The 57,671-nt window shown below is 32.9% G+C and carries 52 protein-coding genes and 1 riboswitch (1 of these 53 only partly in view); of the genes, 20 read left to right on the top strand and 32 right to left on the bottom strand.

Annotation, left to right across the window (positions count from 1 at the left end; translation table 11 throughout):
• The first annotated feature begins 64 nt into the window (after positions 1–64).
• Positions 65–1,513, top strand: coding sequence for a PAS domain-containing sensor histidine kinase (locus IW18_RS06890; protein ID WP_240475536.1), 1,449 nt, complete (start codon positions 65–67; stop codon positions 1,511–1,513).
• Positions 1,514–1,590: 77 nt separating this feature from the next.
• On the opposite strand, the gene rny is transcribed toward IW18_RS06890, so the two are convergent.
• The 3 genes from rny to IW18_RS06905 all read right to left on the bottom strand — a co-directional run bounded on the left by rny (position 1,591) and on the right by IW18_RS06905 (position 3,952).
• Positions 1,591–3,153, bottom strand: a complete 1,563-nt coding sequence (rny, locus tag IW18_RS06895) for a ribonuclease Y (RefSeq protein ID WP_041516859.1) — start codon at positions 3,151–3,153, stop codon at positions 1,591–1,593.
• Positions 3,154–3,361: 208 nt separating this feature from the next.
• A complete protein-coding gene (locus tag IW18_RS06900) occupies positions 3,362–3,655 on the bottom strand; it encodes a cell division protein ZapA (protein ID WP_041516860.1) in 294 nt (97 codons plus the stop codon).
• Positions 3,656–3,661: 6 nt separating this feature from the next.
• On the bottom strand, positions 3,662–3,952 hold the full coding sequence (locus tag IW18_RS06905; RefSeq protein ID WP_041516861.1) for a hypothetical protein: 291 nt from the start codon (positions 3,950–3,952) through the stop codon (positions 3,662–3,664).
• Between the two features lie 179 nt (positions 3,953–4,131).
• Between IW18_RS06905 and IW18_RS06910 the strand changes: the two genes are divergently transcribed.
• The 4 genes from IW18_RS06910 (at position 4,132) to IW18_RS06925 (ending at position 9,698) form a co-directional block, all read left to right on the top strand.
• Positions 4,132–5,826 carry a M23 family metallopeptidase gene (locus tag IW18_RS06910; protein WP_041516934.1) on the top strand — a complete coding sequence of 565 codons (1,695 nt, stop codon included), beginning with the start codon at positions 4,132–4,134 and terminating at the stop codon, positions 5,824–5,826.
• Between the two features lie 11 nt (positions 5,827–5,837).
• On the top strand, positions 5,838–8,297 hold the full coding sequence (locus IW18_RS06915; protein WP_041516862.1) for a TonB-dependent receptor: 2,460 nt from the start codon (positions 5,838–5,840) through the stop codon (positions 8,295–8,297).
• Positions 8,294–8,866: a hypothetical protein gene (locus IW18_RS06920; protein ID WP_041516863.1), complete on the top strand. Its 573-nt coding sequence runs from the start codon at positions 8,294–8,296 to the stop codon at positions 8,864–8,866. Before IW18_RS06915 ends, IW18_RS06920 begins: the two co-directional genes overlap by 4 nt.
• A 109-nt stretch (positions 8,867–8,975) precedes the next feature.
• A complete protein-coding gene (locus tag IW18_RS06925; protein WP_041516864.1) occupies positions 8,976–9,698 on the top strand; it encodes a CREC-EF hand family protein in 723 nt (240 codons plus the stop codon).
• A 162-nt stretch (positions 9,699–9,860) separates the two neighbouring features.
• Here the strand turns inward: IW18_RS06925 and IW18_RS06930 are convergent, their stop codons facing one another.
• From IW18_RS06930 to IW18_RS06955, 6 genes are all read right to left on the bottom strand, one after another.
• A complete protein-coding gene (locus IW18_RS06930; RefSeq protein WP_041516865.1) occupies positions 9,861–10,562 on the bottom strand; it encodes a DUF2971 domain-containing protein in 702 nt (233 codons plus the stop codon).
• A gap of 122 nt (positions 10,563–10,684) precedes the next feature.
• Positions 10,685–12,514, bottom strand: coding sequence for an ABC transporter ATP-binding protein (locus IW18_RS06935; protein ID WP_041516866.1), 1,830 nt, complete (start codon positions 12,512–12,514; stop codon positions 10,685–10,687).
• Entirely contained in the window at positions 12,511–13,548 is a 1,038-nt protein-coding gene (locus IW18_RS06940) for a PDDEXK nuclease domain-containing protein (protein ID WP_041516867.1), read from the bottom strand. The genes IW18_RS06935 and IW18_RS06940 overlap by 4 nt, the downstream gene beginning before the upstream one ends.
• A gap of 4 nt (positions 13,549–13,552) precedes the next feature.
• Positions 13,553–15,280 (bottom strand): phospho-sugar mutase, encoded by a 1,728-nt coding sequence (locus IW18_RS06945; RefSeq protein ID WP_041516868.1) that lies wholly within the window; start codon positions 15,278–15,280, stop codon positions 13,553–13,555.
• 165 nt (positions 15,281–15,445) lie between these two features.
• A complete protein-coding gene (locus tag IW18_RS06950; RefSeq protein WP_041516869.1) occupies positions 15,446–16,402 on the bottom strand; it encodes a glycosyltransferase family 2 protein in 957 nt (318 codons plus the stop codon).
• An 8-nt stretch (positions 16,403–16,410) separates the two neighbouring features.
• On the bottom strand, positions 16,411–16,944 hold the full coding sequence (locus IW18_RS06955; RefSeq protein WP_041516870.1) for a DUF4199 domain-containing protein: 534 nt from the start codon (positions 16,942–16,944) through the stop codon (positions 16,411–16,413).
• 248 nt (positions 16,945–17,192) lie between these two features.
• Between IW18_RS06955 and IW18_RS06960 the strand changes: the two genes are divergently transcribed.
• A complete protein-coding gene (locus IW18_RS06960) occupies positions 17,193–17,447 on the top strand; it encodes a type B 50S ribosomal protein L31 (protein ID WP_041516871.1) in 255 nt (84 codons plus the stop codon).
• Positions 17,448–17,721: 274 nt separating this feature from the next.
• Positions 17,722–18,897 carry a GlmU family protein gene (locus IW18_RS06965; RefSeq protein ID WP_041516872.1) on the top strand — a complete coding sequence of 392 codons (1,176 nt, stop codon included), beginning with the start codon at positions 17,722–17,724 and terminating at the stop codon, positions 18,895–18,897.
• Positions 18,898–19,096: 199 nt separating this feature from the next.
• On the opposite strand, the gene IW18_RS06970 is transcribed toward IW18_RS06965, so the two are convergent.
• Positions 19,097–19,540 carry a PepSY-like domain-containing protein gene (locus tag IW18_RS06970; RefSeq protein WP_041516873.1) on the bottom strand — a complete coding sequence of 148 codons (444 nt, stop codon included), beginning with the start codon at positions 19,538–19,540 and terminating at the stop codon, positions 19,097–19,099.
• Positions 19,541–19,740: 200 nt separating this feature from the next.
• Here IW18_RS06970 and IW18_RS06975 point away from each other — a divergent pair, with 200 nt between their 5' ends.
• On the top strand, positions 19,741–21,375 hold the full coding sequence (locus IW18_RS06975; RefSeq protein ID WP_041516874.1) for an ABC-F family ATP-binding cassette domain-containing protein: 1,635 nt from the start codon (positions 19,741–19,743) through the stop codon (positions 21,373–21,375).
• A gap of 60 nt (positions 21,376–21,435) precedes the next feature.
• On the opposite strand, the gene IW18_RS06980 is transcribed toward IW18_RS06975, so the two are convergent.
• From IW18_RS06980 to IW18_RS06990, 3 genes are read right to left on the bottom strand one after another with little or no spacing between them, the layout of a single operon-like run.
• Positions 21,436–22,593, bottom strand: a complete 1,158-nt coding sequence (locus IW18_RS06980; protein WP_041516875.1) for an ABC transporter permease — start codon at positions 22,591–22,593, stop codon at positions 21,436–21,438.
• 2 nt (positions 22,594–22,595) lie between these two features.
• Positions 22,596–23,549, bottom strand: coding sequence for an HlyD family secretion protein (locus IW18_RS06985; RefSeq protein WP_041516876.1), 954 nt, complete (start codon positions 23,547–23,549; stop codon positions 22,596–22,598).
• 12 nt (positions 23,550–23,561) lie between these two features.
• Complete coding sequence (locus IW18_RS06990; RefSeq protein ID WP_041516877.1) at positions 23,562–24,944, bottom strand: TolC family protein; 1,383 nt, start codon at positions 24,942–24,944, stop codon at positions 23,562–23,564.
• A gap of 267 nt (positions 24,945–25,211) precedes the next feature.
• On the opposite strand from IW18_RS06990, the gene IW18_RS06995 reads away from it, so the two are divergent.
• The 3 genes from IW18_RS06995 to IW18_RS07005 are packed head-to-tail and all read left to right on the top strand — an operon-like array spanning position 25,212 to position 29,115.
• On the top strand, positions 25,212–26,453 hold the full coding sequence (locus IW18_RS06995) for a hypothetical protein (protein ID WP_084607928.1): 1,242 nt from the start codon (positions 25,212–25,214) through the stop codon (positions 26,451–26,453).
• A 56-nt stretch (positions 26,454–26,509) separates the two neighbouring features.
• On the top strand, positions 26,510–27,670 hold the full coding sequence (locus IW18_RS07000) for a porin (RefSeq protein WP_041516878.1): 1,161 nt from the start codon (positions 26,510–26,512) through the stop codon (positions 27,668–27,670).
• A 14-nt stretch (positions 27,671–27,684) separates the two neighbouring features.
• Positions 27,685–29,115 (top strand): anion permease, encoded by a 1,431-nt coding sequence (locus tag IW18_RS07005; RefSeq protein WP_041516879.1) that lies wholly within the window; start codon positions 27,685–27,687, stop codon positions 29,113–29,115.
• Here the strand turns inward: IW18_RS07005 and IW18_RS07010 are convergent.
• A complete protein-coding gene (locus IW18_RS07010; protein ID WP_240475537.1) occupies positions 29,112–29,426 on the bottom strand; it encodes a GNAT family N-acetyltransferase in 315 nt (104 codons plus the stop codon). The genes IW18_RS07005 and IW18_RS07010 overlap by 4 nt on opposite strands.
• A 296-nt stretch (positions 29,427–29,722) precedes the next feature.
• On the opposite strand from IW18_RS07010, the gene IW18_RS07015 reads away from it, so the two are divergent.
• Positions 29,723–30,382, top strand: coding sequence for a YqiA/YcfP family alpha/beta fold hydrolase (locus tag IW18_RS07015; protein WP_041516880.1), 660 nt, complete (start codon positions 29,723–29,725; stop codon positions 30,380–30,382).
• A gap of 231 nt (positions 30,383–30,613) precedes the next feature.
• Here IW18_RS07015 and IW18_RS07020 read toward each other — a convergent pair whose 3' ends face one another.
• Positions 30,614–31,129, bottom strand: coding sequence for a hypothetical protein (locus tag IW18_RS07020; RefSeq protein WP_041516881.1), 516 nt, complete (start codon positions 31,127–31,129; stop codon positions 30,614–30,616).
• A gap of 166 nt (positions 31,130–31,295) precedes the next feature.
• Here IW18_RS07020 and rpmH point away from each other — a divergent pair, with 166 nt between their 5' ends.
• Positions 31,296–31,457 (top strand): 50S ribosomal protein L34, encoded by a 162-nt coding sequence (gene rpmH, locus IW18_RS07025; RefSeq protein ID WP_008464848.1) that lies wholly within the window; start codon positions 31,296–31,298, stop codon positions 31,455–31,457.
• Positions 31,458–31,602: 145 nt separating this feature from the next.
• The gene (gene carB, locus IW18_RS07030) at positions 31,603–34,458 is read left to right on the top strand and encodes a carbamoyl-phosphate synthase large subunit (RefSeq protein ID WP_041516882.1); all 2,856 of its coding nucleotides are present in this window, start codon (positions 31,603–31,605) and stop codon (positions 34,456–34,458) included.
• A gap of 53 nt (positions 34,459–34,511) precedes the next feature.
• Here carB and yiaA read toward each other — a convergent pair whose 3' ends face one another.
• From yiaA to IW18_RS07055, 5 genes are all read right to left on the bottom strand, one after another.
• Positions 34,512–34,922 (bottom strand): inner membrane protein YiaA, encoded by a 411-nt coding sequence (gene yiaA, locus IW18_RS07035; protein ID WP_041516883.1) that lies wholly within the window; start codon positions 34,920–34,922, stop codon positions 34,512–34,514.
• A gap of 272 nt (positions 34,923–35,194) precedes the next feature.
• Positions 35,195–35,731 carry a DUF4252 domain-containing protein gene (locus tag IW18_RS07040; RefSeq protein WP_041516884.1) on the bottom strand — a complete coding sequence of 179 codons (537 nt, stop codon included), beginning with the start codon at positions 35,729–35,731 and terminating at the stop codon, positions 35,195–35,197.
• Position 35,732: 1 nt separating this feature from the next.
• Complete coding sequence (locus IW18_RS07045; RefSeq protein ID WP_041516885.1) at positions 35,733–36,260, bottom strand: DUF4252 domain-containing protein; 528 nt, start codon at positions 36,258–36,260, stop codon at positions 35,733–35,735.
• A 16-nt stretch (positions 36,261–36,276) separates the two neighbouring features.
• Positions 36,277–36,735 carry a hypothetical protein gene (locus IW18_RS07050; RefSeq protein WP_041516886.1) on the bottom strand — a complete coding sequence of 153 codons (459 nt, stop codon included), beginning with the start codon at positions 36,733–36,735 and terminating at the stop codon, positions 36,277–36,279.
• On the bottom strand, positions 36,722–37,231 hold the full coding sequence (locus IW18_RS07055) for an RNA polymerase sigma factor (RefSeq protein WP_041516887.1): 510 nt from the start codon (positions 37,229–37,231) through the stop codon (positions 36,722–36,724). Before IW18_RS07055 ends, IW18_RS07050 begins: the two co-directional genes overlap by 14 nt.
• A 160-nt stretch (positions 37,232–37,391) precedes the next feature.
• Here IW18_RS07055 and IW18_RS07060 point away from each other — a divergent pair, with 160 nt between their 5' ends.
• A complete protein-coding gene (locus IW18_RS07060) occupies positions 37,392–38,870 on the top strand; it encodes a S41 family peptidase (protein ID WP_041516888.1) in 1,479 nt (492 codons plus the stop codon).
• Between the two features lie 58 nt (positions 38,871–38,928).
• Here IW18_RS07060 and IW18_RS07065 read toward each other — a convergent pair whose 3' ends face one another.
• The 8 genes from IW18_RS07065 to IW18_RS07100 form a co-directional block, all read right to left on the bottom strand.
• Entirely contained in the window at positions 38,929–39,960 is a 1,032-nt protein-coding gene (locus IW18_RS07065; RefSeq protein WP_041516889.1) for a YncE family protein, read from the bottom strand.
• Positions 39,961–39,963: 3 nt separating this feature from the next.
• The gene (locus IW18_RS07070) at positions 39,964–41,799 is read right to left on the bottom strand and encodes a TonB-dependent receptor plug domain-containing protein (RefSeq protein WP_041516890.1); all 1,836 of its coding nucleotides are present in this window, start codon (positions 41,797–41,799) and stop codon (positions 39,964–39,966) included.
• Between the two features lie 27 nt (positions 41,800–41,826).
• Positions 41,827–42,038, bottom strand: a riboswitch (cobalamin riboswitch).
• 67 nt (positions 42,039–42,105) lie between these two features.
• Complete coding sequence (gene cobC, locus IW18_RS07075; protein ID WP_041516891.1) at positions 42,106–42,642, bottom strand: alpha-ribazole phosphatase; 537 nt, start codon at positions 42,640–42,642, stop codon at positions 42,106–42,108.
• Positions 42,627–43,424, bottom strand: a complete 798-nt coding sequence (locus IW18_RS07080; protein ID WP_041516892.1) for an adenosylcobinamide-GDP ribazoletransferase — start codon at positions 43,422–43,424, stop codon at positions 42,627–42,629. The genes cobC and IW18_RS07080 overlap by 16 nt, the downstream gene beginning before the upstream one ends.
• Before the next feature lie 214 nt (positions 43,425–43,638).
• A complete protein-coding gene (gene cobT, locus IW18_RS07085; RefSeq protein WP_041516893.1) occupies positions 43,639–45,318 on the bottom strand; it encodes a nicotinate-nucleotide--dimethylbenzimidazole phosphoribosyltransferase in 1,680 nt (559 codons plus the stop codon).
• Positions 45,319–45,466: 148 nt separating this feature from the next.
• The gene (gene cobU, locus IW18_RS07090; protein WP_041516894.1) at positions 45,467–45,976 is read right to left on the bottom strand and encodes a bifunctional adenosylcobinamide kinase/adenosylcobinamide-phosphate guanylyltransferase; all 510 of its coding nucleotides are present in this window, start codon (positions 45,974–45,976) and stop codon (positions 45,467–45,469) included.
• A 14-nt stretch (positions 45,977–45,990) separates the two neighbouring features.
• A complete protein-coding gene (locus IW18_RS07095) occupies positions 45,991–46,374 on the bottom strand; it encodes a four helix bundle protein (protein WP_041516895.1) in 384 nt (127 codons plus the stop codon).
• Between the two features lie 30 nt (positions 46,375–46,404).
• Positions 46,405–46,767, bottom strand: a complete 363-nt coding sequence (locus tag IW18_RS07100) for a DUF5522 domain-containing protein (protein ID WP_041516896.1) — start codon at positions 46,765–46,767, stop codon at positions 46,405–46,407.
• A 176-nt stretch (positions 46,768–46,943) separates the two neighbouring features.
• Here IW18_RS07100 and IW18_RS07105 point away from each other — a divergent pair, with 176 nt between their 5' ends.
• The 3 genes from IW18_RS07105 (at position 46,944) to IW18_RS07115 (ending at position 50,126) form a co-directional block, all read left to right on the top strand.
• The gene (locus IW18_RS07105; protein ID WP_041516897.1) at positions 46,944–48,083 is read left to right on the top strand and encodes an ABC transporter substrate-binding protein; all 1,140 of its coding nucleotides are present in this window, start codon (positions 46,944–46,946) and stop codon (positions 48,081–48,083) included.
• A gap of 65 nt (positions 48,084–48,148) precedes the next feature.
• The gene (locus IW18_RS07110) at positions 48,149–49,117 is read left to right on the top strand and encodes an iron ABC transporter permease (RefSeq protein ID WP_052480110.1); all 969 of its coding nucleotides are present in this window, start codon (positions 48,149–48,151) and stop codon (positions 49,115–49,117) included.
• 232 nt (positions 49,118–49,349) lie between these two features.
• A complete protein-coding gene (locus IW18_RS07115) occupies positions 49,350–50,126 on the top strand; it encodes an ABC transporter ATP-binding protein (RefSeq protein WP_041516899.1) in 777 nt (258 codons plus the stop codon).
• Between the two features lie 151 nt (positions 50,127–50,277).
• Here the strand turns inward: IW18_RS07115 and IW18_RS07120 are convergent, their stop codons facing one another.
• Both IW18_RS07120 and IW18_RS07125 read right to left on the bottom strand, forming a co-directional pair.
• On the bottom strand, positions 50,278–50,733 hold the full coding sequence (locus IW18_RS07120) for a tRNA (cytidine(34)-2'-O)-methyltransferase (protein ID WP_041516900.1): 456 nt from the start codon (positions 50,731–50,733) through the stop codon (positions 50,278–50,280).
• A gap of 52 nt (positions 50,734–50,785) precedes the next feature.
• Positions 50,786–51,370, bottom strand: coding sequence for a pseudouridine synthase (locus IW18_RS07125; RefSeq protein ID WP_041516901.1), 585 nt, complete (start codon positions 51,368–51,370; stop codon positions 50,786–50,788).
• A gap of 458 nt (positions 51,371–51,828) precedes the next feature.
• Between IW18_RS07125 and IW18_RS23190 the strand changes: the two genes are divergently transcribed.
• Positions 51,829–52,197, top strand: a complete 369-nt coding sequence (locus IW18_RS23190) for a hypothetical protein (RefSeq protein WP_041516903.1) — start codon at positions 51,829–51,831, stop codon at positions 52,195–52,197.
• Between the two features lie 431 nt (positions 52,198–52,628).
• Positions 52,629–55,985 carry a T9SS-dependent choice-of-anchor J family protein gene (locus IW18_RS07140; protein ID WP_240475538.1) on the top strand — a complete coding sequence of 1,119 codons (3,357 nt, stop codon included), beginning with the start codon at positions 52,629–52,631 and terminating at the stop codon, positions 55,983–55,985.
• Between the two features lie 75 nt (positions 55,986–56,060).
• Here IW18_RS07140 and IW18_RS07145 read toward each other — a convergent pair whose 3' ends face one another.
• Both IW18_RS07145 and IW18_RS07150 read right to left on the bottom strand, forming a co-directional pair.
• On the bottom strand, positions 56,061–56,582 hold the full coding sequence (locus IW18_RS07145; protein WP_041516905.1) for a MepB family protein: 522 nt from the start codon (positions 56,580–56,582) through the stop codon (positions 56,061–56,063).
• A 41-nt stretch (positions 56,583–56,623) separates the two neighbouring features.
• Positions 56,624–57,671: the 3' portion of a hypothetical protein gene (locus IW18_RS07150; RefSeq protein ID WP_041516906.1), read on the bottom strand. 620 nt of this gene lie beyond the right edge of the window; 1,048 of the gene's 1,668 nt are visible here — the last part of the coding sequence; the start codon falls outside the window, past its right edge; its stop codon occupies positions 56,624–56,626.

Consider the following 57,671-nt stretch of genomic DNA (forward strand, 5'->3'; position numbering starts at 1 on the left):
TGATTTATATGAAAATGAGGATTGCTTAGAGGTAAATAATTTTTATAAAAAATTATTTGCGGAAATGCCTGATTTGCTATTTCAGTTCGTTATTGATAATGATAACAATTATTCTTTTCCCTTAGTCAGCAAATCTGCCGATGAAATTTTTGAGCTCACATCAGAAATGTTCTCAAATGACATCAAACTAATTATTTACGAGCGAGTTTTTCCGCAAGATCGAGAGATGTTTTTTGAATCATTGGTGAAAGCTAAAAAGGAAATAGTGCCGTGGGAAATTGAGTTTAGAGCAGTTTTACCAAAAAAAGGTTTACGTTGGTTTAAAATTTCTTCAAAAACAGAATCGTCTCAAGATGGAAGTGTTAGTTTTTATGGTCATGTTTCTGATATTACAGAATTAAAAGACAAAGAAGAAAAACTACGAATTTCTGAAGAGCGTTTTCAGTTTGCACTTGACGCATCTACGGCTGGAATTTGGGACTGGGATATGGTTACTAATAATGTTTTCTACTCGTCACTATCGCTAAAAATACTAGAATTAGATTCGGCTGATATTTTTGATGATCCGGAACGTTGGGATAAAATTGTCCATCCTGATGATCTTCCAAAATACTATTCAGATATACAAGAGCATTTTGATAATAAGATTCCGTATTACGAAAATTATCATCGCGTGATGACTTCAAGCGGTAATTATAAATGGATTTTAGATCGTGGAAAAGTTATTAAAAGAGATGAAAACGGAAAGCCACTTCGTGTAATTGGTACTCATACTGATGTTTCTTTGCAAAAAGAAAAAGAATTAGAATTGTTGAAAACTATGAAATTATATAGTGAACAAAATAGCCGATTGGTTAATTTTTCTCATATCGTTTCACATAATTTAAATACTCAGGCAGGAAATATAAAATCTATTTTGGATTTTATTGATGCTGATATCGAAAAACAAACCGTTAGTGAAATGCTGGAACATTTGCGTACGGTTTCTAATGACTTGAATGATACGATTTCTAATTTGACGCAAATCGTAAAAACCCAAAGTAATATAAATATTGCTGTTGTTCCTTTGAAGCTTTGCGAATATATCGAGAAAACAATTTCGACTATTAAAGGTTATGATAAACAAAAGAATGTTACGATGGTAAATAATGTTCCGAAGTATTTAACCATTAATTTTAATCCGGCATATATGGAAAGTGTTTTATTGAATTTTGCGACAAATGCAATAAAATATGCACATCCTGATCGAGATCCTGTTATTGTTTTCGATTTTTCTATTGAACAAGATGGTCATAAGTCTTTAAAGATTACAGATAACGGTTTAGGTATTGATTTAAAGGTTTATGGTGAGTTATTATTCGGAATGTATAAAACATTTCATAAGCATCAGGAAGCTCGAGGAATTGGCTTGTATATCACCAGAAATCAAATTGAAGCTATGAAAGGGAGTATTTCTGTAGAAAGTGAAGTAGGAGTAGGAACGAGTTTTAAAATTACCTTTAATGACCTTTAAAAAATAATTAGAGACTACATAAAATAACAAAGGCTATCTTTTTAAGATAGCCCTTTGTTATTTATAAGGAAATGAGATTACTTAGCAATATTAACTGCTCTGGTTTCTCTAATTACTGTAACTTTTACCTGACCTGGATAAGTCATTTCGGTTTGTATTTTTTGTGAAATTTCGAAAGATAGGTTTGCAGCGTTATCGTCAGAAACTTTTTCGCTTTCTACAATTACACGTAGTTCTCTACCAGCCTGAATTGCGTATGCATTTTTTACACCGCTAAAACCGTAAGCAACTTCTTCAAGATCTTTCAAACGTTGAATGTATGAATCCAGAACCTGACGTCTTGCACCTGGTCTTGCACCTGAAATAGCATCACAAACCTGAACGATTGGAGAAAGTAATGATTTCATTTCAATCTCGTCGTGGTGAGCTCCAATTGCGTTACAAACTTCTTCTTTTTCGCCATATTTCTCAGCCCATTGCATCCCTAATAATGCGTGAGGTAAATCGCTTTCAGTATCTGGAACTTTACCAATATCGTGAAGTAAACCTGCTCTTTTAGCCAGTTTAACATTTAAGCCCAATTCGGCTGCCATGATACCACAAAGTTTAGAAACTTCTCTAGAGTGTTGTAATAAGTTTTGTCCGTAAGAAGAACGGTATTTCATTCTACCTACAACTTTAATTAATTCTGGGTGTAAACCGTGAATTCCTAAATCGATAACGGTACGTTTACCAACTTCGATAATTTCGTCGTCAATTTGTTTCGCTGTTTTAGCAACAACTTCTTCAATTCTTGCTGGGTGAATACGTCCGTCAGTTACTAATTTGTGCAATGACAAACGAGCGATTTCTCTACGAACAGGATCAAAACAAGAAAGAATGATAGCTTCCGGTGTGTCATCAACAATGATTTCAACTCCAGTTGCAGCTTCAAGAGCTCTAATGTTACGACCTTCACGGCCAATAATTCTACCTTTTACATCATCAGATTCAATATTGAAAACTGAAACGCAATTTTCAACTGCTTCCTCAGTTCCAACTCTTTGAATAGTGTTGATGATGATTTTTTTAGCTTCTTGTTGCGCAGTAAGTTTAGCCTCTTCAATAGTATCTTGAATATGAGACATGGCTTTGCTTTTAGCTTCGGCTTTTAAACCTTCAACTAATTGCTCTTTTGCTTCTTCTGCCGAAAGTCCGGAAATTACTTCAAGTTGTTGTAATTGACTTTTGTGTAATTTATCAACTTCAGTTTGTTTTTTGTCTAAAACCTCAATTTTATTATTGTATTCCTGAGTTTTAGATTCAAAATCGTCGTTTACTTTTTTAGCTTTCGAAAGTTCGTTTGAAACTTGAGATTCTTTGTCACGTACTCTTTTTTCTACTTCAGCTACTTTTTTGTCTCTCGCTAAAATAACTTGTTCGTGCTCTGATTTTAATTCGATAAAACGCTCTTTTGCTTGAAGGATTTTATCTTTTTTGATATTTTCGGCTTCTAGATTAGCATCTTTTAAAATTGAGGCTGCTTCTTTTTTAGCGTTTTTAATTAAATTAGAAATATTGCTTTTTTCGATAATTTTAGCAATTGCAAAACCTGCTGCAATCCCTACAATACCTGAAATAATGATCGTTATTATGTCCATGTTTGTTAAAATTTATATATAAAAAAAGCCTACATTAATTGCTTGAATAAACTCGTAAAGACAAGTTTTGAGCTAACTCACTGTTCAAGTTTCCCGGTCAAAGCTGGGCATACTATAGTAGCGACGATTTGCTCATTCTAAATTGTTAGTGTTGAGTTTACCAATTGTGAACTAATGTAGGCAGTATCTTAGTTTCTGTAAAGAACGTTTAATTTTCGAGATATTGATCTAATAGCGAATTTAATCTTTTAATTCTTTCAATGGTTTCTTCTCCATCGATTGCGTTATCAATTTGTTTTTGTTCTACTTGCGATGCAAATTGCAATGCACACATAGCCAGAACATCTTGTTTATCACGAACCGCGTAACTTTCTTCGAATTGCTTGATCATAGCATCAATTTTTTTAGAAGCACTTCTAAGTCCTTCTTCCTGAGTTGGTTCTACCGTTAATGGGTAAACTCTGTCTGCAATTGATATTTTAATTCTTAGCTTTCCGTCCATGTCTTTCTAATCTGATAGTTGTGCTATGCAGTAATCAATTTCGCGAATTAATGAATTTATTTTAAGCTTAGTCTCTCTCTTATTATTGTCGCTGCCGAGCAACGAATTGGCTATTTTTAGTGTTTCATATTGCTTCTTCAAAGCTTCCATTTCTTCAGATTGTTTCTGGATGGTTTGCGTAGCTTTGGCTAGTTCTAATCGTAAAACCTGATTGTTTTTCTCTAAGCTTTTTGACTTCTCAAAGAGCTTTTCGACTTTATATTCAAGAGTATCAATTATTTCGGCAATTACACTCATTATAAATCCTATTCATTACTTAATCATACAAAGTTAGTATTCCTTTTTATTAATGCAATTTTTTATCGATTTTTTTGCATTAAAAATAGACAAATAAATGAAATTCAATCGATTGTATTTTTGTGGCTTTTTACTCGGTTTTCGCTTGTTAATTTTTTATCTTAGCAAAAATGTTACTTATGAGATTATCTTTATTTACCCTGTTTTTTTGTCATTTGATCGTTGCTCAAACTCAATATCCTAAGAATGATTTTCGTCCGCCGCTTGATATTCCCATGCAACTTTCCGGTAATTTCGGGGAGTTAAGGCCAAATCATTTTCACGCAGGATTCGATTTAAAAACTAATCAAAGAGAAGGATTAAGTGTTCATGCAATTGCTGATGGATACGTTTCGCGAATAAAGATTTCAACTTTTGGAAACGGAAAATGTATCTATATTACTCATGCGAACGGATATACCTCGGTTTACGGACATTTGCAGACTACAGTAGGTTCAATTCAGGATTATGTATTAAAAACGCATTATAAAGAAAAGGCATATGAAATTGAAATGTTTCTAAAGCCAAACGAATTGCCGGTTACAAAAGGGCAAATAATTGGGCTTTCGGGAAACACAGGATCTTCTGAAGGTCCGCATTTGCATTTTGAAATTCGTGATACTAAAACAGAATTTGTTATTAATCCGATTTTTTTCGGATTCGATAAAAATATAAAAGACACCAAAAAACCTACTATTTCCAGTGTCTATGTTTATCCAATGGATAATTCTACAGTAAATCAATCTAAACAGCCTTTGTTGTTAAATCTTGCGTTACAAAAAGATGGTACATATTTGGCAAACAAAGTAAAAGCAAATGGAAAAATTGGTTTTGGGATTGTAGCTGTCGATTTTGATGATGTTTCATTTAATAAAAATGGAGTATTTAACGTTTCAACTTTCTTAAACGGAAATCAAAATTATAATTATCAGTTCAATACCTATTCATTTGATGAAATGCGTTATGTAAATGCTCTAATTGATTATGGTCGATATAAAAAATCGGGACAACGTGTTCAAAAGATGTTTATGAAAACTCCTTTTGCGTTAAGTATTATTAAAACCGATGCGCTTAGAGGTATTGTTCCGGTTGAGCCAAATTTAGCGTCAACTTATAGAATTGAAGTTTCTGATTATTTCGGTAATTTAAATACCGTAACCGTTCCGGTTGAGTTTGACTCGGCTACACCAATTGTAAAAGCGGAACCCGTAACCTCAAAATATTTTATTAATATAAATAAAGATACCAATTTCGAAAAAGATAATATGTCGGTGTTTTTTCCTGCCGGAACTTTTTACGATGATTTTAATTTGAATTTCGATGTTAAAAATAATCGTATTTATATCCATGATGATACCGTGCCAGTTCATTCAAATTTTATTGTTACAATTAAAGATAGTTCATATCCGGAAGCGCTTAGAGATAAGCTTTTTGTAGGAAGATTTAGCGGGAATAGTGTTAGTTATAACGGAACAATGAGAAAAAGTGATTCTTTTGCGGCTAAATCAAAAATTCTAGGACAATTCGGATTGGTTTTAGATACTATTGCGCCAACAATTAAAATTGTAAAACCAATACAGGATAAATGGATTACTGGGGTTAAGAAAATTGATTTTATCATTAATGATTCATCTTCAGGAATTAAATCTTATAACGGATATTTAAACGGAAAGTGGGTTTTGTTCGAATATGAAAATAAATCAAAAAAAATCACATATACTTTTGATGATGAAATGGTTGCCGAAGGAGCAAACGATTTAAAAATTGAAGTAATTGATAATGTGGGTAATTCTGCTATCTTTGAAACTCATTTTTTTAGAAGTCAACAAAAATAAAACCAAAGCGTTTGAATAATATTAGGTTAATATTCGTTTTTCTTTTTTTATGCATTACTAGTGTTTCATTTGCTCAAAGTGCTCATGTAAAGGGAGTTATTTTAGACAATGAAAATCATCCTGCCGTTGGTGTAAATATTACTTCTTCAGGCAATGCCACGCAAACAGATAATAATGGTTTTTTTGAAATTAATATCCCTTCTAATAAAAAGGTATCATTAATTTTTACTCATATTTCGCTAAAAATGATGAGCTTGACGGTAAGTTTAAAGCCCAACGAGATTTTTGTTTTTAACCCCGTGATGAGTAATTCCGAAGAACAAATGGGAGAAGTTTTTGTTTCTTCAAAAAGTAAAAAACGCGTTCAGGGAATTACAACTGTTGATGCAGCTACAATAAAAAGAATTCCGGGTGCCAATGCCGGAATCGAGAATGTTTTAAAAACCTTGCCCGGAGTAAACTCTAATAATGAATTAAGCACACAATATGCTGTACGTGGCGGAAACTACGATGAGAATTTAGTTTATGTAAATGAAATTGAAGTTTATCGTCCGTTTTTAATTCGTTCAGGACAACAAGAGGGATTGAGTTTTACAAATACTGATTTAGTTCAAAATGTTGATTTTTCGGCAGGAGGATTTCAGGCTAAATTTGGAGATAAATTATCCTCTGTTTTAGATATTACTTATCGAAAGCCAACTCAATTTGGCGCTTCGCTCGAAGCTAGTTTACTAGGGGGAAGTGTTGCTGTTGATGCCGTTTCTAAAAACAAAAAATGGTCAGCCGTAACCGGTGTTCGTTATCGAAACAATAGTTTATTGGTCAATAGTCAGGATACTCAAACGAATTATACTCCAACTTTTGCCGACATTCAAACGAATATTAATTATGATATTTCTAAAAAATGGCAAATGAGTTTTTTGGGGAATATCTCTCAAAATAAATACTTATATCAGCCTTTAACGCGTGAAACAAAATTTGGAACTATAGATCAGCCAATGTCGCTCGCGGTATATTATGAAGGTAAAGAAAGAGATCAATATGATACTTATTTTGGAGCATTAAAAACGACTTATAAAGTGTCTTCGAGCTTTACGTTAAAATTTATTGGATCTCTTTTTCATACAATAGAACAAGAGCATTTTGATATTTTGGCACAATATCGTTTAGGAAATGTTGGTGAAGACCAAACAGCTCAAGTCGATTTTACTCGTGGAATTGGTTCGCAATTAAGTCATGCCAGAAACGATTTAGATGCATTAATTGCAAATGCAGAAGTAAAAGGTTTTAAAGAATGGAAAAATGACAGCCAATTAGAGTTTGGACTTAAATATACGAGAGAATCTATTCGTGACAGAATTGTAGAGTGGGAGATGATCGACTCGGCCGGGTTTTCTATAAATCCTCCAATTGCAGTTTTACCTCAAAATAATCAGCCTTATCAACCCTATACAGGTCCGCTTTTGCCATATCAAGATGTTCGTGCTACAAATTACAACACGATAAACAGGTTTTCTGGTTATGCACAATACAATAAAAAAACTGAAATTGGATCAAATCAAGTTTGGTACAATGTAGGAGCGCGTTTTCAGAGTTGGAATGTTTCTGGCGCTGCGGTCAATGGAAAAAATCAAATTGTTTTTAGTCCGCGTGCACAATTTGCTATAAAGCCAGATTGGGATATGGATATGATTTTTAGGCTTTCGGGAGGATTGTATCATCAGCCGCCGTTTTATAGAGAGCTTCGGGATTTAGATGGAGTTGTGAATCCAAATGTAAAAGCGCAGGAATCTGTTCATGTGGTTTTGAGTAACGATTACAATTTTAAAATGTGGAATCGTCCTTTTAAATGGGTTACAGAACTGTATTACAAATCACTTTCAGATGTAAATGTGTATTCGATAGATAATGTTCGAATTCGTTATGTTGCCAATAACAATGCGACCGCTTATGCCCAAGGTTTAGATTTTAGATTAAATGGAGAATTTGTTCCGGGAACAGAATCTTGGATTAGTTTTGGATATTTAAAAACTGAAGAAAACTATGAAAATAAAGGATATATAGCCAGACCAACAGATCAACGTTTAAAATTTGCGATGTTGTTTCAGGATTATATGCCAAATATTCCGAGTGTAAAATTATACCTGAATTTGGTGTATAATACTGGTTTACCTGGTGGAGCTCCCGCATATTCGGATCCGTATTTATATCAAAACCGATTGAATGATTATCGCAGAGCCGATGTTGGTTTTGCTAAAGTGTTTGTTGATAGTAATACGAAAACTGCAAAAGCAAATTGGTTAAAAAACTTCAAAGAATTATCTGTTGGAGTAGAGATTTTTAATCTTTTCAATAATCAAAACGCAATAACCAATACTTGGGTTCGTGATGTATATTCTAAAAATCAATATGCAATTCCAAATTACATGACTTCGAGAGTTTTTAATGTGAAAATTAATGCAAGATTGTGATTCGAATACATGAAAGAAGAAAGAAAATTTTTTACGTTCCGGGAATGATTTCGTTGGTTCTGATTTCTGTTTTATGCTTTTATCATTTTTATAAAGTAGACGCTTTTAAAGTTTATGGCTCCTTAGATATTTCTTTAGTTCCGAATAAAGAAGAATTTGAAAAGTATAAAGTTAAAGACTTAAGAAAATACAAAGATTTTGTTTTTAATGGTGAAAAAACGCAAGAACTCAAATTGCAAGAACTAAGGTTTTTTGTGCGAGAATTAGTTAAGGAATATGATACTATAAATGGAGCGAAAATTCATTTTAGTTCAAAAGCAGATTACAATACTTTTGTAAATGTTATTGATATTTTGACAGTAGAGAAGGTTCCAACTTGGGCTCCGTACAAAGATGATATATATGTATTAACGAGTACTAAACCAAAACATAAACAAGATCATAGGTTTATTTGTGGAACTATTGCTTATTCAAGAGAAAACACGCTTCGAATGGAGGAAGAAAACAAAAAAAAAGAACTTCACATTTTTCAGGTTTCTTTTTTGAGAGAACAATGGATTCTTTTCTAGGTTATCTTGGGATTGTGTTTCTCAACATCTTTGCCCTAGTAAAATTCAATAAAAATAAATAATACAATCAAAAATACTATATTTGATATTCTAAATATAATTCGCATACATGAAAAATTCCTTAAAATATATAGCCTTAGTAATCATCGGGACATTAGTAAGTTGTAAAGATGAAGCTCAGAAACCTAAAGTAATTTATGATGCTGGTAGTAAATCAAATGTTGTTGCAAAAACAGATTCAACACAGATTGAGATTGCTGATTTACCAATTCAGATGGAAGGAACGAATTATTTAATTCATCCGGTAGGAGATTTGCGCGTTTTCGAAAAAGGTTCAAAAGCACGTTATGGTTCTTCAAGTGTAAACGATGTGAGTTTTACAATCTCTAATTTGGGAGAGTATGAGATTACTGGTTATTTACAAAACTTGAAATTTCAAAAAGTAGATTCAGATTCTATTCGACCTTTATCAGATAAGCCTGTTTTAATCTTAACAGCGACTTATTTGAAGACTGTTGCCGATAGAACTCAGAATAAAGTAATGGTTTATACCCTAACGGATTCTGATACCAATAAAGATGGTAAAATCGATACTAGCGATATTAAAACATTGTATTTAAGCGATATTAGCGGAGAGCATTTTACTAAAGTATCTGAAGATCTTCAGGAATTAGTAGATTGGAGTTTAATTGAATCTAAAAATCGTTTGTATTTTAGAACTATTGAAGATACGAACCAAAACGGACAATTTGATAAAAACGATGTTTTGCATTATAACTATATTGATTTAGGTTCTAAAAAATGGGAAGTTAAAAGTTATAAACCTATTTAAGGTTCTAAGCTACTAAGATTCTGAGTTTCTAAGATTTGGAATCAAAAAGAAAAAGCTGTTTAAAAATTAAATCAATTAATTTTTAAACAGCTTTTTCTTTTAATCCTTATAATCTGTGGCAAAAAAAACTCAGCAACTTAGTATCTCAGTACCTTAGCGTCTTTATATCAATATATCACTCTCTAAATCTGATTTCTCGATTTCAAATCCAAAACCTAAACGCTCTACCAATTGAATAACCAGTTTTTTGTACCAGTTTTCGGATTTTGGATGAATGTAGATTTTTTCAATTAATTGTTTTAGATCGACATTGATTTTTAAACCATCATTTAGTTTTACGGTACTTTTTGAAGTGTCGGTAATAATACGGACTTCGCGCTCGTATTGAAAACTTTTTCGTTTAAATAAAAATGGGAAAAACAAATCGTCAAACGGAATGTATTCTTTTTTATAGTCGATGTAATTAACTTCACCAATATATTGGTCAAAATTATTCTCCGGATTCAGTGCTTTTTGTAATCTGCCAATCGTCGATTGAATGGCTAATCCTTCGCTGTTTTGAGTGAAAATTTGCCACATAGCAAACGATTCATATTCGTTAATGTGCCAACTGCTTATAGCTACTTGTTCGCGTTGCGTTTTGTAGTATTTTAAAAAGTCGGGATTGTCGATGGCAAGTTTTTTAATCTCCTCAAAAGTAGGTTCGCTAAAAGTGCCTTCGTATTGATCTTCAAATTTGTCAGAACGAGACATGAATAATTTCTTAGACATTAGTAGATCTAGAAATTTTGACAAGTCCAAGTACTTCCATACAATTGTATCTGGGTCATCTGGAAGTTTTATGTTCGGATTGTTAAGATACATTTCTTAAAGTTTTATATTAAAATTAAAAAAAAATGCCACAGATTTCACGGATTAAAATGATTTATTTCAATGTTTAAAAAAAAATCTGTTTAATTCGTGTAATCTGTGGCCGAAAACTTTATTTAAGATTCAAAAGATTGCATGGTTACTAATTTGTTGTAAGTACCGTTGCGAGCAATTAATTCGTCGTGAGTTCCTTGTTCTACGATTTTTCCTTTTTGCATCACTACAATTACGTCTGCTTTTTGGATTGTTGAAAGACGGTGCGCAATTACAATCGAAGTTCTGTTTTGCATCATATTCTCTAGGGCAATCTGAACAAATTTTTCGCTTTCAGTATCTAGTGCAGATGTAGCTTCATCCAAAATCATAATCGGAGGGTTCTTCAATACAGCGCGAGCAATAGATAAACGTTGTTTTTGACCTCCAGAAAGTTTGTTTCCGCTATCACCAATGTTAGTGTAAATTCCTAAAGGTAATTCGTTTACAAATTCAAAAGCATTAGCGATTTTTAGAGCTTCGATAATTTCGTCGTCTGTAGCGTCTAATTTTCCTAAGGCAATATTGGCTTTAATTGTGTCATTAAATAAAATACTATCCTGAGTAACTAATCCCATTAAGCTGCGTAGAGACTGAAGGTTCATGTCTTTGATGTTAATTCCATCAATCGAAATCGTTCCGTCATTTACATCATAAAAACGAGTCAATAAATTAGCAATCGTACTTTTTCCACTTCCTGATTGTCCAACAAGAGCAACAGTTTGGCCTTTATTAATTTGAAGAGAAAAGTCTTTTAAAACTGTTTCGTTTTCATATTTAAAGTTGATGTTTTGGATGCAAATATTGTTGTCAAAAGTTGTCTTTTCTATTGCGTTTTCTTTAGAGACAATTGGATTTTCTTGTTCTAGAATTTCAAGAACACGTTCAGCAGCGGCATTTCCTCTTTTTACTCCGTAAGAAGCTTTAGAGATTGCTTTTGCAGGAGTCAAAATATTATATGCTAATCCCATATAAGCGATAAATTTAGCTCCGTCTAGGGTTTTGTCAATTAAAACCATTTGACCTCCATACCAAAGTAAAATGGCAATTACTGTAATTCCCATAAATTCACTTGCAGGAGAAGCTAAGTTTTGGCGATTACCAATGCTGTTTGATAATTTAAAAAAACGTTCAGTTGAATTCTGGAAAACAGTATTGAAGTAATTTTCAGAATTGTAGCCTTTTACAACTTTTAGTCCACCTATAGTTTCTTCTATAGTCGATAAGAAAGTTCCTTGTTCTTGTTGTGCTTTTGAAGATTGTTTTTTAAGTTGTTTTCCAATTAAAGAAATTATATAGCCAGAAACGGGAATAAATATAAAAACAAATAAAGTCAATTGTGGACTGATGATTAACATCGTAGCTATTGTAAAAATAATAGTTAAAGGCTCTTTTACTATAAGTTCCAGAATTGCCAAAAATGAGTTTTGTACTTCGTTTACGTCGGCAGAAATTCTTGAAATTACGTCTCCTTTTCTTTTTTCAGAATAAAAAGCCAAAGGCAGTTCAAGTGTTTTTTTATACAATGCATTTCGCATATCTCTTAAAACCCCGTTTCGTAAAAAATTAATAAAAAACATAGCTAAATAATCGGCTAAGTTTTTCAGTAAAAAGATCGAAATTATGATCGCGACCATTACGGATAGAATATAACCAGATTCGTGTGTACCTTTTGTTGTGGTAATGTAGTAGCTTAAATAATCTTCGCCGTATTTTGGGAGTTCTAAAATTCCTTGAAATACTGGTTTTATTCTGTTTTCTTTTGTTTTATCAAATAAAACCTGAAGCATTGGTATTAAAGCAACAAACGAAAGTGTACTAAAAAGGGCGTATAAAACATTAAAAAAGATGTTTAAGTAGGCGTATTTTTTATACGGATATATAAAAGGAACTATTTTTTTGAAATTACTCATTTATTATAGATGTTATTTTCTGCTATGGCAATGGCTCTTTCGAGTTTTTCTAGCAATAATTTTTTTTCTGGTAATTGGGTTAAATAAGCTGAAACTTTGATTTGTTCATCATTGTCAAGCATTAAATAATTAATTTGTTCAGGCGATTTTTCACTGCACAAAATTAATCCAATTGGTTTATTTTCGCCTTCTTTTTGTTCGTTTTTCTCTAGCCAACGTAAATACAGTTCCATTTGACCTTTATAACCGGCTTTGAATTTTCCGAGTTTTAAGTCAATAGCAACCAGTCTGCGTAGGCCGCGATGATAGAAAAGTAAGTCGATGTAGAAATCTTCATCATCAATTGTTATTCTTTTTTGGCGAGCAAGAAAAGCAAATTCGCTCCCCATTTCGGTAATGAAATTTTGTAGTTGAGCTAAGATCGAACTTTCTAAATCTTTCTCGGAATAGCTGTCATGAAGTCCTAAGAAATCTAAAAAATAAGGATCACGAAAAGTTAAATCAGGACTAATTTGTTTTTCATTTTTTAATGAGGCTAAGTCATTAAGTATGGTTTGTTCAGGTTTTTTACTAATGGCCGTTCTTTCAAAAAGCATACTGTCAATGCGTTCTTGTAAGGTTCTGACGCTCCACCTTTCATGAATACTCATTTGAATGTAAAACTCTCGTTTTATATTGTTTTCAATATTTAGTATTGAGTATAAATGTGACCAACTCAATTGTGCAGACACTGTCTGCACAATTGTAAAGTCTTGAAATACTGAGCTTAATTTTATGAAGCTATGTATGTTTCTTTTGCTGAATCCGGTTCCATATCTTTTTGATAATTCAAGGCTTAAGCTTTGTATTGTTTTTTTTCCATAATCAGCTCGGTCATTTTTTAGGATTTCCTCATTGATTGTTTTTCCAATTTTCCAATACAAAAGCGTTAATTCCTGATTAACTGTTTTGGCAACAAAATGACGAGTTCCGTCTATTAGTCCAATTATGGAATCTAATAGTTCAGGTTTGTTATTGTCAATTTTGTCACTCATTATTTTACTTCAATTGCATTCCTGCAATGATCTTTTGTATTTTTTCGTCTAAGAAACTTTCGGCGGCATCAAAATTTTCAACAGAATCTAATTCTGCATTAACACTAATGTAAAATTTAATTTTAGGTTCAGTTCCACTTGGTCTTGCACAAATTTTAGAACCGTCTTCAGTATAATAAATCAAAACATTAGATTTAGGAATATCCATTGTCGATTCTTCGCCAGTCAATAAATTCAAAGCAATTGATGATTGGTAATCTTCGACCATAATTACACGTTGACCGCTAATTTCTTTCAAAGGATTTTCGCGTAAATCAATCATCATCTGATTAATTTCCTGCAAACCTTCCATTCCTTTTTTAGTTAAAGAAACCAGGTATTCTTTGTAAAAACCATTTTCAACGTAAAGTTGTAAAAGTTCTTTGTAAACACTGCTTCCGGCTGCTTTTGCCTGAGCTGCAACTTCGCATATTAATAAGGTAGCAGCAACAGCATCTTTATCTCTAACAGCATCACCAACCATAAAACCAAAACTTTCTTCTCCGCCACCAATAAATTCAAGTTCCGGAAAGTCTTTAATCATTTTGGCAATCCATTTAAAACCAGTCAAACCAACTTTGCATTCAACGCCATAGCTAGTTGCTAGTTCCATCATCATTGGAGTAGAAACGATTGTAGAACCTACGAATTGTTTACCATTAATTTTTCCTGCTTTTTTCCATTGTTTCAATAAAAAAGAAGTCATTAAAATCATGGTTTGATTTCCGTTAAGCAAAATCATTTCACCTTCATTATTTCTAACCGCAACTCCAAGACGATCACAATCAGGATCAGTTCCAACAACAATGTCAGAATGAGTTTTATCGGCCAAAGCTAATGCCATAGTTAGTGCTTCAGGTTCTTCAGGATTTGGAGATTTTACCGTTGGAAAATTTCCGTCAGGAATTGCCTGTTCAGGAACAATGTGAACATTTTTATAACCAGCCTGTGATAAAGTGTCAGGAATAGATTTTATCGAAGTTCCGTGCAATGAAGTAAAAACAATTTGTAAATCATCTTTAGCTTCAGCCGGAGTATTAAAACTTGCGTTTTCGATTGATGATTTTATAAAAGCTTTGTCAATTTCTGTGTCAATATATTGAATTAGGCTTTCGTTGGCATTAAATTTAATTTTATCGTAACCTAAGTTTTCGATAACATTAATAATTGCAGCATCTTGTGGAGGCACAATTTGTCCGCCATCTTCCCAATATACTTTGTATCCGTTATATTCCGGTGGATTATGAGATGCTGTTAATACGATTCCGCATTGGCATCCTAAATATTTAAGTGCAAATGATAATTCGGGAGTTGGTCGTAAATCAGAGAACAAATAAACATGGATTCCATTTGCCGAAAAAACATCAGCAACAACTTTTGCTAAAGTGTTACTGTTGTGACGACAGTCATAAGCGATAACTACTTTTAAAGGTTGATTAGGAAAAACTTCATGTAAATAATCTGATAGACCTTGTGTGTTTTTACCAAGTGTATATTTGTTGATTCGATTATTACCAACGCCCATAACACCGCGCATTCCACCAGTTCCAAATTCCAGATTTTTATAAAAACTTTCCTCAAGTTCTTTTGGAGAGGTTGTCATTAAGTCTTTAACCTCGGCTTGAGTTTCGTCATCAAATGTAGGTGTCAGCCATTCGTTTACAGCATTCAGGATATTCGGTGCTATATTCATCATTCGTATGTTTTATATTTATATTAAAATAATAATCAATTTTGAGAGCTTTTTTAAGAGCTTATTCTTGCTATGTCGCTATATTCCCGCTTAACAAAAACTACGGCTAAAAAACCTTGTTTTTTTAATCGGAAGATATCGCTGTAATCAGGTTAGAACATTGTGTTAAAAATTAACCTCGCGGGCAACTTTATAACGTGCTTCGTTACTTTTAGTTCTTAAAATAATCTCACCAAGAAAACCTGCCAAGAATAATTGAGTTCCTAAAATCATAGTTGTTAAAGCAATAAAAAACCAAGGATTACTTGTAACCAGATTATATTTCATTCCGTTATACATATGGTATAATTTTGAAACTCCAATATATCCAGCTGATAAAAAACCAATGATGAACATTAAAGATCCAATGGCACCAAATAAGTGCATGGGTCTTTTTCCGAATCGGGATAAAAACCAAATAGTTATTAAATCAAGAAAGCCGTTTATAAAACGATCCATTCCAAATTTTGTTTCACCATATTTACGAGCCTGGTGAATAACTACTTTTTCGCCAATTTTGTTAAAACCGGCATTTTTTGCCAAAACAGGAATGTAACGGTGCATTTCGCCCGAAACTTCTATGTTTTTTACTACAGTATTTTTATACGCTTTTAATCCGCAATTAAAATCATTCAGTTCAACTCCCGAAGTTTTTCTTGCTGCCCAATTGAATAATTTTGAAGGAAGATTTTTTGCCACAACAGAGTCGTAACGTTTCTTTTTCCATCCGGAAACCAAATCAAATTTTTGAGCCGTAATCATTTCATACAAACCTGGAATCTCATCCGGGCTATCTTGTAAATCGGCATCCATAGTAATAATAACATCACCTTGTGCTTTTGCAAAACCAGCATGCAAAGCCTGAGATTTTCCGAAATTTTTCATAAAACGAATTCCTTTTACGTTAGGATTTTCTTTTGAAAAACTTTCGATAATATTCCAAGAATTATCTGTACTTCCATCATCTACAAAAATGATTTCATAAGAGTAATTGTTAGATTGCATCACTTTAATAATCCACGTGTAGAGTTCTTGTAGTGATTCCTCCTCGTTTAGAAGCGGTATAAGTATAGATAAATTCATTTATATTTTTATTCTTGTGTAGTAGTTTTGCTTTTGAAAAATGCAGCCAAAATTAATCCCAAAATCGAGTAACCAACGATACTGAAAATTAATGCTTTTAATAGTTCTAAAGTAGAAAAAGGACTGTTTTCTTTCATTTTGGTTAATGCTTCGTTTATGGCAGAAGATGGAGTTCCGAATTTTTGTAAAGTTTCGGCCATATATCTAATAAGTAAATCATTTAAAGTTGCTTTTGCTTCTGGGTCGATTACATTAAACAATACAATGTTGAAAGTAGTTGAGATTGCAAGACCTATTATAGTAGCTATAAAAAAAGTGGTAAACGCATCCTTAAAAGAGAAAAGACCTTGGATTTCTTTTCTTGTTTTTGTTAGTAATAAAATACCAATTACTAAATAGATAACAAATGTTAGACCGCCAATCCAGCCCGAAACAAATAGTTTAAGGTCTATTGCATACATGGTTGCAGTAATCAACGCTAAAACAACACCTAGTACAATACCATAAGTAATCCCGTTCTTTTTTATAACTTCATTAATCATATTTCTATATGTTTTAAAATTAATCCACAAATATAGCAATTCCCAATATAATGAGAGAGAAAAAAAGCTTTTTGAATTTTACTAAAAAAAGTGTGCTAAATGTTTGTTTATTAAAAAAGAATTGTAAATTTGCACACTCAAAAATAATTAAATTTTTAAACAAAAAAGAGTACCGTTTGTTTACACCTTTTTCTAACCATGGAAAAGCTTCAAAATAAAATTGCTCTAAACAATAAATAAAAAGAAAGATGAAAAAAGGAATCCACCCAGAGAATTACAGATTAGTTGCATTTAAAGACATGTCAAATGATGACGTTTTTATCACTAAATCTACTGCAGATACAAAAGAAACAATTGAAGTTGACGGAGTTGAGTATCCAGTTGTTAAAATGGAGATTTCTAGAACATCTCACCCTTTTTACACAGGTAAATCTAAACTTATCGATACTGCAGGACGTATTGATAAATTCAAAACTAAATATGCAAAACACGTTAAAAACTAATAACTGTTTTTATTTATACAAAAGCCTTCCAGTCGGAAGGCTTTTTTTATGTATTTTTTTAACTGGATAATAGCTACGAATTCACGAATTGAATCTGTGAAAATTTGATCTTTAAAATTTTTACTTTTTGAATTTAATAAATAAAAAATTCGTGGCGAAAAAGTGCATTTTTCATTTTGAGAAGAAACAGGTTTAATGAAACAAATAAAATATTTGTAACTTTGACACTGATAACCAAATCAAGATTTTAACAAGTATCAAATTTTTATTATTTATGAATTACATTCTTTTTGACGGTCCCGTCCGGAATGCCTTATTGCCTTTTACTTTTACAAGACCAGTTGCTGATATTTTAATAGGAATCATGACGATTCGCCAGAAATGGGAAGCACGTTTAGGATCGACCATAACAACCATTACCGAAGATTACTTGTCTGCCAAATTTCCCATGGTTGAAATGGAAGAAAATGTAATGATAAACGCAGCATATTTGCCAAATGATAAGCTTGCGGATTTGGTTTCTGATTTAAAAGAAAACCAAGCGATTTTTAAAGGTGATGATGTAATTGCTTTTTTTACAACAGAAAATCAAGAAGAAGTCGATTTCGATTCGTACGAAATTATACAATACAATGACGATTGTTTGACGGTTGAGCATACTTGGGATATTTTTTCTAAGAATGATGCAGCAATTCGCGAAGATTTTAATTTTTTAACAGAAGATAGAAAATCACAGCCAATTCCAAAGAGTGTAAATGTTATTGCACCCGAAAATATTTTTCTTGAAGAAGGAGCAAAATTAGAGTTTGTGATATTAAACGCTTCAAGCGGACCTATATATATAGGCAAGAATACTGAAATTATGGAAGGAACAGTAATTCGTGGGCCTTTTGCTTTGTGTGAAAATGCAGCGGTAAAATTAAATGCCAAGGTTTATGGAGCAACAACAGTTGGGCCAGGATCAAGAATTGGTGGAGAAGTTAAGAATTCGGTTCTTTTTGCAAATTCAAACAAAGGACACGACGGATTTTTAGGTGATTCTGTTTTAGGTGAATGGTGTAATATTGGAGCTGATAGTAATAATTCTAACCTAAAAAATAACTACGAAGAAGTGAAATTGTGGAGTTATGAAATAGAAGGTTTTGCAAAAACAGGACTTCAGTTTTGTGGTTTAATGATGGGAGATCATAGTAAATGCGGAATCAATACGATGTTTAATACCGGAACTGTAGTAGGAGTGAGTGCTAATATTTTTGGAAGTGGTTTTCCTCGCAATTTTGTTCCAAGTTTTTCTTGGGGTGGAGCGGCAGGTTTTACAACTTATGTTACTAAAAAAGCTTTCGAAACTGCAAAATTAGTAATGGGACGCAGAAATATTGATTTTGACGAAACGGAATCGGCAATCTTAGAGCACATTTTTGAGGAAACAAAAAAATGGAGAAAAGATTAATTAAGTAATTAGTCAATTTGAAAATTAGATAATTTAATAACCCCGAAAGATTTTTGAAATCTATCGGGGTTATTTTTTAGCCACAGATTAGAGGATTAAAAAGATTTTTTTGCAAAGACTTGAAAAGAATAATCAGTGAAAATCCCTTAATCTGTGGCTAAAAATAAAATATAAACTCTTTGTTAGTTTGAAGTAAATACTATTTATCGATTTTAGTAAAATCTCCTTTTAGGTTAAATTTTAATTCTAAACCGTTGGTTAGCTTTGTTTCGTAACCATAAGTTCCTATTTCTATTTTGGTGATTTTTTCTTTAGGGAAATTTGTTTTCACGTACGAAGCAATTTTTTTAGGAATAATAGAATTTGGGATCTTAGAGTTTTTGCCATCTACTTCTTTCCAATTTCCTTTTTTATCAAATTCGATTTCAATTTTACTGTCATATTGCACTTTGTATTCTGTAGATAGAATCTCTTTGTCCTGAAGTATGTAGCTAGGATTTTTTGATCCAAAATGTGTTTTCAGGAAAGTTTGTGCATTTGCGGGTAAAGCTTCTTTTTTAATTACAGTTTTTTGTGCATTTGCAGAAAGTCCAAATATTAATCCTGCAAGTAGACAAATAGTCAAGTTTAATTTCGTTCTCATATTTTGCTGGTTTTTAAATTCTTATACAAGATAAGGTTAAAAATTGAAAATATGTAAGAATACTGTTCTAAATTAGAAAAACTCAGACCTCAGTAATCTAAATAGTATTGTCTAATACTCTAATTAATCTATCTTTGCACCACGAAAAAAAGAGGTGGTCAACTAAACGATTAACCGATTAAACAAATTCACAGAAAGTAATGATTACAGTTAACGATATTTCGGTTCAGTTTGGTGGAACTACATTATTTAGCGATGTTTCTTTTGCTATAAATGAAAATGATAAAATTGCCCTTATGGGTAAAAATGGTGCGGGAAAATCGACACTTTTAAAAATAATTGCTGGTCAAAGCAAACCTTCTACCGGAAGTATTTCGACTCCAAAAGATGCTGTAGTAGCTTATTTGCCTCAGCATTTATTAACAAAGGATGGTTCGACTGTAATGGAAGAAGCTTCAAAAGCTTTTGGTGAAATTTTTAAAATGAAAGCCGAAATTGATGAAATCAATGAGCAACTTACTGTTCGTACAGATTATGAAAGTGATGCTTATATGAAATTAATCGAAAGAGTTTCTGACTTAAGTGAGAAATTTTATGCGATTGAAGAAGTAAACTACGAAGCTGAAGTTGAAAAAATATTAATTGGTTTAGGTTTTGAGCGCGAAGATTTTTCTCGTCAGACTTCTGAATTTTCTGGAGGATGGAGAATGCGTATTGAGCTGGCTAAAATTTTGCTTCAAAAACCAGATTTAATTTTACTGGATGAGCCAACCAACCACATGGATATCGAAAGTATTCAATGGTTAGAAGAGTTTTTAATTAATTCTGCGAAGGCAGTTGTTGTAATTTCGCACGATAGAGCGTTTGTAGATAATATTACAAATCGTACTATTGAGGTTACAATGGGAAGAATTTACGATTATAAAGCTAAATATTCTCATTATTTAGAACTTAGAAAAGATCGTCGTGTGCACCAACAAAAAGCATACGATGAGCAACAAAAAATGATTGCCGATAATAGAGCATTTATTGATAGGTTTAAAGGAACGTTTTCTAAAACAGATGCGGTTCAATCTCGTGTTAAGATGTTAGAGAAATTAGTTATCGTTCAGGTTGATGAAGTAGATAATTCGGCATTAAAATTAAAATTCCCAGCAGCAGCACGTTCAGGACAATATCCGGTGGTGGTAAAAGATTTGTCTAAATCATACGGAGATCATGTTGTTTTTAAAGATGCTAATATTGTGATCGAAAGAGGACAAAAAGTAGCTTTTGTGGGTAAAAATGGTGAAGGTAAATCGACAATGATCAAAGCCATTATGAAAGAAATTGGTATTGATGAAGGAAGTGTTGATATTGGTCACAATTCTCAAATTGGATATTTTGCTCAAAATCAAGCGTCATTATTAGATGAAAATGCTACTATTTTTGAAACTATTGATAATATTGCCGTAGGAGATGTTCGTACTCAAATTAAAAATATTTTGGGAGCCTTTATGTTTCAGGGTGATGATATTACCAAGAAAGTAAAAGTGTTATCCGGAGGAGAAAAAACACGTTTGGCAATGATTAAATTATTGTTGGAGCCAGTGAATTTATTGATTCTGGATGAGCCTTCGAATCACTTAGATATGAAGACTAAAGATATTATTAAAGATGCTTTACGCGATTTCGATGGAACTTTAATCTTGGTTTCTCACGATCGTGATTTCCTTGACGGATTAGCAACTAAAGTTTTTGAGTTTGGTAACAAACGTGTAAAAGAGCATTTTGAAGATGTTGCCGGTTTCTTGGCACATAAAAAAATGGATTCTATGAGAGAGATCGAAAAGTAATTTTTTACTTCAAATATATAAAGGCATAAGAAATTCTTATGCCTTTTTTATGTTTTAAAGTTATGCTTCTTTTAGAACGCTTTTCTTCTTAAAATATAGAGCAGTATAAGCCGCGATGGAACAAACTAAACCTATAATAATCATATTCCAGATTGGTTTGGTAGTTTGCGAAAAAGTTCCGTTTTCGATAATTAATATTCTGAAAGCTTTTAGAAAATGAGTTAACGGAATTACGTTTGCAATCGCTTGAACCGCTTGTGGCATCTGACTTAAGGGCCATGTAAATCCGCTTAATATAAAACTTGGCGTCGCAATAACCATTAAAATTTCGGTCGCTTTTAATTGACTTGGAACAACTATACTCACTAAAATTCCGATAAAGGAAACTGAGATAACAAATATTCCCGCGATAAAAGTAAGCGGAAGTAAATTTTCGTAAAAAGGAAGTCTAAACCAAAAAGTAAAAAACCAGTAAATAAGCCAAACGCCAAAACTCATAATCAAGTAAGGAACGATTTTTACCATTAAAAGTTTTAGAGTAGAGGGGCATCTTTTTACTAAATCTTTAAAAGTTCCGTTTTCGAATTCAGAGGCAAACGAAAGTGCCAAACCTAGCAAAAGAACTTGTTGCAGAACTGTTGCTAAAACTCCTGGCCAAAGAAAATACATATAATTAGTGCTTCGGTTGTATTTTTTTATGAAAGTTGTTTTAAAAGGTTCATATTGCGACATGAGTAAATTTTCGGGAACACCTTGTTTCCTTAAAGTTTCAATTTGTACACCCGCTTTTAATGTTCCAAGACAAACCTGAATTGCGGTTGAGGCGTAATTTGCCGTTAAAACATTAGATGTGTTTACAATAGTTGTTATCTCAGGATATTTTTTTGTTAAGGTCATTTTTTCAAAACCCTTTGGAATGATAACAACACAAGTAGCTTCTTTTTCGATAGCGATTTGCGAGAGATTGTTTTGGTCGTATAGAATCGAAGCAATATGAAGAACTTCGTTATCCTCAAACATTTGAATCGCTTTTGAGCTCATTTCAGATCGATCCTGATCTACAATAATAATTGGTAAATCTGTCACTTTTCCTTTTCCATAAACGTAGCCTAACAAAACGCCGTAGAGTATTGGTGCTCCAATAAAAAGCAATCGGAGGACTTTGTTGCTCCAGAATAATTTGAATTCTCGTTTAAGTAATGAAAAAAAATCTTGCATAATTAAAGAGATAAAGTAACAGTTGTTTTCGTAATCAGATCTTTTGTTTCGTTGTTGCCGGTTGGTGTTATTTTTATTTCAAATAAACTTTCCTGCATTTCATAATCCGGATAAGCAGTTGCTATGTTTCCATAAGCACCCAATTGTTTTATTGTAGTAACGGTTCCTTTTACATCTTCTTTTTTGTACGGAACATGAACTGTAACTTCTTGCCCTTTTTTAAATTTACCTAATTGTTTTTCCGGTATTGTAAAACGGAAATAGGCACTGTTGGCAATATAGCCGTTAAACAATGTATAACCGGGCAAAGCCAGTTCGCCAATGTTTAAAGTAATAGTTTCAATGCTCATTTCTTGCGGAGCAATAATATAGCGTTCCTTGTCTGCAGTTTCCACTTCCTGTAAAGCTCCAAGAGCTCTGTCTTGCTGTCCTAAAGCCATTGTTTGTTGTTCGATTCGAGCTCCTTTTTTAGCATCGTCAAGTTCTGCAATAACAGCATTATATTGGGCTTGCGCGCCTTGATATTTGGCAAAAGTTTCGTCGTAAGTTTGTTGAGATATTAAGGAATCTTTTAGCATATTAGTCAATCGCTTAATCGATTTTTGAGCAAATTCATATTGTTCCTTCAATCCCATTTTTTTAGCTTCAAGCTGTTTAATTTGGTTTTCGGTCGCGCCTTTTACAGCCATTTTATATTGTGCTTTTGCTGATATTACGGCTCCCTCAGCTTGACTTTTTTTAGCATCAACCTCTGGAATATCAAGAATAGCAAGAGTGTCTCCTTTTTGAACGATGTCTCCTTCTTTTACAAATATTTTTAAAATTTTGCCGGGAATTTTACTCACAACAGCAATTTGTTCTTTTTCTATTTTCCCCTGAATCAAATCGTCTTTTTTTGGTTTTTCACATCCAATAAAAAAGAAAAGTATAGTGATGATGATTATTGCTTTTTTCATAAATAGAAATTTTTATTTGGATAGTTTATTAGATAAATCACCAGTGGTAATTATGGTTTCGATTGCAGCCAATCGTTGTTCGATTAAAGTAGTGGTTTTGTTAACAGATGCTTTATAAGAATCGTTTTCGGCTTCAAGACGTTCAGATATATTGATAAGACCTTCTTTGTATTGTTTTATTGCGAGATTCAAATTATTGTTGGCTACTTTTTCCTGTTGTTGTGTAATGTCAATTTTTTGAGTTAATACACTATAATCAACCAGATTTTTTTCTAGAAGTAATTCCAGTTTTTCTTTCGTATCGTCAATTTGATTTTGTACTTGTTCGATATTTATTTTGGCTTCATGAACTTTGTGTTTTCTTTCAAATCCCGAAAAAACCTCCCATTTCATAGCGGCGCCTACGACCCAATTGTTACTTATAGTTGCTTCATTTAACCCTAAATATAAAGCCTGATTAATACCCGTAATTATTGGTGTTGTGGCATTAGCATTAAATAAACTCGAGTACGAAACTCCTCCAAATGCTCCTAAAGTAGGCAAGTAAGTTCCTTTTTCTTTTTTTAATAAATATTCGTAAGCGGTTTTAAAAGATTCTAAAGCTTTTATTTCTTGTTTGTTTTGTGTGTTTAATTTTTCATCTGTAATTAAATACGGCGTTAAATCGTAATGAACATTTTCTATTTCAGAAATAGAATAGCCAGTTAAGTATTGTATTTTTTTATACACTAATTTTCTTTTTCCTTCTAGTTCAATTTTTTTGGAAGCTAATTCTAGCGATGCCAATTTAATTTTGTCCCTATCATACGGAATTGCGAGTCCTTGTTCTATCGCTCTTGTAACACGTTTAGTTTCGGTTTCTAATCTGTTTTCGCTTTCTTTGATTAGTTTATCAATTTCTTTTAATAATTCTAATTGGTCAAAAGTATTAATGACGTCTTTGGTAATCTGATCTTTCTCAGATTCTTTTAAAAACACAGTTCCTTTTGTTTTCTCTTCAATTGCTTTGGCTCCGTTTGGAATTTGCATTCCGCTAAACAAAACCGTTTTTGCCATAACACTCCCGTTAAAAATGTTTCCATAATTTTTAAAAGCCGTTTTTCCGTCAAACAAAGGATAGTTTACAATAGGAATGTTAGCCGTTGGTAGATCAACGGTTAGTTTATTATCGAAATAAGAGTAAAGGGCAGAGGCTTCAACTGTTGGAATATATTTATTCCAGATTCCTTTTTCCTGAAGATTTAATTTTTCAATTTCCAGATCTTTGTTTTTTAGAGAAGTACTTTTTTCTATGGCTTTATGAATCGCGTCCTCCAGAGTCGAAGAAACTTCTATTTGACCATATCCGTAGGTTAAAGAGAGGAAAAAAAATAAAATAGGTAAATGTTTTTTCATTGCAATTCTGTATCTAAAGTATTGAATAAATTGTATGGCTAATTTTGTAAGGTGTAAAAAGAGATTTAACTCTATAAAAAGCGGGTATTTACAAAGTTAAAAATATTAATCTTACAATAGTATGATACTGATTAGGAAAAGATTAAAATTTTTTTAGTATTTTATAGTAGGAAAATACAATGTTTTGGAAAGTTATTATATCATGTTGGACATTGTCTGTTTTTTCATACCTTAGTAAGCGTATTCTGAAATTAACGAATTATTAGTATGAAAAAGACTGTCTTATTTTTTGCTATTTTAATGACTGGGCTGTTTAGTCAATCGATATTGTCTCAAACAGATGATGAGCCGGTAGCTTTGGGTTTGCCGGGCGATAACCTTAATTTATATGCAGTTTTGGATATTTTTCAAAAATCTAAAACATTAGAAGATTTTGAGAAAGTGCTAAATGAACAAGATAGTAAGGTCAATAATTTAGATTTAAATGATGATGGTCAAATCGATTATATAGAAATCGATAGTCAAAAGGACGGAAATACACATGCAATTATTCTTCAGGTTGCAGTAAGTGCTACAGAAAAACAAGATGTTGCGGTAATTGAAGTTACAAAAGATAAAAAAAATAATATACATGTTCAGATCATTGGAGATGAAGATTTATATGGAAAAAACTATATAGTAGAACCTTCAGATGCTGCTGTTGGAACACCAAACCCCGGATATAAAGGAGATGCTACCGTTATTGTAAATAATAATACAACCAATAATTATAATACAACAACAACGACAAGTCCTAGTTACGTAACTACAAGTGTGAGTGCGTGGCCAGTAGTACTATTTTTGTTTTCTCCAATTTATGTAGCCTACAGATCTCCTTGGCATTGGGGATATTATCCTCCATATTGGCGTCCTTGGCGTCCGGTTTATTACCATGATTATTGGGGATATCACGGGCATTATTATCGAAATAATTACTATCGAAGAACAGCTACGATAAGAAATCCAAGATATTATAATACATATTCATCAAGAAGAAATACATCGGTCGTAGTTAGAAACAACCGAGCAAACGGACGTTATAATACAACATATAATGGAAGAGATTATAAAAGGCCAGCTCCTGTAACCTCTACAAGACCAACCAGACCATCTACAACCAGACCAGTGACGCGCCCAACAAATCCATCAACCAGACCGGGAGGAACAACCAGACCAGTTACACGCCCAACGAATCCAACCACAAGACCTGGAGGAACAACAAGGCCAGTAACGCGACCAACAAATCCTGCGACTAGACCAGTTACACGCCCAACCAATCCTACAACACGTCCGGTAACTCCGGCAGTACGACCAACAACGCCAGTAACTCGTCCGGTAGCTCCAACGACTCGTCCAACAACACGTCCGGCGGCTCCCGTAACAAGACCTGCTCCGGCTCGTCCTGCAACAAGTCCTGCCGCGGGTAGAGGTGCAGCAGCACCACGAGGTGGAAGAACATCCGGAAATTAAATATGAATTTTAAATAAAGGATTAATATATTTTTTAAATTTTTGTTTAAGAAGCTTATGAGGAAAACTATACTTATTAGAATCGTTTATCTATTTTTAATAACACCTTTTTTTCTACATGCACAATCTGCAAAAGATACTGTAAAAGTTGTGTTGAAAGATAAAGAGAAAGAAGTAGCATATCCGCAATTTCAATTCAAAGGTCTTTTTCAAGCGCGATTTTTAGAAAGCCTTGTAGATGATGTAGATGTTTCTGGTGTACAACATACATCAGGAGAAGTTGTAAGAAGTTCGTTTGATGTTAAAAGAATGCGTGTTGGACTTAATACAAAATTGAGCAAAGAAACCGAAGTTGTTATCTTGGTAAATTTGGCCGATTTTAAATCAGATCCTAAAACTAAAGTTCTCGAAAATGCATATGCAAAATATACCTTTAGTAAATATATTGCAGTAACTGGAGGACAATTTCGACCTGCTTTTGGTATCGAAGAATTAGTTCCTGTTGATATTATAAAATCATTCGATTTCTCGAATCAATATTACGAGTTTGGGAAAAATGGATGGACTAGTTTTCAAATTGGAGCATCGGCAACGGGAGCTTTTGATGTTGGAAAGATCCCTATAAGTTATGCTTTTTCGATCTTAAATGGTAACGGAAAAAACCAGGAAAAAGATAAGGATAACGGAAAACAATTTTCTACTAGATGGGTTTTAGGATTGTCTCAGAAATATAAAGTTAACCTAGGATTAAATGGAGGAATAGGAAAGGTGTTTACTCAGGAAGTTTTTGCTTTGGGTGCTGATATTACCGGAGATTTTAAAGTAACAGACAATTTGAGTTTTGATGTTCAAATAGAATACAAACAAGGAACCAATCATAATTTATATTTCTCCCTGCCAACAGATGCAAGAACTGCAAATGTAGCCGATTATCAAATGAGAGGTTATTATATTATGCCTAATTTTAGATATAGGGTTGATTATAAAAAACTGACTTCTTTTGAAGTATCATGTCGCTACGAATCTTTTGATACTAGTTATAAAATTGATTCCAACGTAAGACAAACTTATACGCCAATGGCGAGTTTTGAATTTGGGAAAGCGTATACAGGACGAATTTCATTAGGATTCGAAATCGACAGATACGATAAAAACATTCCAGATACATCAACTTATAATGATAACTTATTTTTAATTCAGTTTCAGTGCAGACTTTAATCTAATTTTATTTTATGAAAGAAGTAAAAATCCCTCAAACCTTAATTACTCTGGCAGTTGGAATCGCAATTTGGTTCATTCCTGCTCCCGAAGGAGTAAAAGTAGAAGCGTGGCATTTATTTGCCATTTTTGTTGCTACAATTCTCGGTATTATTTTAAAAGCCGCTCCAATGGGAACGATGTGTATGATTGCGATTGCCGTAACAGCATTGTCGCAAGTACTGGCTCCTGGAGAAGCAGGAAAATCAATAACACTGGCCTTAAGGGGTTTTGGAGATAAAGTAATATGGCTTATAGGAATTTCGTTTTTTATAGCCAGAGGATTTATAAAAACGGGTTTAGGAAACAGAATCGCTTTTTTATTCATTCGAATATTCGGTAAAAGTTCACTTGGACTCGCTTATGGTTTGGGACTTGCAGATTTAGTTTTAGCTCCGGCCGTGCCAAGTAATACTGCAAGAGGAGGGGGAATTATTTATCCAATTATGAAATCGATGTCAATGAGTTTTGGTTCAATGCCAGATCAGCCGGATACGCATAGAAAATTAGGGGCATACCTTACCTTAAGTAGTTACAATGCAAATTTGATTGCTTCATCAATGTTTTTAACAGGAACAGCGAGTAATCCAATGTGTCAAAAATTTGCACTTAATTTAGGAATCAAAATTACCTGGATGTCTTGGGCAATAGCAGCTATAGTTCCGGGTTTAGTAGCATTTTTTGTAATTCCATTTGTGCTGTATAAAATTTATCCGCCAGAATTGAAAAAAACAGGCGATGCTCCGCAAATTGCTGCTCAGAAGTTAAAAGAAATGGGAGCGATAACAAGAAATGAATGGATGATGTTATTGACCTTCTTTATCTTATTATTTCTATGGATGACAGGCGATTTGTTTTCAATAGATGCAACAACAACCGCGTTTATAGGTTTGGTGATTTTGCTTTTAACATCAGTTCTAACTTGGGATGACGTAAAAGGTGAAAAAGGAGCTTGGGATACTATTGTTTGGTTTTCGGTTTTAGTAATGATGGCTAGTTCTCTTAATGAACTTGGGTTTATAGATTGGTTTAGTAATTTGGTAAAAGCCGAAATTGGAGGTTTGAGCTGGCAAATGGCTTTTCCTATAATAGTTTTAGTGTACTTTTTTAGTCATTACCTTTTTGCAAGCGCGACAGCACACGTAGCGGCAATGTATGCAGCATTGCTTGGTGTTGGAGTTTCACTTGGAATTCCGGGATTGCTACTGGCTTTTATGCTTGGTTTTGTAGGGTCGCTTTACGGGACTTTAACGCATTACGGACATGGGCCTGCTCCAGTTTTCTTCGGCAGTGGTTATGTCGATTTAAAAAGCTGGTGGGTCAAAGGATTGATAACCGGATTGGTTATGCTGTTGATTTATATGGTAATTGGAGGTTTGTGGCTCCGAATTATAGGTTACTTTTAAATTCTGATTCCGGGAGGAAGTAATTCCTTGTATTCAGGATTTTTTTTAATAAATAATACAATTCTTGGATAAATAGGCATTAATTTGAATTTCTTTTCAATGATAATTTCCATGATGTTTTTGAGTAATACATCAATTGTAGTTTGATTTTCAAAACCCTCAGGTGTGTTGATCTTGGTTAAGAAAATTTTCTTTTCCTGAAAAGAGTATTCAACAGAAAGTAGTCCTTCGGGGACTATGGTTTCAAATTGTCTTGCAAAAGTATTGTCTTTGATTTCCATAGTTGTTTCAATAGGCTCCATAATAGTCATGTTTTTTTGCGGTAGGTTTAAAAAATAATAGGAAAGAACAAGTAAAAAAATATATTGCAAAATTTCTTGTTAAAAGAGTTTTGCATCATAGTTGATTGGAATACAAAGGTAATCATTTGATTTTCAATACGGAATTATTTTTTATAGATGCCCTATTTATCTCGGTTATCTATCTTTTTTGCAATTTTATAAGTCTTAAAAAACAATTGTGGTGTAAGATTTGCAGTGCACATTAGTAAAAAAAGTAATTTTAGCTAGAAATTAATTGCGGTAACCATAATTCCTTATGCAAACAAATGAGTAAGATTCCTGTATATTTTATGCCCGGTTTGGCTGCAAGTCCAGCTATTTTTGAAAGAATCAAATTAGACGAATCTATTTTTGAAATGTGCTTATTAGAATGGGAAATTCCGAAACCAAAAGAGTCATTATCAGATTATGCGCTTCGAATTGCCAAAAATATTAAGCACGAAAATCCTGTTTTAATAGGAGTTTCTTTTGGCGGAATCTTAGTTCAGGAAATGGCAAAACATATTCAAACCCGAAAAGTTATTATTATTTCGAGCGTTAAATGTAATTCTGAATTCCCGCGAAGAATGAAAATTGGAAAAACCACAAAAGCTTACAAGTTGATTCCGATGAAGTTGATTTTGAATATTGAAAATCTTGCAAAATATTCTTTTGGCGAAAAAGTCAATAAACGTATTAAATTGTACGAGAAGTTTTTAGCCGTACGCGATTTAAATTATTTGCAATGGGCTGTAGAATCAGTGATTCTTTGGGATAGAACCGAAATTGATAAAAATGTTATCCATATTCACGGAGATCAGGATGATGTTTTTCCTATAAAGTATATTAAGAGTTGTATTTTAGTAAAAGGAGGAACTCATATTATGATCTTGAATAAATATAAATGGCTGAATGAGAATTTGCCTTCGATCATCTTGGAGGACTAAAATTAAATTTTTAAATTCCAAATTCTAACTTTTTGAGCATTTTGGCGCAATCTTGTCATTTCGACTGAAAGGAGAAATCACACAAGTTAGTCGATAAAGATTGGAAAAATACTTTGCGGAGTTTCGAGTGTGATTTCTCCTTTCAGTCGAAATGACAAACTGTAGGTGCAACACAAAAAATCCCAAACTCTTTTGGAATTTGGGATTTTTAATATTGTAATTTAAAGAGGTTTAGATCTTCTTCATTTGCTCTTTCATCATTGTGATTTGCTCTTTCAGCATTCCTTGTTTGTCTAATTTCTTCGCTTCGTTAAGTAAGTTAGTCGCTTCAAGTTTTCTTCTGCGTGACATTGCAACTCCGGCAAGGTTAAGTTTAGCTACGGCTAAATCCATATCCATAGATAATCCAAGTTCGATTGCTTTCTTGAAATGTTTCTCAGCTTGGTTGATATTAGTTTGAGATAACATAATTCCGTGTAGGTAATTAAAGTACCCTTGTTGTTTTCTTACTAATGCCGCTTCTGGGTTTTTAATGTATGATAGCCATTTTTTAGCACCTTCAAAGTCTTGTTTTCTTAATTTAAGGAAAGCTAAAAGGATAAATTCGTTTTTAAAGTAAAGAAATATTGGAATTGCGGTTAATAATATAAGGAAGATTCCGTTCCCGATATTACTTTCTGTAAATTGCCAAACGCCTGCAACTACAAGAAGTCCGGCCAAAATAAGTTTAATATTTTTATGAAACATAATAGATGTATATTTGTGATTGCAAATATAGTAAAATGAATTAAAAATATTTTTATTAAAGTACTTGCCAGAAAAAAAAGTCTTTGTATATTTGCACTCGGTTTTGGAATAACGATATTCAAAAACAGAAATAAGATATTAGACACCATTTTAAAGATACAAAGCAATGAGCAAAAGAACGTTTCAACCATCGAAAAGAAAAAGAAGAAATAAGCACGGATTTATGGACAGAATGGCTTCTGCGAATGGAAGAAAAGTTCTAGCGCGTAGAAGAGCAAAAGGAAGACATAAATTAACTGTTTCTAGCGAGCCTAGACACAAAAAATAATGTTTGTATAAACATACATAAGGCGATTACTTTTTTAGTATCGCCTTTTTTTATACCTTGTCGGTAAAATATTTGTAACATTCTAGTTTCTAAAGCACTGTGAATGTTTTTTGAATACATATAATAACTACACAATACATACAAAATGCCTAAAGACACATCAATTAAATCAGTTTTAATAATAGGTTCAGGACCTATTGTTATTGGTCAAGCTTGCGAATTTGATTATGCAGGATCACAATCTGCACGTTCTATTCGTGAAGAAGGAATTGAAGTTATTTTGATAAACTCAAATCCAGCGACTATTATGACCGACCCTACAATGGCGGATCATGTATATTTGAAACCTTTAACGACAAAATCGATTATTGAAATTCTGAAAGAACATCCACAAATTGATGCTGTTTTGCCTACAATGGGTGGTCAAACTGCATTAAACTTATGTTTGGAAGCAGAAGAAAAAGGAATTTGGCAGGATTTTGGAGTAAAATTAATTGGAGTTGATGTAAACGCGATCAATATTACTGAAGATAGAGAGCAGTTTAAACAACTTTTAGAAAGAATTAATGTACCAACTGCACCTGCAAAAACTGCTACTTCATACTTAGAAGGAAAAGAAATTGCTCAGGAATTTGGTTTCCCGCTAGTTATCCGTCCATCTTTTACACTTGGAGGAACTGGAGCAGCAATTGTTTACAAAAAAGAAGATTTTGATGAGCTTTTAACTCGCGGACTTGAAGCTTCTCCAATACATGAAGTTTTAATTGATAAAGCTTTGATGGGTTGGAAAGAATATGAGTTAGAGCTTTTAAGAGATAAAAATGATAATGTTGTAATCATTTGTTCAATCGAAAATATGGATCCAATGGGAATTCATACAGGAGATTCGATTACAGTGGCACCAGCGATGACATTATCAGACACAACTTTCCAAAAATTACGTGACTATGCCATCTTAATGATGCGTAGTATTGGAAATTTTGCAGGTGGTTGTAACGTACAATTTGCAGTTTCGCCAGACGAAAAAGAAGATATCGTAGCTATCGAGATTAATCCTCGTGTGTCTCGTTCATCAGCTTTAGCATCAAAAGCAACAGGTTACCCAATTGCTAAAATTGCTTCTAAACTTGCTTTAGGATACAATCTTGATGAATTGCAAAACCAAATTACAAAATCAACTTCGGCTCTTTTCGAACCAACTCTTGATTATGTAATTGTAAAAATACCACGTTGGAACTTTGATAAATTCGAAGGAGCTGACAGAACTTTAGGTCTTCAGATGAAATCTGTTGGTGAAGTTATGGGAATTGGACGTTCTTTCCAGGAAGCATTACACAAAGCTACTCAATCTTTAGAGATTAAGAGAAATGGTTTAGGTGCTGATGGAAAAGGATATAAAAACTACGAAGAGATTATCGAGAAACTAACTTTTGCAAGTTGGGATCGTGTTTTTGTAATTTATGATGCAATCGCAATGGGAATTCCGTTGAGCCGTATTCATGAAATCACAAAAATCGATATGTGGTTCTTAAAACAATATGAAGAGCTTTATACTTTAGAAAAAGAAATTTCGAACTATAAAATCTCAAATCTTCCAAAAGAACTTTTGCTTGAAGCGAAACAAAAAGGTTTTGCCGATAGACAAATTGCTCATATGGTAAATTGTTTAGAAAGTGAAGTACATACGTTACGTATGGATCAAAATATTAACCGTGTATTTAAATTGGTTGATACTTGTGCCGCTGAGTTTAAGGCAAAAACACCTTATTACTACTCAACTTTTGAGGCCGAAATTGAAAAAGCAAATGGTGAGCGTTATGTAGATAACGAAAGTGTAGTAACAGACAAAAAGAAAATTATAGTTCTTGGTTCTGGACCAAACAGAATTGGACAAGGAATTGAGTTTGATTATTCTTGTGTACACGGAGTTTTGGCCGCAAAAGAATGTGGTTACGAAACGATCATGATCAACTGTAATCCTGAAACGGTTTCGACTGATTTTGATACAGCTGATAAATTGTACTTCGAACCAGTTTTCTGGGAACATATATACGACATCATTCAACATGAAAAACCAGAAGGTGTAATTGTTCAGTTAGGTGGGCAAACTGCTTTGAAACTGGCTGAAAAATTATCTAAATACGGAGTGAAAATCATCGGAACTAGTTTTGATGCACTTGACTTAGCTGAAGATAGAGGGCGTTTCTCAGACTTATTAAGAGAATTACATATTCCTTTCCCACAATTTGGAATCGCTGAAACTGCTGACGAAGCTTCTGCTTTAGCAGATACTTTAGACTTCCCATTATTGATTCGTCCTTCTTATGTATTAGGAGGTCAGGGAATGAAAATTGTAATCAATAAAAAAGAACTTGAAGAGCACGTTATCAACTTATTGAAAACGATTCCTGGTAATAAATTATTGCTGGATCACTATTTAGCCGGAGCAATTGAAGCAGAAGCTGATGCAATTTGTGATGCTGACGGAAATGTGTACATTATAGGAATTATGGAGCATATCGAACCTTGCGGAGTTCACTCTGGAGATAGTAATGCTACTTTGCCTCCTTTTAACTTAGGAGAATTCGTAATGCAACAAATTAAAGATCACACTGTAAAAATTGCTAGAGCGCTGAAAACAGTTGGTTTAATTAATATTCAGTTTGCGATAAAAGACGATACAGTTTATATTATCGAAGCAAATCCTAGAGCATCTAGAACTGTACCATTTATTGCAAAAGCTTACGGAGAACCTTATGTAAACTACGCTACAAAAGTAATGTTAGGACATAATAAAGTAACTGACTTTGATTTTAATCCGCAATTAAAAGGATATGCGATCAAACAACCAGTTTTCTCTTTCAGCAAGTTCCACAATGTAAACAAAGCATTAGGACCAGAAATGAAATCGACAGGAGAAAGCATCTTGTTTATTGATGATTTAAAAGATGATCAATTCTACGAGTTGTATTCTAGAAGAAAAATGTATTTGAGTAAATAATCTCAAATCCTGATATAAAAAAAGCTCCAAGTAATTGGAGCTTTTTTTTATATTTATCTATTTATATCTTCACTTTGAGTAAGAGCCATATTATCTCTTGTATTTTTTTGTACAGAAATAGCGCCAAACAAAGCTAATAAAAATGCAAATGCATAGAAACCTTTTTCACTTGGTAAAATAGTTGCATTTATTAATCCGATAGTTAATAAAGCAATAGATAAAATGGTTCCGAACCAGCAAATCCCGTAGTAAATATTTGTTACAGGAAGGTTTTCAAGTCTGTCTCTGACACTTTTTTGTAATGATACTACACCAAATAAACCAAACATTAGAACGGTGAAATAATACCCTTTTTCATTTAATAACATTTCTGCTCTAGCAAGACCAACTATAAATCCAACTGTTCCAGCTCCAAGAGCTACCCAAGATGCCGCAATAAAGGCGACCGAAGTTTTTTGTACCATATATATTAATTAATTAATTTTTCGAAAATATTAGTGAATTTGGCTCACTAAGTCAGTTTGTTGTCTAATTTTTATAAGCCCAAAATATGTTTTCTCTTTTATTTTTGAATTATTCTTGTTTAGTAATTTAATAAAAAGTGTTGCAAATGTAGTTAAATTCTTTCAAAATAAAATTAATATTAAAATTGTACGGTATAATTTTTAAAATATTTGTGAAATAAAAAAGCTCCAATTAATTGGAGCTTTTTTGATTTAAAGTAAGATTGATGATATTATTTAACCAATTCCTGTAAAGGTTTTAATTGTTCCATGTCGATTTTTGATTCTTTTAAAACAGAAATTATAGTCATGATGTTATTAGGATTCATGTTTTCGCCTAATACACGTACAACCGCAAAACCGTTTTCTTTTCTGTTGGCAAAAACGATAAACTCTTTAATGTTATCATCAGTACCAATGTAGCTAATAGAAGCGCCATCTTTACCTGAACCAATAGACATTAACTTTTGGTATGTAGGATCTTTTAGAATCGCTTTTACCTTAGCTCTTTCTGTTTCAAACTGAGCTTGGTTTTTATCATTAGCTTTAAAAGCTAAGATATTCATTTTGTCGAATGACTTTAAAGCTTCATTTTGCTCTGCCGATAATTTGGCTTTATCTAAGTTTAAAATACTAGACGAAACATCAAGAGCAATAAAATCTTTATTGTTCGTATTTTCTACAAAATACTTTTGCAATGAAGGTTCAGATTTGCAACTAATTAAAGTTACTAAAACTAAAAGTGCTGAGGTAAAAACGCTTATTTTCATCTTATTTTTTGCCTTTAGAGGCTTTTTTTAAGTCAGAACCACCAGGAAGTTGCATTTTGTCTGTTAGAACTGAAATTTCGTTTAAGTCAAAATTTCCGGTTAGAGAAAGTAAAACAGTTTCGTCGTTTTTTGCGCCATCAACAAACATTAGTAATTCTTTAATTTGTGTATCGCTTGCGCCTGATTTTACCAATATACGAACATTTTTTCCGCTGTCATTAACTCGCATTAATTCTTCTAAACCGGCAGATTTTACATATTTGTCTGCAGAAGCTTTCATGTCTGCTTCAATTTTAGGATTCTTGGTTGTAAACACTTTTAAGTTGTCTAATTTTTTGATTAGAGCAATGTATTGCTGTGTATCTTTATCAGCATTATCAGCTTTCACTTTGCTCATTAAATCGAACATTTTTTTGTTTACAATTACAGATGTTACATCGTCCTGACCATCAAATTTGTCAAATGCCCCTTGAGCATAAAAAGTTGTGGTAACGAATGCTAAAACTAGTGTTATGATGAAATTTTTCATTTTTGATTGATTTTAATTACTGTTTAAAAATTTTGTTTTTTGATTGTTGATATTCTTGAATGTATTGTACACTTTCGATACCTACATTCACGTTGTTTGATAATAAGGCCAAAGCTTTTTGCGTTGCAGCAAGTGCTTCTTCCGGATCATCGTAGGTTCCTAGTTCTGATTGCGCTACAGCTTGAGCTGCATTTTTTTCGCTCACAAAAAAATAGGTTCCAATTCCTAGTAAAACAACAATTGAAGCTGCAATTGATAACCACGCTACATTTCGTTTTTTAGCTTTTAGTGGTATCTCCTGAGTCGATTTTTGTTCTTTTACCTGAGAGAAATAACCAAACATTGGTTTGTATTGTTCTAAATGCTGCGCAACATTTGATGAAGAAAAATATTCTTTTAATTGATTTTCTTCGGCAATACTTGTTTCTCCCTGAAAGTATTTTTCTAATATATCTTCTATTTTATTGAATTCCATAACTGTGTGTGTTAACCATTGATTCTCTTATTTTTTTTCTCGCTCTCGAAAGTGCTACCCGAATAGCCGTTTCGTTCATGTTGACAATTTTCGCAATTTCATCAAATTCATATTGTTCAACATCGCGTAACTGAATTAGTATTTGTAGTTGTTCAGGCAACTGACTTATTATTTTTTCAACCCAAGCTAAACTGTCCGAATCTTCGAGTTTTTTATCCAAATGAGGCTCACGATCTGTGAAATTATTATGAACGATTTTTAGATTTCCCGCTCTTTTTGATTTAAGTTGATCCAAACAATAATTTTTAGTCATTGTCATTGCAACTGCTTCAATATTATTATAAGCGTCTAAATTATCTTTCTTATTCCATAGTTTAACCATTACTTCCTGAGTAGCATCTTCAGCCTCTTCGGTACTGGTTAATAAACGTTTTGCCAGACGAAAAACTTTGTCTTTAAAAGGATTTATTAATTCTATAAACACATTCTGATTCATAAAATCTATTGGTTAGTCGTTAGCTTATATAGTCAAGACGAGGCACTATTATTTTTGTTACAACAGGGTATGTCTTTTTTATTAAAAAAAACATAAAAAAATAATTATTGTTAAAACTAAAGATACTATTTTTACGTTAATACTACATAGATACTGCTATATGAAAACAATATTAAAGAGTGTACTGTTATTATTTTTGCTTGTTTTTTCTTTGCAATCCTGCGAAGATCAGGACGATGTAGAGTCTCCGGCTGATTTGCAGGTAAAAGATTTTGTTTGGAAAGGTTTGAACCAATATTATTTGTGGCAGGCAGATGTTCCTAATTTAGCCGATAATCGTTTTAATAGTCAGGAAGCCTTAAATTCGTTTTTAAGAGGTTACGCAAAACCAGAAGATTTGTTTCAGGATTTATTAAATAAACCCATTAGTAAATTTCCAAAAGGTCAGGCAATTGATCGCTTTAGCTGGATTGTAGATGACTATACCGTTTTGGAACAAGAACTACAAGGAACTTCAAAAAATGATGGTGTTGATTTTAGATTAAGTTATAAGCCCAACAGCACTACAGAACTAGTAGGTTATGTTCGATATATTTTGCCTAATTCTAATGCTTCGACAAAAGACATTAAACGTGGTGATCTTTTTACTGCTGTAAACGGAACGCAACTGACAGTTTCAAATTATCAGGCTCTTTTAGCGGCTGATAGTTATACCTTAAATATGGTTACTTTTAACGCGACTACTTCAACTTTTGAGTCGAATGGAAAAACTGTAGCATTAGTAAAAACAACATTAGACGAAAATCCTATTTTTATAAATAAAGTAATTACGTCAGGAAGTCATAAAATAGGTTACTTAATGTATAATGGTTTTTATGCCAATTACGATGCGCAACTTAATGCCGCTTTTGCAACTTTAAAATCACAAGGTATTACTGATTTTGTTTTAGATTTAAGATACAACGGAGGTGGTTCTATACAAACTGCAACACGTTTGGCAAGTATGATTACGGGTCAGTTTACTACTAAAGTTTTTGCTAAAGAAAAATGGAATGCAAAAATCAATGATTATTTTGAGATCAATGATCCTGAATCTTTAAATAATAGGTTTGTCGATAAAATAGACGGAGCAGCAATTAATAGTTTAAACTTAACCAAAATCTATATTCTAACAACAAGCGGAACGGCTTCTGCAAGTGAATTGGTTATTAATGGTTTAGTTCCTTATATTTCGGTAGTTCAAATAGGGGAGACAACAACGGGTAAAAATGTAGGTTCTATTACATTATATGATTCTCCAACTTTTGGAAAAGCAGGAAGAAATCCAAATCATAAATATGCAATGCAACCTTTAGTATTGAAAATTGTAAATGCATCTGATTTTGGCGAATATACTAATGGTTTACCACCAACTTTTGAGCAATTAGAGCGCATTACTAATCTTGGTGTTTTAGGAGATGCATCTGAGCCATTATTAAATGTAGCGATTTCTAAAATTACGGGATCAACCTCTAAGAAAACACAATTGGATCAAGGTATTGCTTTAAAAACTTTTACGGATTCTAAAGCACTCAGCGGAATTAAGAATCAAATGTATCTGGAAAAAGCTCCTGAGGGACTTTTAAGATCACTTAAATAAAAAAAAGGGCTTTCAGAAATGAAAGCCCTTTTTAGTTAAAAAGAATCCAAAAACCATTCTAATTATTATTTGAGTAAAAACCATTTGGTCCTTTACCAGCGGTTAAAGTTTTTAATACAGTTCCAGTTGAAGAATAAACAGTAACAGTTCCGTCAGATGTAAATGCATTTGCATCTCCAGAATATATTTTACCATCAATTACACCAAAACCATAAAAAGTAGACCAGCTGCTGTCTTTAACTGAAAATAAAGCTTTGTCAGAAAAAGCCGTTGCAGTTAAGTTAATAGCGTAAACTTCAGTTGCTTGAGTGTAGTAGATCTTATCTCCATCAATATCCATGTTTAAAGCACTTTTTGTTGCAGTTGCTTCAAAAGATGTTGCAGTGTCTGTAGAGGTATTGATTTTAGAAAAGGTATTTTTTGTACTAGTTCCAGACAATACATAAACGCTTCCGTTTTTTTCTTCGATAGAATTAATTCCATTAGCAAGCGTAATAGTTTTAGAAACAGTATTGCTTGCTGGGTTAATTACAGTAACATCAGTTCCGCTTCCGTAAGCTGCATTTGTTACATATAGTTTTCCGTTTGCAGCAACAATTCTCTCAGCAGTTTTGTTTAAAGGAATAGAGGCTATGTAAGCAAAAGTTTTAGCATCATAAACAGTTACTGCTTTTGAAATAGAATTAGTTACATACAATTTATCGTTTAAAACAACGCTGTAACGTGGGTTTTGAAGTTTTTCAGTAATAGTACCAAGGCTTTTAAAAGTATAACGGTTTACAACTTCTACTTCGTTTGAATTGTTTACAACAATAAAAGCTTTTTCGTTACTAAAACTCATTGATTGTGCTACATCACCAAGAACCATTGGAGTGTTAACTAATTTGAAAATATCATTTTGAAAAGTATTCAAATCGTTCGAAACAAAAGAGACAGAAGCATTTGGAGTTCCAAAATTCCCTTCATTTAAAATAAGTACCCCATTGTCATATGCACCAAGAGGAGCGTCGTTGTTATCATCATCGTTACTACAAGAAGCAAATAAAAATGCAGATGCAATAATTCCTAAATAAAGATTTTTTAGTTTCATGTTTTAATAATTAAGGTTTAAATAAATGGTTAAGTTTCGCCCGGGCATATAGCGACTAGGCAGCGCTTCATATTTTTCGTTCCAAAGATTGGCAGCTTTAACCCCAATTTTGAACATGTTTTTTTTACTAAAATTATAATCTACTCCAATGTTCGAAACATTATAAGCATCCAGAATGTCTTTTGGATTATTATCTGAAGTTGTAAAAATTTCTCCCGTAAACATTACCTGATAATAGGCCGAAAGTTTTTTGTAATAATAAGACAATGAACCAGTAAGTTTATGATACGGAACATAAAACAACTGTTTGTCTGTTTTATCATCTGTTGAAACCGTGTAAGCATACGTTCCGCTAAAATCAAAAGTGTGTTTGTTGAATGATTTTTGCCATCCTAAGAGTGCTTCGGCACCATAAATTGTTACTTTGTCTGTGTTTTCAGGCGACCAGTTTCCGGAGTTATTAGGCAACCAGCGAATCATATCTTTAATTTTCATTCCGTAAGCCGTAACCGTCAGTCGAAAATCTTTATATTTAAAATCATTTCCTATTTCAGCCTGATAAGAACTTTCTGGTTTTAAATCAGGATTTCCGCTTCCTGTCCAATACAAATCATTAAATGTTGGAATCCTGTAATTTCTGGATACATTAAATTTGAGCTGATAGAAATCTGAAAAGTTATATCTTGATCCGGCAGAAAATAGAACAGGACTTTTATATACATCAGAAACTTCTTTTCTGGCACTCAGTTCATAATTCCATTTTTCAGTAAGCGTATGTTTCCATAAAATACTTGCACCGCCAATTTCGCGACTGCTTTTGCCAATTCCAGAACCAACACCATCATTTTTAGTATAATCTAAAATAGTACTGATTTTCATTGTAGAAGACAACGAATAATCAAGATCATATTTCCCAATAAAACTTTTAACTCCGCCAGAAGTAAAACCATCAAGATTTATATCTTCAAAATAATTGTAATGTTCTGAGATGTAAGCAAGTCTTAAATTAGATTCGAATTTATTAAACGAACTAGTCCAGGTTAATAAATTTCGAGTATTATAATCCTCGTATTTGGTTTTGGTAGCATTAGGAGATGTTAACGAAAAATGACGCTCACCATCGTATATTTCGCTATAAAATTTAATACTGTTTTTGTTATTTATTTTATATCCAACCGCAGCATCAAGTGTATTATTGTAGTATTGTCCGTTTGTGTTCCATACATTTTGACCTACAAATTTAAAGTCATTGTCAGAACTGTTTCTTGTAAAACTAGCGTCAAAACTCCAATTTTTAGTAGCAGCCGTAAGACCATAAATAGCACTTATAGTATTAAACTCTCCGTAATAGATTTGGAAATCGTTTTTGAAAGTATCAGTAAATTTCAAATCATTATTTAAATGAATTGTTCCACCAATTGCTCCACTTCCGTAAACAATACTTCCCCCGCCGGCTTTCACATCAATAGAATTAAAACCTCGAGTCGAAATCGTATTAAAATCAGTTTGTCCTAAAAGTTGAGAGTTAATGTTTATTCCATTCCATACCACCACAGTTTGTTGAGATGTTGTACCTCTAAACGATGGAGAAGAAGTCATACCAAGACCATTTTCTTTAAAATAAATTACAGTATTGTAATTTAAAAGAGAAGTAAGCGAAGATTGGTTTTTATTAATGATAGAATCATTTAACCTTTGTATCGATTGTGTATTGGCGAAATTCTTAAGATTATTATCAGAAACGATAACCTCTTTAAGTTTATTAATAGAATCGTTTTGCGCCGAAACAATGTGGCACATTAAAAGAAAGAAAAAAGCAAAACGTTTTTTTAAAGTCATAATTTCTACACTCTTTTTCCCGAGAGCTCGATATTAGTTACAAAGGCAGGTCTCCTGGCTTGCGTCTTGTTGTTTACCTTCCCATTCGCCGGGGCGAGCAGTGGTTTTGTAGATAACAACAAGCATACTTTTTAGAACAAAGCTTACAGTTGCGGGTACAGCTCAAGAATTTATTATACTTGATTCCCTTTTAATGTGTTTTTTTAAATTGTAACACAACCTTAATTTCGTGCAAAGATAAAGTTAAAATTATCGAATTTTCAAATTTGTTTCACATTTAAAAGCAAATTCTAAACAAAATGGTCTTTAAGCCTCAATTTTGATGACTTGTCCAAAATCTACTTTATTGTTAAAAGCATCTTTTAGCGGTAATAAAGTATGATGACATAATATGCTTCTAATAACTCCTGCATGAGCAACGATAACAATTGTTTTTGCTGAATTTTTAGAAATTAAATGGGAGAAAAAATTCCCAACTCTTTCGTGTAGTTTAATAAAAGATTCGCCGTTTGAAGCAGGAAGATTTACAAAATCTTCCATCCACGGATTAAGTTGGTCAGGCGCAATATCATTCCAGTTTTTCATTTCCCAGTCGCCAAAATTCATTTCCATTAATCGATCGTCTATTTCGAACGAAATGGTTTTTGTTTTATTTTGAATGTAATTTGCCAACATCACACAGCGCTTTAGCGGACTGGAAAAAAGTATTATTTCTGAAGGTAATTGCAAAACAATGTTTTCAAAAATACTTTTAAAAGGTTCCCTTAAACCGACATCTGATTGACCGTAACAAATACCTTTTTCGCAAATGGTTTCTGTATGGCGAACTAAATAAATTTCCATATAAAAAGAATACTTAAATAATAAACAACTTCGCAGACTTGTTGCGTTGCGCCCAAGCAATCTCCGGTGTAACCATCAATCCATTTTTGAAAATATCGGGCTAAGAAAAAACGCGAGATAAAAACCGGAACTAACGCAAAAAGAAATTGATAATGAAAATAAGAGAAAGCAAACAACGGAATTAATCCGAAGAGAAATGAACCAAAAATCTCTTTCCAAGTGTGATTTTTTGCAATAGGTTTACTTTTGCTCGTAGCATCATCTCTGGAATATTCATGTGTAAAAATTATCGAAATTGCAGCCAATCGGCTCAAAGCGTGTGCAGAGATAAATAAAAGAAATACTTGAAGAATTGCAATAGAATTGTCCGCCTTAAAAATTAAAATCGATTCAGATAGTAATTTAAATTTCAATAAAAATAATAAAACAATACCAATTGCTCCATAAGCACCAATGGCACTATCTTTCATGATTATTAGAATTTTTTCTTTAGTCCATCCTCCGCCAAAACCATCACAAACATCTGCAAAACCATCTTCGTGAAAAGCACCAGTGGTAAGAACAGAAATAACAAGGGCAAAAATCACCGCTATTTCTGTTGATAGAAAAAGTGAAAAAAGATAGAATGCCAAAAAAGAAATACTTCCAACAATCCAGCCAATTAAAGGGAAATATCGTGTCGCCTTGTTTAAATAATCTGGATGATGATCGATGTTTTTTGGACAAGGAATTCTAGTGTAAAACATCAAAGAAGTGAAGAAAATATGTAGTTCTTTTTTCATTTAAAAGTTAATTTTTGGTTCAGTTTTGTCATTGCGAGGAACGAAGCAATCTCACTGATAATTTGATAAATATTGACGGTCATTTGTGCTGAGTTTCTAATGTGATTTCTCCTTCGTCGAAATGACAAGATTGTGGCGAATTATTGTTTTTTTTTCTGAAACTGAAAACTGAAAACTGAGACTGAAAACTGAGACTGAAAACTGCGACTGAATACTATTTACGACTAACCCCCGCACTTTCAAAACTTGCCATTTCATTCAAAAAAACTTCGGCCGACTTTAAAATAGGAAAAGCAATGGCACAACCGGTTCCCTCACCAAGACGTAAATCTAGATTTAAAATTGGTTTTGCGTCTAAAAAATCAAGTAGTTTTTGATGTGCTTGTTCAGCCGAACAGTGAGAAAAAATAGCATTTTTTATAATGTCAGGATTTATTTTAGAAGCAATTAAAAATGCCACACTACAAATAAAGCCATCGACCAAAATAATCATTTTATTTTCAAAAGCAGTTAGCATTCCGCTAGCCATTTGTATAATTTCGAAACCGCCAAAATAAGCAAGTTGTTCTTTTAATTCGGCTGGACCGGAATAATTTTCAATTGCTTTTTTAAGTAAGTTTTGTTTCTCAAGTAATTTACTGTTTTCAACACCAGTACCTTTTCCAACACATTCTTCAATTGGTAAACCAGTTAAAAGACTCATTAAGACAGATGCTGTAGAGGTATTCCCAATTCCCATTTCGCCAAAACCAATACAATTACAACCCGTTTGGGCAATATCGTTAACAATTGATTTTCCTTTTTCGAAACACAATTGTAATTCAGTTTGGCTCATTGCTGAAACATGCAAAAAGGATTGAGTTCCTTTGGCAATTTTGGCATTAATTAATTTAGCATTTGTTGGAAAATCATAGTTTACACCAGCATCAACAATAGATAATTCAATATTATTTTGTTTGCAGAAAACATTTATGGCAGCGCCACCTTCGAGAAAATTGCCCACCATTTGTCGAGTAACATCCTGCGGATAGGCACTTACGCCATGATTTGCAATACCGTGGTCAGCTGCAAAAACAACAATATTTGGATTTGTTATTTTGGGATTTAAGGATTGAAGAACCGTTGCGATCTGAAAAGCCAATGTTTCAAGAGTTCCCAAAGCACCAATAGGTTTAGTTTTAGAATCTATTTTTTCCTGCAATAGAGTAATGAAATCATTATTAGTTATTTCCTCATTTTGAGATTTCAGAGGAAAATCCGGAATGTAATTTTCAGATATGTTCTTGATCTCTGTACAATTTGGAGCTTCAGATTTTTGTTTCCAATGCAACTGTTGTAACATCGGTTGATTATCATAATTGGTAGCAGGTTTTCCAATACAGAAATAACCGAGAGGTTCAATATTTTCGGGTAAATCGAGAATCTTTTTAAACTGATAATAATTTAAAATCGAAACCCAACCCATTCCATAACCTTGTTCTGTAAGTGAAAGCCAAATATTCTGTGCCGCACAAACCGAACTAAATTTTACAGCCTCATTACTTCCCACAGTTCCAATCGTAAATTGGTTTAAAACAGAGCGGTCATAAGCAATAATAAGACCAATTGGAGCCTCTTCAATCGCTTCTAACTTTAAGGATTTATAGCGTTCTTTTTGTTCTGGATTGTCGGTAAGTTCTTCTGCTTTTTTGTTATAATCTAAAAATAAATCTTTTACCGCTTTTTTAACTTCTTCAGATTTTATGATATAATATCTCGTTGCATCCGTCAGTCCAACAGATGGCGCCCAGTGTCCAGCTTGCAATGCTTTTTCAATTACTTCATCGGGAACACTATCAGTTGTAAAATGTCGAGTGTCGCGTCGCGATTTTAAAATATCATCTAAATGGCTCATCTTTAAATTCCAATTTTTTTAAATTCCAAATTCCAACTCAATATCAATGACAATTTCAAAAAAACAATTTCAATTTGAAGTCTGATATTTAAGTAAAGGTAAAGTATAGCTTTGGAATTTGGAATTTAAGTTTTGGAATTTTAAAATTTTATCCTTTGATCTTAACCGGAATTCCTGAAACCATCAAAACTACTTCGTCTGCGTTTGAGGCCAAAAACTGATTCATCCAACCTTGTAATTCGGTAAATTTTCTGCCAATATGAGTTTCAGCATGCACACCCATTCCAATTTCGTTGGTTACAATTATTAAGGTTGCATTTTCCTGATTGGCGATAGAAAGAAATTCTTTTTTAGCTTCGTCCAGACTTAAAGAAACATCATTTTGGGTATCAACAAAAAAATTCGTCAGCCAAAGCGTTACACAATCAATTAAAGCTATTTTTCCGGAAAAATCAATTTTACTTAAGTATTTTTCTTCCTCGATATTTGTCCAGCGTTCATCGCGTTCTTGTTGATGACGGTCAATTCTATTTTGGAAATCCGAATCCCATTTTCTGGCAGTTGCAACATAAAGTGGAGCATTAGTAAGTTGCAAAGCCAAATTTTGAGCATAACTGCTTTTTCCTGAACGCTCACCTCCGGTAATTAGGTAAATCATTTTTTAATTGTTAATTATGAATTGTTAGTTGTTAATTTTTTATTGTTGATTTGATTTTTTGTTGTTTTAAGGATACTGGTTATTAGTTTTAATATTTCAATGGCATCATTATGAATGTTTTTGAATTCTTTTTCATTTAAAAAATCAGTAGCTTTTAATAATTCTAACCAATAAACAGTTTCACTGATTTCTTTTTGTGCAATTGCAAATTTGTGTACGAAATCATTTTTGCTTTCAGCATGTTCAGCCTCGCGAGCCATTGCGCCAATACTTGTTCCAGACCTTAAAAGTTGTTTGGAAAGCGTAAATTCTTTTTTTTCAGAACATAAATATTGATATAGTTTCACAATTCGAATAGCAAAATCGAAAGTCTTATTTTTTACAATGTTGTTTTTCATAATTAACAACCAACAATTTATAATTAACAATTAATAAGGGCAATGTCGGCAATCATTTCCGCAGCAAGCTCCTCGTTTAAGATGAAACCAAGGTTTAAAAACGTAATTTCCGTTTTCGATATAATAGTCAATTCCTTCAATTAATTTTTCTTGTTTGGGTAAAGATATAGCTTTGTTTTTTAGTGCTCTTTGTGGAGTAAGTGTCTCAACATAAGCATCAATTTTATCTTCGCAGGCTTCTTTAAAGCAAACTGGACAAAGACAATCTCCTCCTTCAGACATGTTGAAAATAGGAGGGAAGTCATTACACCAACATTTGCTTTCTTCAGAAATATCTCCACAACTAAATGAAGATTCACAACTCGAGCAGGTTTTTGTTTTTATCGTATTCATGGGGCAAAGGTGGTATTTGTTGCGTTTTGTAAGAATAAAGGTAGACAAAAAAAATAGAAATTGCGTTACCTTTGCGATTATTGAAAATGTAAATTATGGAATTGGACGATTCAAATTATATGCCATAATCCAGAAAAACAAAGTCGAATTCCTTTAATAAATAATAGAGCCTATATATGAGACATTTACCTAAATTGATTTTTGTTTTATCATTTTTTATTCTTGTTGGATGCAAAAAAAATGAAACCACAGTTGTCGAAAAATCTGAAATTGCAAAGAATAGTATCGAATACGCTTCTGGTCTTTCTATTGTAAAACAAGAAGGATACTCGATTGTAACCGTTACAGAACCGTGGCCAAATGCTAAAGGAAAATTTACTTATGTCCTAAAAGAAAAAGACGCCAAAGTTCCGGATAGTCTACAATCATATGCTACAATAAAAGTGCCTCTGGAATCTATTGTCGTGACATCGACAACTAATATTCCGTTTTTAGAGATGTTGGAAGTCGAAAATAAATTGGTTGCTTTTCCTCATACCGATTATATTTCTTCAGAAAAAACCAGAGCTTTAATAGACAAAGGTTCAGTAAAAAATGTAGGTGAAAATGAAAAATTAAATATTGAACAACTTATAGAATTATCTCCAGATTTAATTGTGACTTTTGGAGTAGATAATAACAATCCAGCTTTAGATAATTTGAAGAAAAGCGGTTTAAGTATCTTAATTCAAGCTGATTGGATGGAACAGTCTCCGCTAGGAAAAGCAGAATGGATTAAACTTTATGGTGCTTTATTTGGCAAGGAAGATATGGCAAAAGAGCTATTTGATAAAATTGTTTTAAGTTACGATCAGGCCAAAAAATTGGTTGCAAATAAACCTGCAACGTCAACTGTTTTATACGGTTCTATGTACGAAGATGTTTGGTACGTTGCAAAAGGAAATAGTTGGGTTGCACAATTTATGAAAGATGCTCATGCCAATTATTTATGGGCAGATTTAAAAGGAACCGGAAGCGAAGGTTTGTCTTTTGAAAAAATATTAGTAAAAGCAAAATCTGCAAATTTCTGGATTGCTTCGGGATCATTTAAAAGCTTGGCAGAAGTAGAAAAAGCCAATCCGCATTACAGTCAGTTTGATGCTTTTAAAAATAAAAACGTTTATACATTCGAAGGTAAATATGGAGCGACAGGAGGAACTGTTTATTATGAACTGGCACCAAGTCGCCCGGATTTAGTCTTAAAAGATTATATCAAGATTTTTCATCCGGATCTTTTACCAAGCTACGAATTTACTTTTGCGTCTAAATTAAACTAAGTTCATTGATAAATAAAAAGCGAAATATAATCCTGTTTTCGGTACTTGGTTTAGTCCTTCTGTTCATGTTTTTTCTAGACATTAGTTTAGGATCGATCACCATTCCTTTCAAAGAAGTTTATACCAGTTTAACAGGTGGGCAAGCAAGCAAAACAACTTGGGAATACATTATTATTAACTATCGTTTGCCAAAAGCAATTACAGCTGTTTTGGTTGGAGTTGGGTTGGCTATAAGCGGATTATTAATGCAAACATTATTTAGAAATCCTCTCGCAGGTCCTGATGTTTTAGGATTAAGTTCCGGAGCTATTTTGGCAGTTGCAATTGTAATTTTGGGTGCAGGTTTTTTACCATCATTTCTAAATTCGGTTTTGTTATCTCCATATATAATTGTGCTTGCATCGACATTAGGAAGTATTTCGGTTTTGATGCTCGTTTTATTAGTAGCGCAAAAGTTGCGAAATACGATGGCAATTTTAATCGTAGGACTTATGTTTGGTAGTTTTACCAGTGCTATTGTTGGGGTTTTAACCTATTTTAGTTCGGCAGAACAGTTACAGAAATTTACTTTTTGGTCATTAGGAAGTTTAGGAAGTCTTTCCTGGACATCGATTGCTATTTTGGCAGTTTGTGTGGGTTTTGGTTTACTCTTGAGTGCTAGTAGTATAAAACCTTTAAACGCATTGCTGCTTGGCGAAAACTATGCAAAAAGTATGGGTTTGAATTATAAAAAAGCCCGACTTGTTATCATTTTTGCCACGAGTATTTTGGCAGGAAGTATAACTGCTTTTGCGGGGCCAATTGCTTTTATTGGTTTGGCTGTGCCACATATTGCAAAGCTAACTTTTCAAACCAGTAATCATGCAGTTTTATATTGGAGTACGTTTTTTTACGGAGGTATAATTATGCTTTTTTGCGATATTGCTTCGCAATTACCGGGATTAGAAACCACATTGCCAATCAATGCAATCACCTCTATAATTGGTGCGCCGGTTGTAGTTTATTTGCTAATGCGTAAAAGAAATTTTCAGTAAAAATATTAGCCACAGATTGCATAGATTAAACGGATTGTCGCAGGTTATTTTAATTGTTTTAATCTTAAAAAAACTTAGTAACAATAAAGAAAAATTTTGGCAAATATATTAGCCACAGATTGCACGGATTAAACAGATTGCCACAGTTTATTTAAAATCAATTTAATCCTTGTAATCTGTGGCGAAAAAACTTAGCAACTTAGTATCTCAGTCACTTAGCAACTAAAAAAAAATGAGTATCATTCTAAAAACTATAAACTTAACTATTGGCTATAAGTCCAAGAAATCGGTTGTAACTATTGCTGAGAATCTAAATTTAAATCTAGCTTCGGGAAAACTGATTTCATTAATTGGAGCAAACGGAATTGGAAAATCGACTTTGTTACGAACCATTACGGGAATTCAGCAACCTTTATCTGGGGATGTGTTTTTGAATGATCAGAATATAAACTCCTACAAACCTTTAGATTTAGCACAGAATTTAAGTTTGGTTTTAACCGAAAAATTACCGCCGAGTAATTTATCTGTTTTTGAGTTAGTCGCGCTCGGACGTCAGCCTTACACGAATTGGATTGGTACTTTAAACCAAACAGATATCGAAAAAGTTCAGGAAGCTTTAGAATTGACTCAAATCGAACATTTGGCTCAAAAAAAGCATTTCGAAATAAGCGATGGACAATTGCAAAAAGTTCTAATTGCGCGAGCTTTGGCGCAAGATACTCCGTTAATTATTTTGGATGAACCTACAACGCATCTTGATTTATTGCATAAAGTTTCACTGTTTAAATTGCTAAAGAAGCTAACTCAGGAAACACAAAAATGTATTTTATTTTCGACACACGATATCGATTTGGCAATTCAGTTAAGTGACGAAATGATTATTATGACACCAGAAGTTGTTGTGCAGGATGAACCTTGTAATTTGATTTCAAACGGAAGTTTTGCGACTTTGTTCAAAGACGAACATATTACTTTTGATGCAGAAAAAGGGAAATTTATAATTACTTAGATTTTTTTCAGGAGTTAATCATGCTGTCCACTATATCTTTTGCAGCTCCCGAAGCCTCGGAACCGCCACAAAAGGATACCGCTCCCATCAGGGCTAGGGCATTAGTTTTCATAAAACATTAAGCCGATTTGACAATTAAACAAATAAGCGATTAAACTTTTAATCCAATTTGTCTTTTAGCTTCACCAACAACAAAAGCCACAGAATTGGCAATATTAAAACTTCTAATTAATTTTGACATTGGAATGGTTAAGTGGTTTTCAAAACGATCAAGAACCTCTTTACTTAATCCAACACTTTCTTTACCAAAAACCAACCAATCGCCATCTTGAAAATCAGTTTCGAGATACGATTTATCGGCATGAGAACTCATTAAAAAAACACGAGATTGATCTGGAACTTGCGCAATCCATTCTTCGATGTTTTGATATTCAGTAACATCAAGATGTACCCAATAATCCAGACCGGAACGTTTCAGGTTTTTGTCGTTAATTACAAATCCAAAAGGGTGAATTAAATGCAGGCGACTTTCCGTACCTACACACAAGCGTCCAATATTTCCAGTATTATTTGGTATTTCAGGTTCAACAAGAACTACGTTTAGCATTATCGTTTATTTGTTTATTTGGTTAATCGTTTATTCGGAAATTATCTAATTCTCAAATTGCCGCATTATCTAATTTAAAAAAATCAGAAACTTCAAGAACTTCTCCGGCTTTTAAGTTTTGCAAATATACATTTCCTATTCTAACGCGAACCAATCGTAACGTTGGAAAACCAACCGCAGCAGTCATTTTTCGAACCTGACGAAATTTTCCTTCATTAACCGTTATTGAAGCCCAGGAAGTGGGACCGTGACGTTCGTCTCTTATTTTCTTGGCTCTTGGACCAAAATCAGGAATATCAGTCACGATAAAAGCAGAACAAGGTTTAGTTTGATATTTTCCACCATCAAAACCAATTTCGACACCTTTTTGCAATTGTTCGATAGCTTCGGGAGTTATAATTCCATCGACTTGAACATAATATTCTTTGTCGACTTTTTTGCTTCTTATTTGTTCGCTAACTTTTCCATCAGTCGTCAATAAAAGTAAACCTTCAGAATCTTCATCAAGTCTTCCAATTGCCATTGTGCCAACGGGAAAATTGTGCAATTCGCCTAAAAGTTTTTTCTTCCTTTTTAATTCGTATATAAATTGACTTAAATAGCCGTAAGGTTTAAAAAGAATAAAATGGTGATGCATTTTGTGTTTTTTAGAATGCAAAGATAGTTTTGTTTCAGATGTAATACCAATTTAAACTATTCCTGTTTCTCCTTTTTCATTTTCGTTTGCCATAGATAAACAAACCAAACTAGAGTTATTCCAAAAATGACAAATAACAACGGATAATAGTTTTTGAAAAAATCATGAAAGTAACTTCCAATTAAAATATAGGCCGATGCCATGCAGAGTTTTATGATTGAAAATTCGGCATTTGACCAACTAGTTTTGATTTTTAAAAAATTCATAATACCAAATTTTAGAGTTACTTATAAAAGTATGATTTTGACTATTAGCATACAATATTGAGTGTTTAATATTTTGATTTGTATGCTATTGGGATTTTAAAGAATCCATATTTAAACCAAAAGCTATGTTAAAAGGTTAATTTCTCCATCTTAAAATTCGTAATATTATATAGTAATGAAAAATATAACGTCATGGAAAATAATAATTTAGGTTCTAAGAAAATAAATGGAACGCAAAAAGATAGCGATTCAGCAAAAGGTAAAAATGTTTCTCATAATGCAGATTCAGATGCTGCTAAACTAAAAAAAGAAGTTGTAACTGATGCCGCTGGAAATAAAGAAATTGTGGATCGGGCGCGAAATGTAAACGAAAATATTGAAGAAATTTCAAATGAAGTAAATCCGAATAATCCAAATGTTAATCGAGGTGTTGACACAGATGAAGAGGCGCAGAAAACAGTCGAAAATAAAGATCGAAATTCTGATGTTGCCCCTAATCGTTATCCAAATTCGCATCCTGATAATCATGAAGACAGAGGAAATATGAAATTAGATGAGTGATATTTTTTACTACTCTGGATTTTGCTAAGTTTCTTATTCTTAATTATAAAATTTAAAAGCTATCTCGATTTGAGATGGCTTTTTTTTTGTTACATAAATTACATTGTAAAAATTATTTATAAGATTTATTTTATTAAAAATTATAATTACGTTAATTCGTACAATAGTATATAATTTTATAAAGTCGATATATACCTGATAATTTGTAAAATAATATCAAATTAAATTGAGTTTTGTTGGAGAATGTTTATAAAATGAAATACAATAAGTTTAAGTTTTCGCAATATTCGCTTAACTTTAAACGACATAAATTTGATTTCTAAAAACTTTATTTTTTTTAACGTATGAAAAACAATTACTCTGTTCGCCATCTCATGGCTTTATTAAGTTTTTTTTATTGTTGTTCTGGGAGTCTTTTTGCCCAGATAATAATGCCAGCAAAACAAACATTGCCTTACAAGCAAAAATTTGATACTTGGCCAAATGATGCAACGCCCGAGGCAACGAGCTTTTTACCAGGTTTTCAAGGATGGGTTGCAGGAGCAAATGTTTCTGGGCCAACTCAATATATTACAGATGCTACTCTAACTGCAAATGCTACAATAATTGCAGGTAAAGATGCAGCAAATACAGCTGGAAGCTTTTATAACTATGGCGGAAAAATAGGTTTTCTAAATACAGGAACATTTAATTTTGCGCTTGGTTTTGCTTTTTCAAGTATTGGACAAACAGATATAAAAGTTCAGTATGATGCAATTACGATTAGAAATCCTTACGATGTACCTCCAAAGACTACTAATACGAGAATCAATGAAATGATTCTGCAATATAGAATTGGAGATAATACCCCTTTTATTAATCTACTAGATACGGCGTATAAAAATAATACAGATAATCAACTAAGTGGTGTAGCAGATCAAAATTTGAAAACAATAACAGTTGTTTTACCTGCTGAATGCGAAAACAAAGACTTAGTTCAAATTAGATGGATTTCAAAACAAGAGTCTGGAGGAGGTTCAAGACCTTCTTTTGCAATCGATAATATTGTAATTGGAAGCGATGTTACTGCACCAATTGCTGCTTCGGGTTATCCAAAAGCAGAAAATATTTATGGCGAAAGTTTTGATTTTTCGAACAAACTAAACGAAGTAGCCAAAACGTATTACGTTTTAGTACCGTCAGGAAGTGCACAACCAACAGTTGCACAATTAAAAGCTGGTCAAAATGCAACTGGAACAGCGGCTTTACAATCTGGTTTATTAGACATTACAAATCCTGCTGAGACTGTTGTTAAAAATTTCGCAGGATTAAGTTTAGGAACTTCATATTCGGTGTTTTCTGTTTCTGAAGATCCTTATGGAAACATTCAGTCTGTAATTAACAAAGTTGATGTTACTACTGCAAGCGTGCCAACTCCCTTAGTATCTCCTTCAGTAGCTTCTTTAGATTTGGGTTTTTCACAGTCTAATTTTGCATCAGATGTTTTAAGTTATAAAATTCAAGCCGTAAATCTTACGAATGATGTAGTTTTAACTTCAACGGCAAATTTTTCAATATCTAAAGACAATACTACTTTTAGTTCTTCTGTAACTTTTACTGTTGCTGATTTAGCTTCAAATGCAACACCAACAGTTTATGTAAAGTTTACACCAAATGCTCTTACTGGTTTTTCGGGACAAATAGCGCATGCAACAACTGGTGGACCTACTAGAATTGTAACACTTAGCGGAGTTGGAATTAATGCTTATCAGCAAGGTTTTAACGATCTAAATGTTTTAACAAATAGTGGATGGACACAATTTGATTTAGCTGGGCCTTTAAACAAATGGGCAGCAACAACAGTTACAAGAAATGTAAATTCTGGAACTGGAGCTGTTTTGATAAATGGATATTCTGATACGGTAGCGAGTAAAGATTGGTTGATTTCTCCAAAATTGCATTTAGAGAATTTTGACAAATTTGCTTTGCTTTCGTTTTATTCCCGAAAGTTTTATGCAGGTGCTAATTTAAAATTAATGGTTTCTACAGATTACGATGGTAAAAGTAATCCTGAAGGAGCTACTTGGGTAGAACTAAATGGTAATTTTCCAACTACAACCGGAACATATGCGCAATCGCAATATATTAAGTTAGACGCTTACAAAACAAGTCATACATATTTGGCGTGGGTTTATGCAACAACAGCTGGTGGATTAAACAATGCTGCCGAATGGTCGCTAGATGATATATCTATTACCAATGAGCCTGGTTACATTGATACAAAACCAGTTTTAGATTTTGGTGATGTACTTCCAAATGCTGTTTCTGCAAGTCAAACCTTTACGCTTAAGGCGGAAGGACAAGGAGATATTACACTTACAGCTCCAGCAGATTTTCAACTATCTTTAAACAATACGTCATTTCAATCGACTATAGTAGTTTCGGCGGCTGATGCGTTAGCAACCAAAACAATTTATGCAAGATTTACGCCTTCTGTAAAAGCATTAACTATTTCGGGTGTTGTAACGGTAGCAGGAAATTCTATCAACAAACAAATTGGGAATTTTACAGGTTCTTCTGTGCTAAAAGCAGATACTTTTGATGTTGTAACCTATAATTTAGAGTTTTTTGGTACAGCTGTAAAAGATGCAAAAGGTGTTGAATTTGGTCCAACAAATAATACACTACAAGTCGAAAATGTTGCCAAAGTAATGAATAAATTAAATGCTGACGTTTATGTAGTTCAGGAAGTTTCAGACGAACCTTCGTTAGATGATTTGATTAAAAAGATAAGCGTTAACGGAAAAACGTTCGATAAAACGATCTCGACTTCATGGTCTTATTCTTTTGAGAAAACACCAGATCCATTTTTTCCACCACAAAAATTAGTGGTACTTTATAATACACAAACGACTACAGTAAAAAAGACTCGTGTAATGTTTAAAGATTTATACGATCAAATACAAGCCGATAAAACAACTTTACCAAATTACCCTGGAGGTAGTAGTAAAAGTTTCTTCTCATCTGGACGTTTGCCTTACATGGTAAAAATAGAAACTAATATTGCAGGAGTTACAAAAGAAATTAATTTGATCGATCTTCACGCGCGTGCCAATAGCGGAACGGATATTAGTAGATACAACATGCGTAAATATGATTCTCAGGTATTAAAAGACAGTTTAGATCAATATTATCCAAATTCTAATTTAATCATTTTAGGAGATTATAATGATGATGTTAAAGCATCTGTAATTACGCCAAATCCTTCTTCGTATAAAATGTTTGTTGATGATACTGCTAATTATACTGCGCTTACTTTAGAAATTAGTAAAGCTGGTGCTTTTAGTTATTTGAGCTCTAACGGATTTTTAGATCATATTATGATTTCTAATGAATTGAACGATCAATATATTCCAAATTCTATTGCAGTTTATGATCCGCGTGCAGATATTGCTGACTATGTTAATACAACTTCAGATCACGGGCCAGTAATTGCGCGTTTTGAACTAAAAGCGGCTACTTTGTCTATTCCGGATTTTGAAACTAAAAATGGATACTTTGTACAAGCGTTTCCTAATCCTACAACAGATGTGGTAAATGTTGTGGTTAAAACAAATAACGACAAAAAACTAAAGTTTAAACTTTACGATATTACAGGTCATTTAGTTGGAAACCCTGTCGAAATAAACTCATCAGAGGATTTTAGTACAACAGCAGTTCCTGTAAATTATTTACCATCAGGAATCTATGTTTATACTTTGACAGAGAATAACAAAATAGTCTACAAAGGAAAAATCATTAAAAACTAAGTAGAGAATACAATAAACCAAAAAAGGCAGTTCAATTTTGAACTGCCTTTTTTTATGCTTGCACATGAAGTGTTTTTAAAACAATGCTTTGAATTTATTTAAATCTGCTTCAGGTGTTATTGGATAGAAATAGCGTAATTGCCATTCTTGTGTTTTCTGAGCTTGTTTACTTGTAGTTTTGTCCCAAGGCGGATAAACTCTCGTAGCTCTTTTGCCTTCTTTTGTAGATGTTGAAAAGATTCCTTTTTCTAATAAAACAGATTTCGGAAAAATAAACTGACCAAATAAATCATCTTTTCGAACGCTAACAATTACAAAATCAATAGAATCCGAAAAGTCAAAAGGTTCAATTATACCCGTTTTATTTCGTTTCCATAAAGTAACAAACTGACCTGTTTTAGTTGGCGTAATTTTAGCCATTCGATAACAAATGTACTTTTGGTTCAACTGAAAAACATAGGCATCATAATCGCTGCTTTCTGCTTCTGGCTGAGGTTGAGTACATTCAAAATGGCAAGAATCATAAATTAATTCTTTTGCAATAAGAAGATCTTTTGGTAATAGATTTTGATTAATCCAATTGTTGTTTAATGTCATTTTCAGAAGTTGCTTATTGCAAAACTACCATAAAAAGAACTTTAAAAAGAAACATTCAATCCAAAATTCAATCCCCATTGAAATTGATTAAAAGATTGATTGTTTAATGGATTCATATAATAATTCATTGCAGGCTCAACAAAAACATTTGTTTTTTTGTACACACGATATTGCAACGTACTACTTAAAGTCGATCCGTAAACAAAATCATTTGCATTCGCATTTTCACCAATCGATTGTCCGTTTAAAGCCATATTGTTAGAAATCAATTTACCTACAAAACCACCAGTGTTCAAGTTAATACTTGCTTTGTTTTTACTAAAAACGGCATACGAAACCTCCATAGGCATTTCGATATAACGTAAATTTTGATCTAAGTTTCCCGTCTGTATACTACTACTCTGAATGTTGTTTTGTTTTAGCGCATTTGTCGTATTTGCAGAAACAAAAACATAATTATGGTTCGTGCTAATTTGCGGAGTTGCGTTCGATGCATTTTGATTAAAATAATCGCTTGAACTCATAAAGGCAACACTATTTGTTTTCGTATACGCTATTTTGCTAATGGTTTGCCCCAATTCGTTGATCTTAAAACCAGACCCAACAGCCCATTTTTTGTTTATTTTATATTTTGTTTTAACACCGTAAGTGCTTCCTTGCTTAGACTCATTGGCATTACCAAGGGTTTTATCATTTTTATAGTTTTCAGAATTTGCAAGTCCTGCAAAAACTTCAACAGCCCATTTTTCCGCTTTAGAATTGGTTTTGTTTTTCTTTTCTTCTTTACTTTCCGTCGCAACAATACCTTTTTCTAAATTATTAAGCTCAGCTAACTGTATAGAATCTTGTTTGTTTAAAACATCTTTAAATTTAGAATTGCTAGTTTGATTCCCGGCTATCTCTTTACTTGGTAAAAAGTTTTCATTCTTTTGTTTTGCACTCTCATTTAAAATAGAGTTCGAAGAATTAAACGCAACATTATTAGTGTTTTTAGAATTCAATTGATCTTCAAAAATAGAATTTGAAAGTTTGTTTTTTGAGTTCGACTGAAATGAATTTGCTTTACCGGAATTAAACGTTTTTTCGGCC

This window comes from Flavobacterium hibernum (genome assembly GCF_000832125.1).
GTDB lineage: Bacteria > Bacteroidota > Bacteroidia > Flavobacteriales > Flavobacteriaceae > Flavobacterium > Flavobacterium hibernum.

Excerpts from the sequence above, each read along its gene's own strand:
- IW18_RS07055 (WP_041516887.1), bottom strand. The coding sequence starts at position 37,231 with ATGAATCAGAATGTGTTTATAGAATTAATAAATCCTTTTAAAGACAAA.
- IW18_RS07145 (WP_041516905.1), bottom strand. The coding sequence starts at position 56,582 with ATGACATTAAACAACAATTGGATTAATCAAAATCTATTACCAAAAGAT.
- IW18_RS06960 (WP_041516871.1), top strand. The coding sequence starts at position 17,193 with ATGAAAAAAGGAATCCACCCAGAGAATTACAGATTAGTTGCATTTAAA.
- IW18_RS06890 (WP_240475536.1), top strand. The coding sequence starts at position 65 with ATGCCTGATTTGCTATTTCAGTTCGTTATTGATAATGATAACAATTAT.
- IW18_RS07115 (WP_041516899.1), top strand. The coding sequence starts at position 49,350 with ATGAGTATCATTCTAAAAACTATAAACTTAACTATTGGCTATAAGTCC.
- IW18_RS06965 (WP_041516872.1), top strand. The coding sequence starts at position 17,722 with ATGAATTACATTCTTTTTGACGGTCCCGTCCGGAATGCCTTATTGCCT.
- IW18_RS23190 (WP_041516903.1), top strand. The coding sequence starts at position 51,829 with ATGGAAAATAATAATTTAGGTTCTAAGAAAATAAATGGAACGCAAAAA.
- IW18_RS07120 (WP_041516900.1), bottom strand. The coding sequence starts at position 50,733 with ATGCTAAACGTAGTTCTTGTTGAACCTGAAATACCAAATAATACTGGA.
- IW18_RS07015 (WP_041516880.1), top strand. The coding sequence starts at position 29,723 with ATGAGTAAGATTCCTGTATATTTTATGCCCGGTTTGGCTGCAAGTCCA.
- IW18_RS06950 (WP_041516869.1), bottom strand. The coding sequence starts at position 16,402 with ATGAATTTATCTATACTTATACCGCTTCTAAACGAGGAGGAATCACTA.
- IW18_RS06955 (WP_041516870.1), bottom strand. The coding sequence starts at position 16,944 with ATGATTAATGAAGTTATAAAAAAGAACGGGATTACTTATGGTATTGTA.
- IW18_RS06925 (WP_041516864.1), top strand. The coding sequence starts at position 8,976 with ATGAAAAATTCCTTAAAATATATAGCCTTAGTAATCATCGGGACATTA.
- yiaA (WP_041516883.1), bottom strand. The coding sequence starts at position 34,922 with ATGGTACAAAAAACTTCGGTCGCCTTTATTGCGGCATCTTGGGTAGCT.
- IW18_RS06935 (WP_041516866.1), bottom strand. The coding sequence starts at position 12,514 with ATGAGTAATTTCAAAAAAATAGTTCCTTTTATATATCCGTATAAAAAA.
- cobT (WP_041516893.1), bottom strand. The coding sequence starts at position 45,318 with ATGAGCCATTTAGATGATATTTTAAAATCGCGACGCGACACTCGACAT.
- IW18_RS06980 (WP_041516875.1), bottom strand. The coding sequence starts at position 22,593 with ATGCAAGATTTTTTTTCATTACTTAAACGAGAATTCAAATTATTCTGG.
- IW18_RS07105 (WP_041516897.1), top strand. The coding sequence starts at position 46,944 with ATGAGACATTTACCTAAATTGATTTTTGTTTTATCATTTTTTATTCTT.
- IW18_RS06995 (WP_084607928.1), top strand. The coding sequence starts at position 25,212 with ATGAAAAAGACTGTCTTATTTTTTGCTATTTTAATGACTGGGCTGTTT.
- IW18_RS06970 (WP_041516873.1), bottom strand. The coding sequence starts at position 19,540 with ATGAGAACGAAATTAAACTTGACTATTTGTCTACTTGCAGGATTAATA.
- IW18_RS07065 (WP_041516889.1), bottom strand. The coding sequence starts at position 39,960 with ATGAAACTAAAAAATCTTTATTTAGGAATTATTGCATCTGCATTTTTA.
- cobU (WP_041516894.1), bottom strand. The coding sequence starts at position 45,976 with ATGATTTACCTAATTACCGGAGGTGAGCGTTCAGGAAAAAGCAGTTAT.
- IW18_RS07095 (WP_041516895.1), bottom strand. The coding sequence starts at position 46,374 with ATGAAAAACAACATTGTAAAAAATAAGACTTTCGATTTTGCTATTCGA.
- carB (WP_041516882.1), top strand. The coding sequence starts at position 31,603 with ATGCCTAAAGACACATCAATTAAATCAGTTTTAATAATAGGTTCAGGA.
- IW18_RS07040 (WP_041516884.1), bottom strand. The coding sequence starts at position 35,731 with ATGAAAATAAGCGTTTTTACCTCAGCACTTTTAGTTTTAGTAACTTTA.
- IW18_RS06910 (WP_041516934.1), top strand. The coding sequence starts at position 4,132 with ATGAGATTATCTTTATTTACCCTGTTTTTTTGTCATTTGATCGTTGCT.
- IW18_RS06905 (WP_041516861.1), bottom strand. The coding sequence starts at position 3,952 with ATGAGTGTAATTGCCGAAATAATTGATACTCTTGAATATAAAGTCGAA.
- IW18_RS06900 (WP_041516860.1), bottom strand. The coding sequence starts at position 3,655 with ATGGACGGAAAGCTAAGAATTAAAATATCAATTGCAGACAGAGTTTAC.
- IW18_RS07100 (WP_041516896.1), bottom strand. The coding sequence starts at position 46,767 with ATGAATACGATAAAAACAAAAACCTGCTCGAGTTGTGAATCTTCATTT.
- IW18_RS07070 (WP_041516890.1), bottom strand. The coding sequence starts at position 41,799 with ATGACTTTAAAAAAACGTTTTGCTTTTTTCTTTCTTTTAATGTGCCAC.
- rpmH (WP_008464848.1), top strand. The coding sequence starts at position 31,296 with ATGAGCAAAAGAACGTTTCAACCATCGAAAAGAAAAAGAAGAAATAAG.
- IW18_RS06940 (WP_041516867.1), bottom strand. The coding sequence starts at position 13,548 with ATGAGTGACAAAATTGACAATAACAAACCTGAACTATTAGATTCCATA.
- IW18_RS07000 (WP_041516878.1), top strand. The coding sequence starts at position 26,510 with ATGAGGAAAACTATACTTATTAGAATCGTTTATCTATTTTTAATAACA.
- cobC (WP_041516891.1), bottom strand. The coding sequence starts at position 42,642 with ATGGAAATTTATTTAGTTCGCCATACAGAAACCATTTGCGAAAAAGGT.
- IW18_RS07110 (WP_052480110.1), top strand. The coding sequence starts at position 48,149 with ATGTTTTTTCTAGACATTAGTTTAGGATCGATCACCATTCCTTTCAAA.
- rny (WP_041516859.1), bottom strand. The coding sequence starts at position 3,153 with ATGGACATAATAACGATCATTATTTCAGGTATTGTAGGGATTGCAGCA.
- IW18_RS07140 (WP_240475538.1), top strand. The coding sequence starts at position 52,629 with ATGCCAGCAAAACAAACATTGCCTTACAAGCAAAAATTTGATACTTGG.
- IW18_RS06990 (WP_041516877.1), bottom strand. The coding sequence starts at position 24,944 with ATGAAAAAACATTTACCTATTTTATTTTTTTTCCTCTCTTTAACCTAC.
- IW18_RS07045 (WP_041516885.1), bottom strand. The coding sequence starts at position 36,260 with ATGAAAAATTTCATCATAACACTAGTTTTAGCATTCGTTACCACAACT.
- IW18_RS07050 (WP_041516886.1), bottom strand. The coding sequence starts at position 36,735 with ATGGAATTCAATAAAATAGAAGATATATTAGAAAAATACTTTCAGGGA.
- IW18_RS07005 (WP_041516879.1), top strand. The coding sequence starts at position 27,685 with ATGAAAGAAGTAAAAATCCCTCAAACCTTAATTACTCTGGCAGTTGGA.
- IW18_RS06945 (WP_041516868.1), bottom strand. The coding sequence starts at position 15,280 with ATGAATATAGCACCGAATATCCTGAATGCTGTAAACGAATGGCTGACA.
- IW18_RS07010 (WP_240475537.1), bottom strand. The coding sequence starts at position 29,426 with ATGACTATTATGGAGCCTATTGAAACAACTATGGAAATCAAAGACAAT.
- IW18_RS06975 (WP_041516874.1), top strand. The coding sequence starts at position 19,741 with ATGATTACAGTTAACGATATTTCGGTTCAGTTTGGTGGAACTACATTA.
- IW18_RS07125 (WP_041516901.1), bottom strand. The coding sequence starts at position 51,370 with ATGCATCACCATTTTATTCTTTTTAAACCTTACGGCTATTTAAGTCAA.
- IW18_RS06985 (WP_041516876.1), bottom strand. The coding sequence starts at position 23,549 with ATGAAAAAAGCAATAATCATCATCACTATACTTTTCTTTTTTATTGGA.
- IW18_RS07020 (WP_041516881.1), bottom strand. The coding sequence starts at position 31,129 with ATGTTTCATAAAAATATTAAACTTATTTTGGCCGGACTTCTTGTAGTT.
- IW18_RS07080 (WP_041516892.1), bottom strand. The coding sequence starts at position 43,424 with ATGAAAAAAGAACTACATATTTTCTTCACTTCTTTGATGTTTTACACT.
- IW18_RS07060 (WP_041516888.1), top strand. The coding sequence starts at position 37,392 with ATGAAAACAATATTAAAGAGTGTACTGTTATTATTTTTGCTTGTTTTT.
- IW18_RS06930 (WP_041516865.1), bottom strand. The coding sequence starts at position 10,562 with ATGTATCTTAACAATCCGAACATAAAACTTCCAGATGACCCAGATACA.